This is a genomic window from Nonomuraea sp. NPDC048881 (assembly GCF_040649795.1).
Classification (GTDB): domain Bacteria; phylum Actinomycetota; class Actinomycetes; order Streptosporangiales; family Streptosporangiaceae; genus Nonomuraea.
The window spans coordinates 1-56489 of the sequence record NZ_JBEZGC010000003.1 but is presented as its reverse complement, the minus strand read 5'-3'; the positions used below and the strand labels follow the sequence as shown (position 1 = coordinate 56489).

General features: G+C 74.0%; 47 protein-coding genes (1 of these 47 running past the window's edge). 28 read left to right on the top strand and 19 right to left on the bottom strand.

The genetic code is table 11. From position 1 onward, the window contains the following. The 4 genes in view from AB0C33_RS11130 to AB0C33_RS11115 are tightly spaced (at most 45 nt apart) and all read left to right on the top strand, a layout consistent with a single transcriptional unit that may run on beyond the window. A protein-coding gene (locus tag AB0C33_RS11130; protein ID WP_358286104.1) for an ATP-binding cassette domain-containing protein crosses the window boundary here: on the top strand, positions 1–1718 show its 3' portion. Its footprint begins 40 nt before the window's first position; 1718 of the gene's 1758 nt are visible here — the last part of the coding sequence; the start codon falls outside the window, past its left edge; its stop codon occupies positions 1716–1718. Between the two features lie 23 nt (positions 1719–1741). Next, a complete protein-coding gene (locus tag AB0C33_RS11125; protein ID WP_358286102.1) occupies positions 1742–2425 on the top strand; it encodes an ABC transporter ATP-binding protein in 684 nt (227 codons plus the stop codon). After that, positions 2422–3990: an amidohydrolase family protein gene (locus AB0C33_RS11120; protein WP_358286100.1), complete on the top strand. Its 1569-nt coding sequence runs from the start codon at positions 2422–2424 to the stop codon at positions 3988–3990. The genes AB0C33_RS11125 and AB0C33_RS11120 overlap by 4 nt, the downstream gene beginning before the upstream one ends. A gap of 45 nt (positions 3991–4035) precedes the next feature. After that, positions 4036–4533: a MarR family winged helix-turn-helix transcriptional regulator gene (locus AB0C33_RS11115; protein WP_352327198.1), complete on the top strand. Its 498-nt coding sequence runs from the start codon at positions 4036–4038 to the stop codon at positions 4531–4533. Here the strand turns inward: AB0C33_RS11115 and AB0C33_RS11110 are convergent. After that, complete coding sequence (locus tag AB0C33_RS11110) at positions 4508–5737, bottom strand: cytochrome P450 (RefSeq protein ID WP_358286098.1); 1230 nt, start codon at positions 5735–5737, stop codon at positions 4508–4510. The two genes, AB0C33_RS11115 and AB0C33_RS11110, sit on opposite strands and share 26 nt — an antisense overlap. Before the next feature lie 149 nt (positions 5738–5886). On the opposite strand from AB0C33_RS11110, the gene AB0C33_RS11105 reads away from it, so the two are divergent. Both AB0C33_RS11105 and AB0C33_RS11100 read left to right on the top strand, forming a co-directional pair. After that, positions 5887–7278 (top strand): tetratricopeptide repeat protein, encoded by a 1392-nt coding sequence (locus tag AB0C33_RS11105; protein ID WP_358286096.1) that lies wholly within the window; start codon positions 5887–5889, stop codon positions 7276–7278. Between the two features lie 126 nt (positions 7279–7404). Next, positions 7405–8229: a PIG-L family deacetylase gene (locus AB0C33_RS11100; RefSeq protein ID WP_352351323.1), complete on the top strand. Its 825-nt coding sequence runs from the start codon at positions 7405–7407 to the stop codon at positions 8227–8229. 432 nt (positions 8230–8661) lie between these two features. On the opposite strand, the gene AB0C33_RS11095 is transcribed toward AB0C33_RS11100, so the two are convergent. Further along, positions 8662–9852 carry an MFS transporter gene (locus AB0C33_RS11095; RefSeq protein WP_358286095.1) on the bottom strand — a complete coding sequence of 397 codons (1191 nt, stop codon included), beginning with the start codon at positions 9850–9852 and terminating at the stop codon, positions 8662–8664. Between the two features lie 85 nt (positions 9853–9937). Continuing rightward, entirely contained in the window at positions 9938–10390 is a 453-nt protein-coding gene (locus AB0C33_RS11090; RefSeq protein WP_358286094.1) for a carboxymuconolactone decarboxylase family protein, read from the bottom strand. Positions 10391–10459: 69 nt separating this feature from the next. Here AB0C33_RS11090 and AB0C33_RS11085 point away from each other — a divergent pair, with 69 nt between their 5' ends. Then, positions 10460–11881: a PLP-dependent aminotransferase family protein gene (locus AB0C33_RS11085; RefSeq protein WP_358286093.1), complete on the top strand. Its 1422-nt coding sequence runs from the start codon at positions 10460–10462 to the stop codon at positions 11879–11881. 15 nt (positions 11882–11896) lie between these two features. Here AB0C33_RS11085 and AB0C33_RS11080 read toward each other — a convergent pair whose 3' ends face one another. Both AB0C33_RS11080 and AB0C33_RS11075 read right to left on the bottom strand, forming a co-directional pair. Then, a complete protein-coding gene (locus AB0C33_RS11080; protein WP_358286091.1) occupies positions 11897–12703 on the bottom strand; it encodes a GNAT family N-acetyltransferase in 807 nt (268 codons plus the stop codon). Positions 12704–12732: 29 nt separating this feature from the next. Beyond that, a complete protein-coding gene (locus tag AB0C33_RS11075) occupies positions 12733–13212 on the bottom strand; it encodes a helix-turn-helix domain-containing protein (RefSeq protein WP_358286089.1) in 480 nt (159 codons plus the stop codon). Between the two features lie 182 nt (positions 13213–13394). Between AB0C33_RS11075 and AB0C33_RS11070 the strand changes: the two genes are divergently transcribed. Continuing rightward, positions 13395–14207, top strand: coding sequence for an SDR family oxidoreductase (locus tag AB0C33_RS11070; protein WP_358286087.1), 813 nt, complete (start codon positions 13395–13397; stop codon positions 14205–14207). A gap of 112 nt (positions 14208–14319) precedes the next feature. On the opposite strand, the gene AB0C33_RS11065 is transcribed toward AB0C33_RS11070, so the two are convergent. Further along, the gene (locus tag AB0C33_RS11065) at positions 14320–15000 is read right to left on the bottom strand and encodes a hypothetical protein (protein ID WP_358286086.1); all 681 of its coding nucleotides are present in this window, start codon (positions 14998–15000) and stop codon (positions 14320–14322) included. A gap of 429 nt (positions 15001–15429) precedes the next feature. Between AB0C33_RS11065 and AB0C33_RS11060 the strand changes: the two genes are divergently transcribed. The 3 genes from AB0C33_RS11060 (at position 15430) to AB0C33_RS11050 (ending at position 17444) form a co-directional block, all read left to right on the top strand. Beyond that, positions 15430–15744 (top strand): metalloregulator ArsR/SmtB family transcription factor, encoded by a 315-nt coding sequence (locus AB0C33_RS11060; protein ID WP_358286085.1) that lies wholly within the window; start codon positions 15430–15432, stop codon positions 15742–15744. After that, a complete protein-coding gene (locus tag AB0C33_RS11055) occupies positions 15741–16316 on the top strand; it encodes an SRPBCC family protein (RefSeq protein ID WP_358286083.1) in 576 nt (191 codons plus the stop codon). Before AB0C33_RS11060 ends, AB0C33_RS11055 begins: the two co-directional genes overlap by 4 nt. 144 nt (positions 16317–16460) lie before the next feature. Then, positions 16461–17444, top strand: a complete 984-nt coding sequence (locus AB0C33_RS11050) for a carbohydrate kinase (RefSeq protein ID WP_358286082.1) — start codon at positions 16461–16463, stop codon at positions 17442–17444. A 136-nt stretch (positions 17445–17580) separates the two neighbouring features. Here AB0C33_RS11050 and AB0C33_RS11045 read toward each other — a convergent pair whose 3' ends face one another. The 5 genes from AB0C33_RS11045 to AB0C33_RS11025 all read right to left on the bottom strand — a co-directional run bounded on the left by AB0C33_RS11045 (position 17581) and on the right by AB0C33_RS11025 (position 28745). Then, positions 17581–20163, bottom strand: a complete 2583-nt coding sequence (locus AB0C33_RS11045; protein ID WP_358286081.1) for a glycoside hydrolase family 2 protein — start codon at positions 20161–20163, stop codon at positions 17581–17583. A 21-nt stretch (positions 20164–20184) separates the two neighbouring features. Next, positions 20185–21741 (bottom strand): beta-N-acetylhexosaminidase, encoded by a 1557-nt coding sequence (locus tag AB0C33_RS11040; protein ID WP_358286080.1) that lies wholly within the window; start codon positions 21739–21741, stop codon positions 20185–20187. 61 nt (positions 21742–21802) lie between these two features. Next, positions 21803–25891, bottom strand: a complete 4089-nt coding sequence (locus AB0C33_RS11035; RefSeq protein ID WP_358286078.1) for a TIGR02680 family protein — start codon at positions 25889–25891, stop codon at positions 21803–21805. Then, on the bottom strand, positions 25888–27126 hold the full coding sequence (locus AB0C33_RS11030; protein WP_358286076.1) for a TIGR02678 family protein: 1239 nt from the start codon (positions 27124–27126) through the stop codon (positions 25888–25890). The genes AB0C33_RS11035 and AB0C33_RS11030 overlap by 4 nt, the downstream gene beginning before the upstream one ends. Further along, complete coding sequence (locus tag AB0C33_RS11025; RefSeq protein WP_358286074.1) at positions 27123–28745, bottom strand: TIGR02677 family protein; 1623 nt, start codon at positions 28743–28745, stop codon at positions 27123–27125. Before AB0C33_RS11025 ends, AB0C33_RS11030 begins: the two co-directional genes overlap by 4 nt. Positions 28746–28924: 179 nt before the next feature. Between AB0C33_RS11025 and AB0C33_RS11020 the strand changes: the two genes are divergently transcribed. Next, positions 28925–29344: an SRPBCC family protein gene (locus AB0C33_RS11020; protein ID WP_352330618.1), complete on the top strand. Its 420-nt coding sequence runs from the start codon at positions 28925–28927 to the stop codon at positions 29342–29344. A 109-nt stretch (positions 29345–29453) separates the two neighbouring features. Here the strand turns inward: AB0C33_RS11020 and AB0C33_RS11015 are convergent, their stop codons facing one another. Further along, on the bottom strand, positions 29454–29822 hold the full coding sequence (locus AB0C33_RS11015; protein WP_358286071.1) for a hypothetical protein: 369 nt from the start codon (positions 29820–29822) through the stop codon (positions 29454–29456). A gap of 127 nt (positions 29823–29949) precedes the next feature. Here AB0C33_RS11015 and AB0C33_RS11010 point away from each other — a divergent pair, with 127 nt between their 5' ends. From AB0C33_RS11010 to AB0C33_RS10980, 7 genes are all read left to right on the top strand, one after another. Further along, positions 29950–31353 carry an alpha/beta hydrolase gene (locus AB0C33_RS11010; protein ID WP_358286068.1) on the top strand — a complete coding sequence of 468 codons (1404 nt, stop codon included), beginning with the start codon at positions 29950–29952 and terminating at the stop codon, positions 31351–31353. Between the two features lie 146 nt (positions 31354–31499). Then, the gene (locus AB0C33_RS11005; RefSeq protein ID WP_358286065.1) at positions 31500–34271 is read left to right on the top strand and encodes a Na+/H+ antiporter subunit A; all 2772 of its coding nucleotides are present in this window, start codon (positions 31500–31502) and stop codon (positions 34269–34271) included. Then, the gene (locus AB0C33_RS11000) at positions 34268–35098 is read left to right on the top strand and encodes a Na(+)/H(+) antiporter subunit C (protein ID WP_358286062.1); all 831 of its coding nucleotides are present in this window, start codon (positions 34268–34270) and stop codon (positions 35096–35098) included. The genes AB0C33_RS11005 and AB0C33_RS11000 overlap by 4 nt, the downstream gene beginning before the upstream one ends. A gap of 21 nt (positions 35099–35119) precedes the next feature. Further along, positions 35120–36688 carry a Na+/H+ antiporter subunit D gene (locus AB0C33_RS10995; RefSeq protein ID WP_358286059.1) on the top strand — a complete coding sequence of 523 codons (1569 nt, stop codon included), beginning with the start codon at positions 35120–35122 and terminating at the stop codon, positions 36686–36688. After that, entirely contained in the window at positions 36685–37227 is a 543-nt protein-coding gene (locus AB0C33_RS10990) for a Na+/H+ antiporter subunit E (protein ID WP_358286055.1), read from the top strand. The genes AB0C33_RS10995 and AB0C33_RS10990 overlap by 4 nt, the downstream gene beginning before the upstream one ends. Beyond that, positions 37224–37484, top strand: a complete 261-nt coding sequence (locus tag AB0C33_RS10985) for a monovalent cation/H+ antiporter complex subunit F (RefSeq protein ID WP_352351365.1) — start codon at positions 37224–37226, stop codon at positions 37482–37484. Before AB0C33_RS10990 ends, AB0C33_RS10985 begins: the two co-directional genes overlap by 4 nt. Positions 37485–37489: 5 nt before the next feature. Next, complete coding sequence (locus AB0C33_RS10980; RefSeq protein WP_358287542.1) at positions 37490–37804, top strand: monovalent cation/H(+) antiporter subunit G; 315 nt, start codon at positions 37490–37492, stop codon at positions 37802–37804. Here AB0C33_RS10980 and AB0C33_RS10975 read toward each other — a convergent pair. The 4 genes from AB0C33_RS10975 to AB0C33_RS10960 all read right to left on the bottom strand — a co-directional run bounded on the left by AB0C33_RS10975 (position 37756) and on the right by AB0C33_RS10960 (position 41794). Continuing rightward, positions 37756–38253, bottom strand: coding sequence for a DUF6328 family protein (locus tag AB0C33_RS10975; protein WP_352327547.1), 498 nt, complete (start codon positions 38251–38253; stop codon positions 37756–37758). The two genes, AB0C33_RS10980 and AB0C33_RS10975, sit on opposite strands and share 49 nt — an antisense overlap. A gap of 66 nt (positions 38254–38319) precedes the next feature. After that, positions 38320–40341 (bottom strand): xanthine dehydrogenase family protein molybdopterin-binding subunit, encoded by a 2022-nt coding sequence (locus tag AB0C33_RS10970; protein WP_358286051.1) that lies wholly within the window; start codon positions 40339–40341, stop codon positions 38320–38322. Beyond that, positions 40338–41309: a xanthine dehydrogenase family protein subunit M gene (locus tag AB0C33_RS10965; protein ID WP_358286048.1), complete on the bottom strand. Its 972-nt coding sequence runs from the start codon at positions 41307–41309 to the stop codon at positions 40338–40340. The genes AB0C33_RS10970 and AB0C33_RS10965 overlap by 4 nt, the downstream gene beginning before the upstream one ends. Further along, positions 41306–41794 carry a 2Fe-2S iron-sulfur cluster-binding protein gene (locus AB0C33_RS10960; protein WP_357977060.1) on the bottom strand — a complete coding sequence of 163 codons (489 nt, stop codon included), beginning with the start codon at positions 41792–41794 and terminating at the stop codon, positions 41306–41308. The genes AB0C33_RS10965 and AB0C33_RS10960 overlap by 4 nt, the downstream gene beginning before the upstream one ends. Before the next feature lie 132 nt (positions 41795–41926). Between AB0C33_RS10960 and AB0C33_RS10955 the strand changes: the two genes are divergently transcribed. From AB0C33_RS10955 to AB0C33_RS10945, 3 genes are read left to right on the top strand one after another with little or no spacing between them, the layout of a single operon-like run. Further along, positions 41927–43084: an acetate/propionate family kinase gene (locus AB0C33_RS10955; protein ID WP_358286045.1), complete on the top strand. Its 1158-nt coding sequence runs from the start codon at positions 41927–41929 to the stop codon at positions 43082–43084. Next, complete coding sequence (locus AB0C33_RS10950; RefSeq protein WP_358286042.1) at positions 43077–44333, top strand: erythromycin esterase family protein; 1257 nt, start codon at positions 43077–43079, stop codon at positions 44331–44333. Before AB0C33_RS10955 ends, AB0C33_RS10950 begins: the two co-directional genes overlap by 8 nt. 34 nt (positions 44334–44367) lie before the next feature. After that, the gene (locus tag AB0C33_RS10945) at positions 44368–46500 is read left to right on the top strand and encodes an ATP-dependent RecD-like DNA helicase (RefSeq protein ID WP_358286039.1); all 2133 of its coding nucleotides are present in this window, start codon (positions 44368–44370) and stop codon (positions 46498–46500) included. A gap of 7 nt (positions 46501–46507) precedes the next feature. Here AB0C33_RS10945 and AB0C33_RS10940 read toward each other — a convergent pair whose 3' ends face one another. The 3 genes from AB0C33_RS10940 to AB0C33_RS10930 are packed head-to-tail and all read right to left on the bottom strand — an operon-like array spanning position 46508 to position 51255. Beyond that, entirely contained in the window at positions 46508–49444 is a 2937-nt protein-coding gene (locus tag AB0C33_RS10940; protein WP_358286038.1) for an FAD-linked oxidase C-terminal domain-containing protein, read from the bottom strand. 57 nt (positions 49445–49501) lie between these two features. Next, complete coding sequence (locus tag AB0C33_RS10935) at positions 49502–50041, bottom strand: DUF892 family protein (protein WP_352351383.1); 540 nt, start codon at positions 50039–50041, stop codon at positions 49502–49504. Next, a complete protein-coding gene (locus AB0C33_RS10930) occupies positions 50038–51255 on the bottom strand; it encodes an MFS transporter (protein ID WP_358286035.1) in 1218 nt (405 codons plus the stop codon). The genes AB0C33_RS10935 and AB0C33_RS10930 overlap by 4 nt, the downstream gene beginning before the upstream one ends. A gap of 83 nt (positions 51256–51338) precedes the next feature. On the opposite strand from AB0C33_RS10930, the gene AB0C33_RS10925 reads away from it, so the two are divergent. From AB0C33_RS10925 to AB0C33_RS10900, 6 genes are all read left to right on the top strand, one after another. Further along, positions 51339–52307, top strand: a complete 969-nt coding sequence (locus AB0C33_RS10925) for a winged helix-turn-helix domain-containing protein (protein ID WP_358286032.1) — start codon at positions 51339–51341, stop codon at positions 52305–52307. Positions 52308–52342: 35 nt separating this feature from the next. After that, positions 52343–52885 carry an RNA 2'-phosphotransferase gene (locus tag AB0C33_RS10920; protein ID WP_358286029.1) on the top strand — a complete coding sequence of 181 codons (543 nt, stop codon included), beginning with the start codon at positions 52343–52345 and terminating at the stop codon, positions 52883–52885. A 77-nt stretch (positions 52886–52962) separates the two neighbouring features. Further along, positions 52963–53406 (top strand): CBS domain-containing protein, encoded by a 444-nt coding sequence (locus AB0C33_RS10915; protein WP_358286027.1) that lies wholly within the window; start codon positions 52963–52965, stop codon positions 53404–53406. Between the two features lie 73 nt (positions 53407–53479). After that, positions 53480–54085 carry a TetR/AcrR family transcriptional regulator gene (locus AB0C33_RS10910; protein WP_358286025.1) on the top strand — a complete coding sequence of 202 codons (606 nt, stop codon included), beginning with the start codon at positions 53480–53482 and terminating at the stop codon, positions 54083–54085. A 111-nt stretch (positions 54086–54196) separates the two neighbouring features. After that, a complete protein-coding gene (locus AB0C33_RS10905; protein ID WP_358286022.1) occupies positions 54197–55645 on the top strand; it encodes an MFS transporter in 1449 nt (482 codons plus the stop codon). A 174-nt stretch (positions 55646–55819) separates the two neighbouring features. Further along, positions 55820–56182, top strand: coding sequence for an STAS domain-containing protein (locus AB0C33_RS10900; protein ID WP_358286019.1), 363 nt, complete (start codon positions 55820–55822; stop codon positions 56180–56182). Positions 56183–56489: the final 307 nt, after the last annotated feature.

Below are 56489 nucleotides of genomic sequence, written 5' to 3'. Positions count from 1 at the left end.
CGGGCGTCCTGATGGCGGCGGGAGCCTACGGGCTGGCCGCCGGGCTGCCGGCGTACTGGGTGTTCCTGGCGATGTCGGCGGTCATCTCCGGGGTGCTGCTGCAGAGCCTCGGCGTGGTGGCCGGGCAGGCCGGGATGGTGTCGCTGTGCCAGATGGCCTTCGCCGCCATCGGCGCCTGGACCACCGCCCAGCTCAACGTCTGGGGCGTCCCCGGCGGCCTGTACGTCTGGCTGCCCCTCGCGGGCCTGGCCGCCGTGCCGTTCGGGCTGCTCATCGGCCTGCCGGCGCTGCGGCTGCGCGGCGTGCACCTGGCGATCGTCACGCTTGGCTTCGCCGCGACCGTGGACGTCGTGATGGCCGCCAACTCCTTCCCCGGCGTCAGCCAGGGCGTGGTGGTGGGCCGTCCGGCGGGGCTGACCTCCGACCGCCAGTTCTTCCTGTTCTGCTGCGGCGTCTTCGCGTTGGTGGCGGTGGCGCTGGCGGTGGTGCGGCGGACCCGGCTCGGGGCGTCGTGGCGGGCGCTCAAGGAGTCCGAACGGGCCACGGCGGCGGCCGGCACCAGCGTGCCGGGGGCCAAGCTGAGCGCCTTCGCGGTGAGCGCCTTCATCGCGGGCGTGTCGGGGGCGCTGCTGGCCGGGCAGCTCGCCATGGTGGTCTCGCGCAACTTCGACCCTGGGCAGTCGCTGGTCGCCTACGCCGTGGCCGTGATGGCGGGCGCCCACCACGCCGAGGGCGCGCTCATCGGCGGGGCGCTGGGCGTGCTGGTGAGCGAGCTGCTGCGGCGGTTCGGCGTGCCGCAGCAGTGGGCCAACGTCGTGTTCGCGGTGGGCGCGGTGCAGGCGATGACGCAGGGCTCGGGCATGAGCGACGGCCTGCGCGCCGCCCTGCGCTCCCGCCGTGCCCGCCGTGCCCGCCGCTCGCGCGGGTCCGGCGCCGGGCCGGACGTGCCCGCCGCGGCGGCGGCGCCCGAACTCCCCGCGCCCGGCCCGGACGGACGGCCGCCGGCGTTGCGGATCGAGGGCGTCAGCGTGCGGTACGGCCAGGTCGTGGCCGTGGACGGCGTCGGCCTCACCGTGCTCGCCGGCGAGGTGCACGGGCTGGTCGGACCGAACGGCGCGGGCAAGTCGTCCCTGGTCGACGCGATCAGCGGGTTCGTGCCCGCCGGGGGCGGCCTGGTCGAGGTCGGCGGCGTGGCCGTCGCCGGGGCCCGGGGCGGCACGGCGGTCCACCGGCGCGCCAGGGCCGGGTTGCGCCGCACGTTCCAGCAGGACCGGGTGCCGGTGGGCCTGTCGGTGCGCGAGTACCTGCGCTTCGCCGCGCGCCGCGCCCTCAGCGACGCCGAGCTGGCGGAGGGCCTGGCCGGGCTGGTGGCGGCGGCGCCCGGCGACCCGATCGCCGCGCTCGACGTGGGCAGCAGACGGTTGCTGGAGGTGGCCGGGACGCTGCTGGCCCGTCCCGCGGTCGCGGTGCTGGACGAGCCCGCCGCCGGCCTCGGGCACGCCGAGAGCGAACGGCTGGGCGCCTGGCTGCGGCAGGTCCCCGCCCGGTACGGCGCCGCCGTCCTGCTCATCGAGCACGACCTGGACCTGGTCAGGGCGGCGTGCACGGGCGTGACCGTGCTGGACTTCGGCCGCGTCATCGCCCAGGGACCGCCCGCCGAGGTGTTCGCCGAGCCCGGCGTCCTGCGGGCCTACCTGGGCCAGGAGCCCGCCGCGTGAGCGGGCGGACGGGAGGCGTCCCCATGGACCTCGTGCTGCGGGACGTGACCGTGGCCAGGGGCGGCCAGCCGGTGGTCAGGGGCGTGACGCTGACCGCCGCGCGCGGGCAGGTCACCGTGCTGCTCGGCCCGAACGGCGCGGGCAAGACCACGCTGCTGGAAGCGGTCTCGGGCGTGCTGCCCGCCGCCGGGGGCGAGATCGTCCTCGGCGGGACCACGCTGACCGGCCGGCCGCGCACCCACCGGGCCCGGCACGGCCTGGCGCACGTGGAGCAGGGCCGGGCCGTGTTCGCCACGCTCACCACGCGCGAGAACCTGGCCCTGGCCGGCGACCCCCGGCGCGCGCTGGAGTTGTTCCCCGAGCTGGAGCGGCGGCTCGACGTGCGGGCCGGGCTGCTGTCCGGCGGCGAGCAGCAGATGCTGGTGCTGGCCAGGGCCATCGGGACCGGTCCCGCGGCGCTGCTGCTCGACGAGATGTCGCTCGGCCTGGCCCCGGGCGTCGTGCGCCGGCTGCTGCCGGTGATCCGCCGGCTGGCCGACGAGGGCTGCGCGGTGCTGCTGGTCGAGCAGTTCGCGCACGCCGCCCTGGCCCTGGCCGACAGCGCGTACGTGCTGGCCCACGGCGCGATCACCTACGGCGGCGACCCCGCGCCGCTGCGCGAGTCGGATGCCGCGCTCAGGCGCGCCTATTTGGGAGATGATTCATGACGAACGCGGATCTTTTGCTGGTCAACGGGCGGGTGCTCACCATGGACCCGGCGCGGCCGTACGCGACCGGCGTGGCGGTGCGCGACGGCGTGATCGCGCACGTCGGCGACGCCGCCGGCTGGAGCGCGGCCGAGGTGGTGGACCTGCGGGGCCGCGTGCTGCTGCCCGGGATCAACGACTCCCACCTGCACGCCTGCGGCTACGGCCTGACCCGCCCGCCGTTCTGCGTGGACGTCGCGGTGGGGTCGATCGCCGAGGTGCGGGAGCGGGTCGCCGCCGCGGTACGCGCGGCCGGGCCCGGCGAGTGGGTGCGCGGGATCGGCTGGAACCCCGGCCGGCTGGCCGAGGGCCGGTCGCCGTCGAGGACGGACCTGGACGACGTCGCCCCCCACCATCCCGTCCTCCTCCAGGACTTCTCCGGCCACACGACGTGGGCGAACTCCGCCGCGCTCCGGCTGGCCGGGTTGCCCGACGACGGCGACGGCCTGTTGCACCACGGGGACCAGGGCCTCGTCCAGCGCCTGGTGCCGCCGCCGCCCGGCGGGCTGACGCGGGTGCTGCGCGAGGTGGTGGCCGAGCTGAACCGGGCCGGGATCACCAGCTTCACCGAGCCGGGCCTCGGGCCGGGCGGCGGGGAGGCGTTCGCGGGCGGCATGGGGCCGGGGGTGCTGGGCGCGTACGCGGAGCTCGCCCGGGCCGGCGAGCTGACCGCGCGGGTGAGCGTGCTGGGCCTGCCGAGCCCGATGTCGGGCGCCTCGGTCGCCGACACCGCCGCCTACCTCGACCGCCTGCCGGACGACCTGGACGGCGTGGACGAGCGGCTGGTCCGGCTGCTGGGCGTGAAGGTGTTCGCCGACGGGATCCCGCCGTCGGAGACGGCCTGGATGCGGGAGGCGTACCCGTCGGGCGGGCACGGCTCGCTGTGCACGCACGGCGGCACGGACGCCGAGCGGGTCGCCGAGCTGGACGAGATCCTGCGCCTGGTGCACGTGGCCGGCCTGCAGGCGGGCGTGCACGTGGTGGGCAGCCGGGGCGTGGACGCCGTCGTGGACGCGCTGGCCGCGATCTCCCGCGAGCACCCGAGGGCCGACCCCCGCCACTACGTGATCCACGGCCAGTTCGCCTCGAAGCAGGCGCTGGCCACGCTCGGCGAGCTGGGCTACGGGATCAACCTCCAGCCGGTGCTGCAGCGCGTGGAGTCGGGCACCACGCGCGAGCTGTTCGGCGCGCGGGCGGCCGAGCAGGAGTGGCCGGCCCGCTCGGCGATCGACGCGGGCGTGCTGACCGCGTGCAGCTCCGACGCGCCGGTGACCGCGCCGGACTGGCGGGCGGGCGTGGCGGCGCTGGTCGACCGCGATGGCGAGGGCGTCTCGCTCGCCGAGGCCCTGGCCACCTATACGATCGCCGGAGCGCGGCAGGACTTCGCCGAGGGCTGGAAGGGCACGCTCACCCCGGGCAAGGTCGCCGACCTGTGCGTCAGCGCGGCGACGGCGGACGACGACGTCGTGGCCGCGCCGGTGGACCTGACGGTGTTCGGCGGCCGGGTCGTTTGGTCCCGTTCGTGAGCGGCGAACGCGAAGATTGTTAGGTACCGAATATACTTTCGTGCCATGACGGGACACCACACGCTGCGCCAGACCGAGGAGGCCATCGGCCAGCGGCTGGGCGACCTCAACATCGACTTCGAGGCCATGTGGGCGGTGTCGAACGTCTACCGGGCCTCCTCGGCCATCCGCAACCACCTGGAGCAGACCGTCCTGCGCGACACCGGCCTGACCTGGACGGGGTTCGTGGTGATGTGGGTGGTGTGGATCTGGGGCGAGAGCGAGACCCGCCACGTCGCCGCCGAGGCGGGCATCTCCAAGGGCACGCTCACGGGCGTGGTCAAGACCCTGGAGTCCTACCGTCACCTGCGCCGCTTCCCGCATCCCACGGACGGCCGCCGGGTCATGCTGGCGCTCACCGCGACCGGCGAGCGGCTGATGCGCGAGCTGTTCCCGGAGTTCAACCGGCAGGAGGCGTTCGTGGTCAAGGAGCTCGACAGCGATCAGCGGCGCGAGCTGGCCGGCTCGCTCAGGCGCGTCATGGAGCACCTGGAGAGCATCTGACCGGCAGCTCCTTGATGCCGTTGACGAAGTTCGAGCGGACCCTGCGCACCTCGCCGGCGAGCTCGATCGACGGCAGGCGCGGCAGCAGTTCCTCGAACAGCACCCGGATCTCCAGCCTGGCCAGCGCGCCGCCGAGGCAGTAGTGCGGCCCGCCCCTGCCGAACGTCAGGTGCTCGTCGGCGTCCCTGCCCACGTCGAACCGGTACGGGTCGGGGAAGACGCGCTCGTCCCTGTTGCCCGAGGCGTACCACATGACGACCTTGTCGCCGGCGGCGACGCGGCGGCCGTGCAGGGTGACGTCGCGGGTGGCGGTGCGGCGGAAGTGGTAGACGGGCGAGGCCCAGCGCAGGAACTCGTCCACGGCCCGGGGCATCAGCGCCGGGTCGGCGCGCAGCCGGTCGAGCTGGGCGGGGTGCTCCATGAGGGCGAGCATGGCGTGCGAGACGGCGTGCCTGGTCGTCTCGTTGCCGGCCACGACCAGCAGCAGGAAGTAGTTGTCGAAGTCGCGGTCCGACAGCGGCAGGCCGTCCACGGGCTCCTGGTTGACGAGCCTGCTGACCAGGTCCGTGCCGTGGCCGCCGCGGCGGCGGGCGGCCAGCTCGCGGCCGTACTCGAAGACCTCGAGGGAGGCCGGGCTGCGGAAGGGCAGGTCCTTGAACTCCTCGCTCTCGCGCAGCCGCTCCGGGTCGGTGTTCTCGATGATCTGGTTGCCCCAGTCGATGAGCCGCTGGGTGTCGGGCACGTCGAGCATGCGGGCCAGCACGTTGATCGGGAAGTCGGCGGCGACCTCCTTGACGAAGTCGAACTCGCCCTTGGGCAGGGCGGCGTCCAGGGTCGTGGCGGTCAGGCCGCGCAGGAACACCTCGTAGCCGGCCACCGCCCTGGCCGAGAAGTCGCGCAGCAGCAGCCGCCGCAGCGCGTGGTGGCGGGGGCCGTCGGTCTCCAGCGGGGAACGCCGGATCGCGGCCTGCCGCTCGTCCACCTCCTCCAGGTTGGTGAAGCCCTCGGAGGTGAACGTCTCCGGGTCGTGGCCGACGGCCACGATGTCGGCGTGCCTGGTGACCGCCCAGAAGCCTCTGCCGTGCCCGTGCTCGTCCTGCCAGTGGACGGGCGACTGCGCGCGCAGCACGTCGAACATGCGCCAGGGGGTCACTCCGTCGGTGAACCGGCCGGGGTCGGCGAGGTCGACGTCTTCCAGACGCATGGCTCTCCTTCACCTTGTTCGGCCACAAACATTACGTCTGGCGACTTATCGGGACAAGGGTCTTGTGGGGTCGTACGGATGCGAATGAGCTCCGAGGCCGGCGTGCCGTTGCCCTGAGCCGCCGACGGTCGCGCGGTTACAGTGGCCGGGTGACCACCGACCAGCACGGCCTGGCCATGTCCGGCGCGAGCGCCGCCGCCGCGCGCCACTACGACCAGGCGATCGACGAGCTGCTGCACTTCCGGGCCGAGGTCGGCGCCGAGACGGCCGCCGCGCTGGCCGACTCCCCCGGCTTCCCGATGGGCAACGTGCTGGCCGCCTACCTCGACCTGCTGACCACCGAGGCGGCCGGCGCCCGTGCCGCGCGCGCCCGGTTCGCGTCCTTCCGCCGCCGGGCCGACGAGTCGTCGCTGCTGCCGCGCGAGCGCGCGCACGTGGCGGCCGTCCAGGCGCTGCTCGACGGCGACCTGACCGCCTGCGGCGCGCTGCTCGCCGAGATCGCCGTCGCCCACCCGCGCGACGCGCTGGCCCTGGCCGTCGGGCACCAGCTCGACTTCTTCACCGGCGACGCCCGCTCGCTGCGCGACCGGATCGGCGGCGCGCTCACCGCCTGGCACGAGGACGACCGGCACTTCGGCCACCTGCTCGGCATGTACGCCTTCGGCCTGGAGGAGGCCGGCCACTACGACCGCTCGGAGCAGGTCGGCCTGCGCGCCGTCGAGCTCAACCCGCGCGACGTGTGGGGCATCCACGCGGTCGTGCACACCTACGAGATGCAGGGCCGCTTCGGCGAGGGCGTGCGCTACCTCGACGCCCGCCTGGACGACTGGTCCACCGGCACGTTCTTCAACGTCCACACCTGGTGGCACTACGCCCTCTACGCGCTGGAGAGCGGCGACACGCGGCGGGCGCTGGAGGTGCACGACGCGGCGCTGGCCGGCGGGCGCACGTCCATGGAGCTGCTGGACGCCGCCGCGCTGCTCTGGCGGCTCCTGCTGGAGGGCTCCGACCAGCACGAACGCTGGCAGGCCCTGGCCGAGGCGTGGCCGCCGCTGGTGGCCGAGCCGTTCTACGCCTTCAACGACGTGCACGCGGTCATGTCGTACGTCGGGGCCGGGCGGATCGGGGAGGCGGAGAAGCTGATCGCCTCGCGGGAGGCGTACACGCTGGAGTGCCGTCCGGCGGTCACCAACGTCGCGATGACGCTGCGGGTGGGGTTGCCGGTGTGCCGGGCCCTGGTGGCGTACGGGCGGGGCGACTTCGCGGCGGTGGTCGACCTGCTGCACCCGATCCGGCACCGGGTCGGCGAGTTCGGCGGCAGCCACGCCCAGCGGGACGCCGTGCAGAAGACGCTGCTGGAGGCGGCGCTGCGGGGCGGCCGGCACGAGCTGGCGCGGGCGCTGGTGAGCGAGCGGATCGGCGTGCGGCCGTGCAGCCCGTTCAACTGGCTCAAGCAGGCGGCGGTGGCCGACGGGCTGGGCGACCGCGCGGCCGCCGCCGTCGCCCGCCGGAAGGCCGCGACGCTGATCGCCGGCGCCTGACCCGCCGGTCGTCTCTCCCACTCCTCCTCGACAGTCGCCGCGGTCGCCGCGAACCCGGCCGCTCCGCCGCGGTCGCCGCGGGACGCGCGGCCGGAAGTGTCGCACGCGCCGAGTAGGGTTCCCTTCATGGATCGGGAACTCACCTTGATGGTCGTCCACGCCCACCCCGACGACGAGTGCCTGAGCACCGGCGGCGTCCTCGCCCGCTACACCGACGAGGGCATCCGCACCGTGCTGGTCACCTGCACCAACGGCGAGCAGGGTGACGACACGGGCGGCGTCAAACCAGGCGAGGAGGGGCACGACGCCGCCAGGGTGGCCGAGCGGCGGCTGGCCGAGCTGCGCGAGTCCGTCGCGCACCTGGGCATCGACCACCTGGAGCTGCTCGGCTACCGCGACTCCGGCATGGACGGCTGGGACACCAACCACCACCCGGACGCGTTCGCCAACGTGCCGGTCGAGGTGGCCGCCGCCAGGCTGGGCGAGCTGATGGAGCGCTACCGCCCGCAGGTGGTCATCACCTACGACGAGACCGGCGGCGGCGGTTACGGCCACCCCGACCACGTGCAGGCCCACCGCATCACGGTGGCCGCCGTCGAGGCGACCGGCATCCCCGACAAGTTCTACTACACGGCGATCCCCCGGGCGGCGATCAAGCGCATGTTCGAGCTGATGCGCGACAGCGGCGTCGATCTGGGCGGCTTCGAGCCGTCCGACGACTTCGGCACCCCCGACGAGCGGGTCAACGCCGTCGTCGACGTCACCCCCTACGTCGAGCGCAAGCTCAAGGCCCTCAAGGCCCACGAGAGCCAGGGCGAGAACATCTTCCTCCTCCGCATGCCCGACGAGGCCCAGCACCAGGCGTTCTCCCACGAGGCCTTCGAACGGAAGCTGAACAAGGTCAACGCCCCCGACCACGAGGAAGACCTCTTCACCGGCCTCCGCCCCTGACCCTCCCTCCCGCCGGACTGTCCGGCGGTGATGGATCTTCGCCGAGTCGCGGTCCCGGTCCGACGCCGGCAAGCGTGAGTGCGGCACGGTCGGACATCCCGACGACCATTCCCGGTGCAGCACGCGGTTCGAGTCGAGCGACCGGATCCGGGCCGACGACGCCGGGGGGCCGGCTCGCCGAGCACTGCGAAGACCATCATGCAATCTGACGACCTCCGTGCGCCTCTCATGCTGGCGCTCGTCACTGCTCTCGGCGGCGTCGAGTGGGGCGACCTCCTCGGGGTGCCGTGCTGTCGGATGTCGGCGCGGATGTGGTCGACCAGACATGCTGAGCGGTTGGTGCCGAGCCGCCCTGTCACGGTGTCAGGCGCAGCTCGCGCGACTATTTGAGAGCTGATGACACACCTCAACACCACTCGTGCGGCGAGGTCGTCATGTCCGGCGGCCCGCGACGGTGACGAGCGGCGGCACCAGAACGGCCAGGGCGCCGCCGATCCACAGCACACTCACCGCGCCGGCGGCATCGACCGCCAGGCCGCCGACGAAGGCGCCGAGGGCGATGGACAGGTTGAACGTCGAGACGTACAGGGAGGACGCGGCCTCGGTGGCGGTAGGGGCGGCGTTGAGCATCCAGGTCTGGAAGGTGACCGGGACGGCGCCGTACGCCAGTCCCCAGACGACCAGGATCGCAGCCGCGGACCGGACGTCGTGGCTGCCGATCGCGACGGCGGCCATGGCGGCGGTGAGCAGCAGGCCGATGCCGCACACCGTCTGCCGCAGGCGCGTGGTGACCAGGGCGCCGGCGAGGAAGTTGCCGCAGATGCCGGCGACGCCGAAGACGAGCAGCAGCACGCTGATCATGCCGTCGGCGACGCCGTCGTCGTGGAGGATGGGCCGCAGGAAGGTGTAGGCGGTGAAGTGCCCGGTGATGGCCAGGAAGGTCATGGCGAGGCCGGTGCGTACGGCGCGGTGGGTGCGCAGCACGCGCGGCAGGTCCGCGAACGTGAGGGTGCGCTGCGGCGCCACCTTCGGCATCACGATGACCATGCAGGCCAGCGAGATCAGGCCGAGCACGCCGACGGCGGCGAACGCGGTGCGCCAGCCGGCGAGGTCACCGGTCAGGGTGCCGGCGGGCACGCCGAGCACGGAGGCGGTTTCGACGCCGCCGAAGACGACCGCGGTGGCGCGGGCCACGTGGCGTTCGGGCACCAGGCGCAGGGCGATGCCGCCGGCCAGGGACCAGAAGCCGCCGACACTGATGCCGATCAAGAAACGGGCCAGCAGGACGACGGCGAAGCTGGTGGCGAAGGCGGAAGCGAGGTTGGCCGCGCCCACGATGCCGATCAGCACGACCAGCACCAGGCGGCGGTCGATCCGGGCGGTGGCCACAGTGACCAGCGGCGCCGCGACGGCGGCGACCAGCCCGGGCACGGTGACCATGAGCGCGGTGGTGCCTTCGGACAGGTCGAGGGCGGTGCCGATGGGGGTGAGCAGTCCGACGGGCAGCAGTTCGGACGTCATCAGGGCGAAGATGCCCAGCGTGACGGCGAGGATCGCGAGCCAGCCCCGGACCGGCGAGGGGTCCTGGGCCGCGTCCGGCGACCCGGCGTCGATGGCGGTCATGGGTGTGGGCCTTTCCGGATGTGGTCAGGGCGCGGGCGGTGGCCGCACGCAGGCGGCCACCGCCCGGCGGCGGGGAACGGCGGGTCTACTCGGTGCCGGGGGTCTTGCGCGTGGTCACGTTCATGCGGTTCCAGGCGTTGACCGTGAAGATCAGCGCGATGAGCTGGGCCAGTTCCTTGTCGTCGAAGTGCCGCGCGGCCTCGTCGTACACCTCGTCCTCGACTCCTCGCGGCAGCAGGGTCACCGCCTCCGTGAGCGCCAGAGCGGCTCGCTCCTTCGCGGTGTAGAGGCCGGCCTCCTGCCAGGCGCTGAGCTGGTAGATCCGCGCCTCGCTCTCACCCGCCCGGCGGGCGTCGCCGGTGTGGTAGTCGATGCAGTACGCGCACCGGTTGATCTGCGAGGCGCGGATCTGCACCAGCTCGATCAGCACGGGGTCCAGCCCTTCGCGAGCCACGGCGTCCAGGGCCAGCACGGCTTTGAAGACCTTGGGGGCGACACGCGAGAGGTTCATCCGTTCGGCAATGGCAACGTTCGTCATGCCACCACGCTAGAAGCGTGATCGGCCCACGATATGGTGCATTCTCATGTCTCTTTCCTGGGCCAATTCGTGAGCGGCAGCGACCTGCATCTGGAGCTCACCGGCAGCGGCGGCGCCCGCGTACGGCTGATGCGTGCCCTGCGCGAGGCCATACGGTCGGGACGGCTGGCGCCCGGCATCCGGCTGCCGCCCTACCGCGCCCTCGCCGTGGACCTGGGCATCGCCCGCAACACGGTGGCCGCCGCCTACGCCGAACTCGTCGAGGAGGGCTGGCTCACCGCACGTCAGGGCTCGGGCACCCAGGTCGCGCACCGCGCCGCGCCGGTGGAGCCGGACCTGCGGCGAGCTCCCGCGCGTCCGTCCCGTCCGCGGATCGTCCACGATCTGACGCCCAGTTCCCCGGACGCCGCCGCCTTCCCCCGCTCGGCCTGGGCCACGTCGGCCCGGCGGGCGCTGACCGCCGCGCCCGGCGACGCCTTCGGCGTCGGCGACCCCCGCGGCCGGCCCGAGGTGCGTCAGGCGCTGGTGGACTACCTGGCGCGCACCAGAGGCGTACGCACCACGGCGGAGCACATCGTGATCTGCTCGGGGTACGCGCACGGGGTGCGGTTGCTGTGCCAGGTGCTGCGCGGCCCGGTCGCCGTCGAGGCCTACGGGCTCGCCTTCCACCGCTCCCTGCTGACCGAGGCAGGACTGAGGACCGTCCCGCTCACCATGGACGCCCACGGCGCCCGGATCGAGGACCTTCCCGCCACAGACGTGCGAGCGGTCCTGCTGACGCCGGCGCACCAGTACCCCACCGGAGGCGCCCTGCACCCCCGGCGGCGGGCCGCGGCCATCGACTGGGCCCGCGCCACGGGCGGCCTGGTGCTGGAGGACGACTACGACGGCGAGTTCCGTTATGACCGCGAACCGGTCGGCGCCGTGCAGGGCCTCGACCCCGACCGCGTCGTCTACTTCGGCTCGACCAGCAAGAGCCTGTCCCCATCGCTGCGGCTCGGCTGGATGGCGCTGCCCACCCGGCTGGTGGACGACGTGCTCGCCGCCAAGGGTTCGCGCGAGTTCTGGTCGAGCGTCACCGACCAGCTCGCCCTGGCCGACTTCATCGCCTGCGGCGCCTACGACCGCCATCTGCGCCGTATGCGCGCGATCTACCGGCGCCGCCGGAGCCTGCTCACGGCCACGCTCGCCGAGCGCGCCCCGCACATCACCGTCAGCGGCATCGCCGCAGGCCTGCACGCCGTGCTCGACCTTCCTCCCGGCACGGAGGAGGCCACCCTGCGCGCCGCCCGCCGCCTCGGCCTCGCCCTCGACGGCCTGGGCCCCTACCGCCATCCGGACAGCGCCATGCCGGCACGCGACGGCCTGGTCGTCGGGTACGGCACACCCGCTGAGCACGCGTTCGCCGCCGCGCTGGACGCCCTGTGCCTGGCCCTGCCGGCCCCGGTGACACCGGAGTCGATGAGGCCGGCCCTTGAGAGGAGGCTGTGAACCAGCGCCCGGGGTTCAGGGGTCGATGGGGTGTTCGGTGAAGTGGCCGCAGGGGCGGAAGCCCAGGCGGCGGTAGACGGGCTCGCCGTCTGCTGACGCCTGCAGGACCGCGATGCGATGATCTCGGTCGCGGGCCGTACGCAGTGCCGCGAGCGTGATGGCGCCGCCGTAGCCCCGCCTGCGGTGGGCGGCCAGGGTGGAGATGTTGTAGATGCCGGCGACCCCCGCGTGCTGGAACACTTCGGCGGAACAGACCGGACGGCTGTCCACGTAGCCGACCAGATACCGGGCCGGGCAGTGCGCGGCCAGCGCCTGCGGGGCGGCCCGGGCGAAGAAGCGGCGGACGGTGTCAGCGGGCGGATCCCAGTTCGCGGCGAGAACCGTGGCGTAGTCGGCGAGCTGTCCGGGCGTGGCGACCCGCTGGATGTCCAGCCCTCGGACGGCGGGCGGCGCCAGGGCGTCGTCCAGCTCGGCCCACATCGCCGTCTCGCGTTCGGACGCCGGCAGACCGGCCGCCGTCAGGCGGGCACCGAGGTCCGGCGGTGTCGAGGCGGGCCCCACCCACCAGGAGAAACGGCGGCCGGTGCGAGCCGACGTCCGAGCGGTCTCGCTGATGCGGGCCGTGGCGTCGGCGACGGTGAAGCGGGCCGCGGCGACGATGTTGAAGGTGTCGTCGTCCAGGCCGCTGTCGGCCACCAGGAGGTCATCGGTCTCCGTGACGGTCGCGCCGGTCATGCTCCGGTGCAGGTGGCAGGCGTGTTCCGCCAGGTTCCGTTCCATCCTGTCCAGCAGGTCGGCTTCAACGAGCGAGTGATCATTCATGCTGAGTCCTCATCTCCCGGAGCGGAGTGTCACCGCGGGGTCCGGGAGGACATCAGGGCCTCGGGGAAGCCGGGGCCGTGGACGACGTGGATCTGCCCGAGGTCGGTGACCTCGCCGCAGGTGCCGCAGGTGGTCTGCTCGGTGATGGCCCCGCCGCAACCGGTGTGCCGATACAGGATGGGCGGACCGTCGGGTGCCGCCCATCGATCACCCCACTGCGTCAGCGCGATGATCACGGGTGCCAGGTCGAACCCCTTCGCGGTCGCGGCATAGCGGCCCCGGTCGGGCTGCTCCTTGCTCGATCGCCGTTCGAGTACGCCCGCGTCGACCAGGCTGTCCAGGCGTTTGGCCAGGATGTTGGTCGCGATGCCCAGGCGCTGGAAGTCGGCGAACCGGGTCGCTCCGGCGAACAGCACGTCACGCACGATCAGCAGGCTCCATCGCTCGCCGACGACCTCCAGCGCCCTGGCGGCCGAGCACACCTGCGTGTCGTAGGTCTTGCCGAGCATGGCGACCCCACCTCCCAGAGGATCACTTGCGTGATGCAAGACTACCCCTCTAATGTCGCTTGCATCACGCAAGTGCGCTCTCGAACGGCGGACGGCTCCATGGCCGCGACCGTGGCCGCGACCACGGCGTGACCAGCGAGCCCGCCTGCCCGTCCGGAACAAAGATCATGTGGAGGTCACCGATGAGTGGATTGCTGCTCCAGGACAAGAACGCCGTGCTCTACGGAGGCGGCGGCGCGATCGGCGGCGCCATCGCACGGGTCTTCGCCAGGGAAGGCGCGCGGGTCTTCCTCGCCGGGCGGACGCAGGCGAAGCTCGACGCCGTGGCGCGTGACATCGCCGCCGCGGGCGGAAAGGTCGAGACGGCGCGGGTCGACGTGCTCGACCAGGAGGAGGTCGACAAGCACGCCGCCGCGGTCGCGGCGACGGCCGGCGGCATCGACATCGCCGTGAACGCCGTGAGCGTCCAGCACGACCAGGGGACTTCGCTGGCGGATCTGTCGCTGGAGGAGTTCATGCGGCCGATCGACGGGTTCTTGCGGACGCTGTTCATCACCAGCAAGGCTGTGGCCCGGCACATGGGGGGCGAGCGTCCCGGTGTGATCCTGACGCTGTCGGAGCCGGGCGCCAAGCTGGCCGTTGGCGGCATCTTGGGACACGCCGTGAGCGCGGCCGGCAAGGAGGCGTTCTCCCGGGTTCTGGCCGCGGAGCTGGCACCGCGCAATGTCCGGGTGATCGGCATCCGTCCTCACGCTGTCGTCGACGCGCCGGCCGCCGGTTCCTACACCAAGGAGCTCTTCGAGCAGGCGGCGGCAGCGGCCGGACAGTCGGTCGAGGAGATGCTCGACGGCGGGGCGATGGCGCAGGGGACGCTGCTCAAGAGGCTGCCGACGCTCTCCGAGATCGCGGAGACGGCCGCGTTCCTGGCGTCGGATCGAGCGGGGGCCATGACCGGGACGATCGCCAACCTGACCAGCGGCGCGATCGTCGACTGAGTTCACATTCGCCAAGACGTTCGCCGGGCGGAGGGGGCAGTGAGGGCGCGGATGAACTCGACCATGGAGCGGTGGGTGCAGTCGTACCACCGCGAGCTGCGGTCCGGGGTTGTCAGAGGCCCGCGATGTCGATCGCCTGGTCGAGGTACGTCTCGGTGCTTCCGGGCCAGAAGCGCTCGTAGAGGAGATATTCCAGCGGGTCCCGCCGTTCGTCCGTCAGGAATTCGCGGGCGGCCCGGGGGTGGTTGGACAGGGCGGCCATGACGGCCACCATGGGGTCGCGTTCGTCCAGGGGAATGGCGCACATCGGCCGTGAGTCCGGACGGAGGTTCCGCCAGTACGGGGACACGGGAGGCTGGCTGCGTTCGTAGTCGTAGACCTTGAAGGCGAGGTCGCGCAGGAACACGTCGGCGAAACAGCCGTATCGCAACAATTGCCCGAGCGCGAAACCGGTTTCCGGGTCATCGAGGTTTTCGAGCAGACGGTGAACGTAAGGGGTCGAGATCCTGGCCGCGCCGGGTGCGCGCGAAGCGGTGCCGAGAAGCGTGCTCAGCGCCCTGGCCAGTCGGTCGAGGCTGGTGGACTGGATGGCGTGCGCGCGGCGCAGACCGGCCAGAAGGCTCTTGAGCTGGCGCGGCGGCATCACGGCGGCGAACGCCACGGCGAAGTCGGGGTCGTTTCGGCGCTTTTCGAGTTCGGCCAAATCGTGGGAATCGATGGCGCCCTTCTTCCCCTCCGCTCCGCAGAACGACTGGACGAAGGAATCGTAACCACAAGAATGATCGGCCAGCACTGCCCCACTTTTCCTGATAAAAACGGAAAGTCGGGCACCTAATCTCCTCTAGAGACCCCCTCTCGGGACAAATCGTTCGCCAGCGTCGCACATCACGAAGAGGTAACATTAGCGAGCCCTCGGACGGACACGAAAAAACCACATGCCCGACCGGAATCCCGGCCCCCGCAGCCCCCGAGGCAGGACCCCCGGACGACCCCGCCCCTCGTCGAACCGGACGCCGGCGAACGACCGCTCTCGGGCCAGGTATCCGACGAGGCGACACAGCCGAGGAGACCTCGCGCCCCAAAGGGCCCTCGCGACCCCAGGGGATCTCGCGAGCCGCGACGAGTTCCGCGGCCCGCCGAAAGCCCGCCGAAGGGCTCGCCGACAAGGGATGCGCGGCGTGTATTCCTTGACAGGCATATACCCGAAAGGGAATATGAAGGCATGTCCGTCGACGCGTTCTCCGTGCTCTCCGAGCCGACCCGGCGTCGGATCCTCGATCGGCTCCGGATGGCGGAGAGCAGTGTGAACGAGCTGGTCGAGGCGCTAGATGTCAGCCAGCCCACGGTGTCCAAGCAGCTGAAGGTGCTCAGGGAGGCCGGGTTCGTCACCTGCCGGACCGAGGCGCAGCGGCGCATCTACCGCCTGCACGCCGGCCCCTTCCAGGCGCTGGACGACTGGCTTCAGCCGTACCGGGCCCTGTGGGACACGCATCTCGACGCTCTTGAGCGCCATCTCGACAACCTGGAGCAGCCATGACCCCAGACGCGTACCGCCCGAGCCCGCCGGCCCAGGTCGGCAGCGAGGTGACGGAAGGTCGCTGGACCCTCGTCTTCGTCCGCGACCTGCGGCATCCACCGGAGAAGGTGTGGCGGGCGCTGACCGAGCCCGGACAGCTCGCGGCGTGGGCGCCGTACACCGCCGACCGTGATCTTTCCGAGGCCGGTGGCGCGACCCTCACGATGATCGACGACGAGAAGCCTCAGGACCTGGTGGCCGAGGTCGTCCGCGTCCAGCCGCAGACGCTGCTGGAGTACACGTTCGGCACCGACCTGCTGCGGTGGGAGCTGACGGCGACCGGCGGCGGCACGCGTCTGACGCTGCGGCACACCGTCCTGGACCGCGACCTGCTGCCGAAGGTGGCGGCCGGGTGGCACCTCTGCCTCGACGTGGCCGACAGGCTGCTCGAAGGGCGGCCGATCCCGCCGATCCGGGGTGCGGCGGCGGTCGGCTTCGGCTGGTCGGAGCTGAACGACCGGTACGCCCGGCAGCTCGACGTCCCGAACACCGGCCTGCCCGGCCACCTGAAGGACGGCGACCAGGCCTCCTGACGGGCCCGCACCACGCCGGACGCGGCCCCGGAGCCGACAGGGGCGGAGAAGGCGGCCGGGCTGCGATGATGAGCTCCCATCCGGAGACGTCGATGCCACCCGGGGCGTACGGCATCGGCGGCGCGCGCCAGGAAGGCAGGCTCGATGATCGCTGTTCTGGGCGAGTGCGTCGCCGACGGCTTCACCACCGCGGCAGGCACCGCGGCAGGCACCGCGGCAGGCGGCGCCACAGGCGGCGCGGGGGGCGGCGCAGGGCAGGGCGGCGAGCTCGGGTTGCGGGTGCTGCCGGGCGGCGGCCCGGCCAACACGGCGGTGGCGCTGGCCCGGCTCGGCACGCCGGCCCGCTTCCTCGGACGCATCTCCGGCGACGTGTTCGGCGCGCTGTTCCGCGAACGTCTGGCGTCCTCGGGCGTGGACCTGTCGGCGGCCGTCGAGGCCGCGGAGCCGAGCACGCTCTCGGTCGCCGCGCTCGACGACGGCGGCCAGGCCGCCTACACCTTCTACGCGGGCGGCACCGCCGACTGGCAGTGGAGCCCGGACGAGCTGACCCCGGCCCGCCTCGGCCCGGCCGCGGGTCTGCACACCGGGTCGCTGGCGCTGGTCAGGGAGCCGGGCCGGGCGGCGGTCGAGGAGTTCGCGCGCGCGGCCGCCGCGCGGGCCACGGTCTCGGTCGATCCCAACGTGCGGCCCACTCTCGCCGCCCGCGAGGACTACCGGGTCGAGCGCTGGTGCCGGTGGGCCGACCTGCTCAAGCTCAGCGAGGACGACCTGCGCTTCCTGATGCCCGGCGTGCCGGTGGAACGGGCCTGTGACACCTGGCACGCCGCCGGGGCCCGGCTCGTCGTGGTGACCCGCGGGGCGGCGGGCGCGCTGGTGTCCCTCGACGGCGAACGGGCGGAGGTGCGGGCGCCGGAGGTCGTCGTCGTGGACACGGTCGGCGCCGGCGACTCCTTCACCGCCGGGCTCCTGCACGACCTGGGCGCGCGCGGCCTGCTCGGCGGCCGGCTCGACGGCCTCGACCTGGACACCGCCGTGGCCGCCGCGTCGTTCGCGGCCCGGGTGTCGGCGCTGACGTGCTCGGTGGCGGGCGCCAACCCGCCCTGGGCCGACGCGCTGGCAACCCCCTGACCGCCGCCCGCGCGGGACCCCGGCAAGCGACCGGGATCCCGCCCGGGGCGGCGGGCCTGGTGGACGAGAAGGCGAGATGGACGGAGAAGGCGGGCCTCGTGGTCCAGAAGGCGGGCCTCGTGGTCGGGGAGGCGGGTCAGGTGAGGGGGACGGTCGTGGTGGGGACGTTGTAGCCGCGCACGCGGAGCGCCGGCTGCCGGCCGCCGAGGTCGCTCGTGCGGTATGTGGCCGTGATGGTCGTGGTCTCCCCCGGCCACAGCGTGACGTAGTTGTCGGTGTAGGTCACCGGCACGACCTCGCGCCCGTCCGCGACCACCTCCGGGCGCACGAGGAAGGCCAGGCCGGACGGGTTGCGCAGGGTGATCGTGACGGTCTCGGTCCCGGCGGAGACGGCGCGGACGCCGGTGGCGGCGACGTCGGCGGCGGGCAGGGCGTTCAGGCCGGTGAGGTCGGCGTAGGTCTTCGGCGTGGTGCGGTACCAGTTGCTCTTGTTGCCGAGCGTGTCGGGCGCGGTGGAGTACCAGTAGACGTTGTCGCTGACCTTCGCGCCGGCGGCGTCCTTGAGCTGGAGCCTGATCAGGTACGTCCGCGACAGCCCGGTCAGCGCCGGGATCGTCAGCACCTGGACGCCCGCGTTGGCCGTGGCGGTGACGGGGGCCGAGGCGGTGTACTGCTGGGCCAGGTCCGGCAGGTTGTGCACGGAGACCGTGGCGGTCAGCCCGGAGCGCGTGGTGAGGGTCGAGTTGACCACGTGCACGGCCCGGGTCAGGTAGTCGTAGGCGATGTGCACGGGTTCGGTGGCCTTCTTGGTGCCGAAGTAGCCGCCGCCGGGCTTGAGGTAGTAGTCGTAGAGGTTCCAGTGGACCGACGGCCAGGCGTTGTTCAGCATCCAGAAGATCGAGCCGAACGAGCGCACGTGCTGCCTGGCGCTCCACGCCTCGAAGAAGGCGCGGGCGTTCTCGTAGTTCTGCGCCTCGGACTTGCGGGACTGGTCGGCGGCGGAGGCGGGCGCTCCGTAGCGCTTGGCCAGGCCGGTGCTGTAGGGGGCGACGGTGTCGAAGACGCTGCCCGGCTTGCCGGCGTGGTAGTTGTACGCCGTCCCGATGGGCCAGACGTCGGCGGGCGCGAGGAAGCGCTGGAGCGTCTCCAGGGGCGGCGGCGACTCGGTGCCCTCCTCCCCCGTGCTGCCGTACGCGCCGCCGCTCTTGCTCTCGTCCCACCACAGCACCGGCGGCTCCCACACGTACGGGCCGTCCATCTTCATGCCGGCGTCGGCGTTGGACCAGGTGGCGACGTTGTCCAGGGTGGGGTTCTGCCAGTGCAGGGCGGTGGCCACGCTCTTGTACGCGGCCAGGTGCGCGGCCGTCGGCGGCTGGTCGCTGCCGTAGGTCCACAGGAACACCGAGGCGTGGTGGCGCAGCGAGCGGAGCTGGCTGTCCAGCGAGGCGCGGGCGACCTGTTCCTGTTCGGCGGTCCAGGCGCTGTCGTCCTCCCAGGCGCTGCAGCAGACGAAGCCCGGCATGACCAGGATGCCTGCCTTGTCGGCCATGTCGTACAGTTCCTCGTTGCCGAGGGTGCCCTCCAGCCTGATGGTGTTCAGGCCCATGTCCTTGACGTAGGCGATGTGGGCGGCGTTCGTCCTGGTGTCCCAGCGTTGCATCAGGTCCCACACGTACCCGCCGCCGCGCAGCAGGATCGGCCGGCCGTTGATCTTGTATCCGGCGAACGAGGTGCCGTTGACGGTGGTGCGGTAGTCGGTGACCTGGCGGATGCCGAAGTCGATGGTCTTGCTGTCGGAGGCGCCCGCGCTGACCGTCAGGCGGTACAGCTCGGGGCTGCCGAACTGGTACGGCCACCACAGCACCGGATCGCTCACGTGCAGGGGCGCGAAGGCGACCTCCTTGCGCTCGCGGGCGGCCAGCGTGACGGCCTGGGAGAAGGTGAGGTCGGGCCGGCCCGCCTTGGTGATCGTGCCGCTGACCGTGGTGGTGACGGGGGCGTTCGTCGCGTTGACGGCGTCCACGTAGACGGTCAGGTCGGCGGCGGCGCCGGACAGGGTGGTCCGCACGTACGGGTCGCGCAGGGCCACCGGGCCCGTGGTGTCCAGCAGGGTCGTGTTCCAGATGCCCGCGTTCATGTCGGGGGCCTCGGGGTTCCAGTCGACCGTGCAGGTGGACAGGTCCTTGCAGTCGTGGCGCGGCGGGGTGACCTTGACGGCCAGCGCGTTGACCGCGCCGGGCCGGATCGCGGCGGTGGCGTCGTACTCGTGGCCGACGAACGTGCCCACGGCCGCGGCGTCTAACTGCACGCCGTTCAGCCAGATCTGGGCGCGGTAGCTGAGGCCCTTGAAACGCAGCCAGTACACCTGGCCGGGGGCCGTGGCCGGGGCCGTGAACTCGCCGCGGAACCACCAGTCCTGAGTGGTCAGGTCGGGCACGTTCTTGAGGTTCTGGCCGAAGTAGACGTCCTGGTAGACGCCGTTCGCGACCAGCCCGGCCAGGACGGTCGAGGGCAGGGTGACCGGGTGCCAACCGGTGGTGGCGTACCCGGGCGTGGAGATCGCCGCGCCGGTGTCGGCGAGGCCGGTGGCCGGGCGCAGCGCCCAGCCCGAGGCCAGCTCGGTCGAACCGGCCGCCGCGACGGCGCTGCCGGCGCTCACCACCCCCGAGGCGAGCAGCAGGACGAGCACGGCCAGGACGCATCTGATCGATCGTGACATGCGCAGCTCCTGAGGGGGCTCCTACGAACCGGAGGGCCAGGCGATCTGGGTGGAGCGGTAGTAGGCGATCCCCATGACGCGCCAGCGCGGGCCCTGCGCGCCCAGCCGCTGCCGGAACGCGGTCCAGTCGTGCGTGGCGGAAGGGGACCAGCCCAGTTCGGCGAGCGCGGGCAGGCGGGGGAAGGCCATGTACTCGAGGTCGGCGGACGTCCTGAGCGTCTCGGTCCACAGCGGCGCCTCGACGCCGAGCACCTGCTCGGGCGGGAGCCTTCTGAGGTAGGCGCCGGGATCCCAGCCGTAGGCGTCCTTGACCTCGATCGTGCCCGCCCAGGTCTGGCCGAGCGGGGTGCGCCGGTTGTACTTCATGTCCAGGTACGCGCGGCTCGCCGGGGACATGACGACCTTCCGGCCCGCCGTCGAGACCGCCGTCTCGGTGGGGTCGCTGCCCCAGTACTGGACGACCGTGGAGGGCAGCGGGGTGGCGTTGACGACGTCGTGCCAGCCGATCACGGTCTTGCCGTGGGCGGCCACGATGCCCTGCGCCCGGTCGACGAACGCCCGGTAGTCGGCCGGCGTCGTGGAGGACGCCTCGTCCCCGCCGATGTGCAGGTATGGGCCGGGGGTGAGCGCGGCCAGCTCGCCGATCACCTGGTCCACGAAGGTGTAGGTGAGCTCCTTGGACGTGCACAGCGAGCTGAACCCGACGTCCGTGCCGGTGTAGCGCGGCGGGGCGACGCCGTCGCAGGTGAGCTCGCCGTAGGAGGCGAGGGCGGCGTTGGTGTGCCCCGGCATGTCGATCTCCGGGATCACGGTGATGTTTCGCGCGGCGGCGTAGGCGACGATCTCCTGGTACTGGGCCTTGGTGTAGAAGCCGCCGGGATCGCCGCCGACCGCCGTGCCGCCGCCGTAGGAGGCCAGCCGGGGCCAGGAGTCGATCGCGATGCGCCAGCCCTGGTCGTCGGACAGGTGCAGGTGCAGGCGGTTGATCTTGTAGAGCGCGATCTGGTCGAGGTACCGCTCGACCGCGTCCACCGGGAAGAAGTGCCTGGCCACGTCGAGCATCGCCCCCCGCCAGGGGTAGCGCGGCCGGTCCACGACCCGCCCGCCGGGCACCGGCCAGGGGCCCGGCTGCACCGTACCGGCCTCGGCGGCGTACGGGAGCAGTTGCCGCAGCGTCTGCACGCCGTTGAACAGCCCGGCGGGCCCGTTGGCCAGCACGACGATCCCGGTGGCGGTCACGTCGAGCTGGTACGCCTCCTCACCGCCGGCCACCGTGCCCAGCCGCAGCGCGATCCCGTCCGCCGGCGGGGCGGTCACGATCGGGACCGGGTAGCCGGTCGAGCGGCGCAACCGACTGGCGAGTTGCTCGCCCACCTCGGGCGCGTCGGAGTACAGGGCGGTCGCGGCGGTGATCAGGTACGTCACCCCCGCCGCCGGGACCGCGCTCACCGGAGCGGGCACGATCGCGCCGAAGGCGACGGCGGCCGCCGCCGTGGCACTGGGCGAGACGGTCACCGAGGCAGGGACCGACAGGGCGAGCAGGGTCGTCAGCACGACCGCAGCGGTGCGGATCTTCATGACCGCCTCCCGAGGGTTGCCCCCACCATACGGACGCGATCGCTGGTGGTAAAGAACCTTTCTAATCAAGGGTCTCGGTGGCGACGGTCCGGTAGCCGTTCCACACGAAGCGGGCCGTGGTCACCGCGTCGTCGCCGTCGCCGGTGATGAGCTGGTGGATGGCGATGCCGTCCAGCTCGCGGTATTCGCACCACTCGTGGTCGGAGGTGAGCACGAGGTCGAGCCCGAGGTTCACCAGCAGGTCGAAGACCTGGCCGCGGTTGGCCCGGTCGACGCCCACGAACACCTCGTCCAGCAGGATGAACCGGGGGCAGCCGGGGTCGGTGCGGTAGTGGGCGGCCACGGCGGCGAACAGCGGCAGGTGCAGGGCGATGGCCTTCTCACCGCCGGACAGGGCGCCGTGCAGCTTCCTGGTCAGGTCCTGCCAGCCCTGGCCGTCGCCGCGGTCGAGGCGGACCACGAACCGGTGCCAGGACGTGTAGTCCAGCACCTTCATGAGCTGGTCCTCCCAGCCGGCCGAGGAGTTGTCGGCGCGCGCCTCCTCGACGCGGTCACGGAAGAAGGCGTACAGGGCCTCGCGGTCGGCCTCGCTCAGCCCGGCCGGGTCGCGCAGCAGCAGCTCGCGGGCCGCCCGGGTGGCCGGCGACTGGGTGGGATCGACCTGCCACACCAGCCGCACCGCGACCCCCGAGGCCGTCCGGACGCGTTCGAGCCGCTGGTTCATGCCCTCGACCAGCGCGGCGGCCTGGCGGATGCGGTCGGCCAGGTGCCGCCGCGTGTCACCGGCGAGCGTGCGGTCGAACAGGTCGCGCTCGGCCTCGGTGATGTCGCCGCGCCGCTCGTCGCGCTCGCCGCGCAGCGCCCTGCCCAGCGCCGCCGCGCCCGCCCGCACGCCGCCGGCGGTGGCGGTCAGCACCTGGACGTCCTCGTCGGGGGCCAGCTCCAGCTCGGCGCGGCCGGCCAGGACCTCCCTGGCGTGGTGGAAGGCGTCCCGCAGGCGGGCCTCGGCCTCCCTGACGGTCCGCTGCTCGTGCGGCACCGCGGCGAGCCGCCCGGCCACGTCCCCGGCCGCCTCCAGCACCGCGCGCACCCCGGCGTCGGGGGCGGGCCCGGCGGGCAGGCCGGCGTCGGCGGCCAGGTGGCCGGCCAGCAGGCGGCGCAGGCGCTCGCAGACCGCCTCGCGGACGCGCCCGGCCTCGGCGTGCTTCTCCTCGGCCCGACCCAGCTCGCCCCTGAGCCGTCCGAGGCGGGCGTTGAGCCGGGCCGTGTCGTCGTGGATCGTCCGGATCTGGCGGCGGCAGCCCTGGTGGGCGGTCTGGGCGTCCTGGAGCCGGCCGAGCAGGTCGAGCTCCTCGCCGCCGGCCGCGGGCTCGACGGCGGCCAGCTTCTCGGCCAGCACGACGGCCGCGTCGGCCGCCTCCTCGGCCCGTTCCATCGCGCGTACGGCCAGGTCCTGGTACTCGCGGGCGGTCTCGGCCGCCTGGCCGGCGCGCTCCCTGGCCGCGCGGGCGTCGCCGCGCCGGTCGTGCCAGACGGCGCCGGTGGTCTCGGCGGCGCGCAGGGCGGCCTCCAGCCGGTCGAGCGCGGGCCGGGCGGCGGGCAGGGCGTGCCGGGCGGCCAGCTCGGTGAGCCGGCGCAGCGACCTGCCCACCTCCTTCTCGCGCTCGTGCAGGCGCTGCTCGTGTGCGCGGAGCTGGTCCTCCAGCAGGGCGACCTTGCCCACGGCCGCGTCCAGCGCCCGCGCGGCGCCGTCGTACGGCCTCCGGTCGGGCCGCCGCCGCAGCTCGGCCGCGAGCGTGTCGCGGTCGCCGGCCAGCACCCTGAACAGGTGGTCGCACTCGGCGATCGTGCCGGCCAGGTCGGAGAGCCGGTCGTCCAGCTCGGCGACGCGGCGGCGCAGGGCGCGCTCGCGGGCGGCGTCGCCGATGTAGGCGGGCTCCGGCTTGACCCAGCGCCCGGCGGCCGGGCCGAGCCGCCAGGTGCCGTCGGCGCCGACGGCCGCCGGGTGGTCGAGGCCGAGCGCCGTGGGGGCGAAGGCGACGCCCGCGAGCACCCGCTCGGCCGAGACGGGCGCGCCCGGCTGGGCGGACAGCACGACGGCCAGGCTGTGGCCGGGCGCGGGCCGGGCCAGGGCGGAGGCGGCGAAGGCGTCGTGCTCGCCGGGGTCCATGCCGCCGTCGGGCAGCAGCCACAGGTCGAGCAGGCCCGAGGCTTCGAGCGCCGCCTCGACGCCCGCCTGGGTGACCGGGTCGACGCCGGAGCGGAAGGCGAGCGCCCGCCACAGCGGCATGCCGGGCCGTCCGGAGCGGGAGGCGGGGCGGGCGGGCGAGGGGGGCGGCTCCAGGGCGGTCCGGTCGGCCAGGCGTTCGCGTTCGCGGGCCAGTTCGGCGCGTTCGGCGTGCAGCCGGTCGCGCAGGCCGGTCAGGTGGTGCTCGCGGGCGGCCAGCCGGACCGCGGCCGCCGTACGCGCCGCGCCGACCAGCTCGTCGGCCTGGTCGGACCGGTCGGCGAGGCCGGCCAGCTCCTCGGGGTCGAGCCGGAGGTGGGCGCAGCCGCGGGCCCACTCCTCCAGGGCGGCGGCCAGGTCGCGGGCGCGCTCGTCGCGGGTCGCGCCGGCCTGGTCGTGGGCGGCGGTCGCGGCCGCCAGGTCGTCGCGGACGCGGTCGCGGTCGTGCTCGGCGGTGGTGCGGCGGCCGATCGCCTCCTCGTGCTCGACGGCCGCCGCCGCGACCTCGCGGATCTGGCCGGCGCGGCTGGTGACGGCGGCGCGCAGCAGCTCGCGGGCGCGGCGCACGGACTCCTCTCCGTCGTCGCCCCGCTCCCCCTCGCCGGAGGCGACGGGTTGCGCGCCCGGCGAGGGGGAGCAGAGTTCGGCGACCGGGCGTTCGCACTCCAGGTGGACCGAGAGCAGCCCGGCGCGCTCGGCGGCCCGGCGGGCCTCGGCGCGGGCGCGGTCGGCCAGGCCGGTGGCGGCGCGGGCGACGGCCGCCGCGCGCAACGACAGCTCCTGCCTGGCCGACGCGCCGCGGGCCGCCGCCCCGGCCTGGTCGCGCAGCCGGGCCGCCGACTCGTGCGCCTCGCGCGCCTGCGTGCGCAGCCGGTGCAGGTCGCGCCCGGACCGGTACGCCTCGCTCTCCTTCAGCCCGTCGATCTGCGCGGCCAGGGCCAGCTCCTGCGCCTCCTCCTCCGACAGCCGCACGGCCGCGGCGGCCAGCTCGTCGCCGGCCTGCTTGAGCGCCTCCTGTCCGGCCTTGACCTCGGCGGCGAGGGCGTCGACGGCCTGCCCGGCGTCCAGGGCCGCGGCGGCGGCCGCGCGCAGCACCTTCTGGGCGTAGCCGCGCTGGACGTCGGCCAGCCGGTCGGCCTCCTGCACGTCGCGGTCGAGCAGGCGCAGCTCCTCGCGCTGCCGGTCGAGCCGCTCGAACCCGTCGGCGATCTCGTGGATCTCACCCTCGCCGAGCGGCGGCAGGGCACTGGACAGCAAGTCGGACAGCAGGCCGGGGTCGAGCCGTTCGGACAGTTTGGGGGTGCGCAGCTGGCGCAGCGCGGTGAGCAGGCAGTCGTAGCGCTGCTCGTTGAGCCCGGTGTAGAGGGTGCGGCGCACGAGGGCGCGGTAGGCGTCGGCGGACTCGTGGACCGTCCCGGCCTCGCCCAGCTCGTCGGCGAGCTGGGCCCTGGTCAGCGGCTGGCCGCCGTCGCCGGTGAGCCGGACGCCGCCGGGCAGGCCGACGCGGGAGCCGGTGGTGAAGTAGGCGGCGGTGACGTTCTTGGTGTGGGCGGTGGCCTGGAGGCGGGCACCGCAGGTGAACCAGCGGCCGTCGGCGTGCTGGAACTCCAGCCAGACGTAGCCGACGCGGGTGACGCCGCTCGCGCCCTCGCCCATGAGGTTCCAGTGCATGGTCCGCTCGGTGCCGCCGAACGTGGACAGCCTGCTGGGTTTGAGACTGGCGTCCAGCACGTACGGCAGCAGCAGTTCCAGCACCTTGGACTTGCCGCTGCCGTTGGGCCCGCGCAGCAGCAGCCTGCCCCGGTGGAACTCGAACAGCTCGTCGTGGTAGCGCCACACGTTGAGGATCCCGGCGCGTACGGGCATCCAGCGCCGGTCCATGCCCGGGGCGGTGCGGGCGGGCGTGAGCTCGGTGACGGTCATGCGTCCTCCGTGTCGGCCGGGCCGCGATCGACCCGGTAGCGGGCTCCGGCGGGCAGGGCGGCCACCCGGTCGCCGGTACGGCGGGCCAGCCCGAACATGGCGAGCACCTCCAGCGCGTCGGCCGCGAGGCGGGGCGCGCCGCCGTCCGACTGGTAGGCCCTGGCCCACTGGGGGAAGCGCCGCAGCAGCTCGGCGGCCTCCTCGTCGAGGCGTCCGGCGGGCAGCGGACCGGCGGTGACCAGCAGGTCGAGCAGGAGCAGGGCGGCGACCTTGGCGGGGCCGCCGTCGTCGGGGAACCTCGTGTCGGTGGCGGTGGCCTCGGTGTCGACGAGCAGCAGCCCCTCGGCGCGTTCCTCCAGCACGAACCCGGCCTCCTCGGCGGCCCTGCGGATCATGCGGCGGCCGGTGAGCGAGGCGGCGTAGGCGGCCTGGGCGGGGGTCAGCTCGTCGCGGTAGACGACGGGCTCGTCGAGCAGACGGCGGATGACGGAGTGGCGGGCCCACAGGGCGCGCTGGGTCTCCGTGGGCTCGTCGCCGCCGTAACGGGCCTCGACGGTGAGCGCCGCTATGGGAGCCACGGTGGGAGCCACGGTGGGAGCCACGGTGGGAGCCGCCGGGTCGCCGGCCGCGCCGGGCAGGCGGGAGGGCGGGACGGGGGCGGCCAGCAGCCTGATCACGCGGGTGGTGTCCACGCGGTAGAGCACCTTGGCCTCCTCGTCGCCGAGGTAGGCGTCGGTCGTGCCGTCGGTGGGGGTGAGCGCGCCGTGCCGTTCGAGCAGTTCGAGCGCGTCGACGAAGGCGGCCCGCTCGTCGGCGCTGACCGGGTCGAACGGCGGCACGCCGGTCTCGACCGCCGCCGCCCGCGCCACCCGTCCGGCCAGCATGCCGATCGTGGTGACCGGCGCGGCGAGCAGTTCGGCCGCGCACAGGCACAGCAGCGTGTAGCGGCGGCGGTCGAACGGCGGGCCGCCGGCGCGGCGGCGGGCCGGGCGGGTGGCCGTCGGCCGCGACCCGACCTTGACCAGGCGGGCGTAGCCCTCGCGGGGCTCCACGACCAGCCGCCAGCCGCAGAAGTAGTCGAACCACCGGGTCAGCGGTTCCCGCCGTTTCCTGATCACCGCGAAGGCGGCGGGTTCGTCGTCCGCCGTCAGGAAGGGCCGGGCGAGGAGGGTCCTGATCGCGCGGGCGATCTCCTCCTTCTCCGCCCTGACGAGCTGGTTGGCCAGGCTGCTCATGCCCCTTCGGCCCTCCCGTGGTCGCGGGCGCCCGGGGAGCGCACGTCGAGCAGGTAGTCGGGGCCGCGGAACCAGCCCTCGGAGGTGCGCAGCACCGCGACCGCGCCGTCGCCAGGGGCCCGCAGCACGACCTCGACCCGGCCGTCGGAGGTGACGGCCCGGCGCAGGCCGGTGGCGTCGGGACGGGCGGCCAGGGCCCGGCCCAGCAGGTCGAGCAGCCGGCCGAGGGTGTCGTGGTCGAGCGCGCCGAGCTGGGACAGCCGGACCGAGCCGGTGGTGGCCAGCGCCCGCCAGGCGGCCTCCAGCCCGGCGTGCTCCTTCTCGGCGCGGGCGCGGCGCTCGGCGCGCAGGGCGGCCACGTCGCGCACCCGCCCGGTACGGCCCATGCGCTCGGTCCTGCCCCGCGAGCGCAGCAGCGCCGAGACCGCCACCGGCCCGGCCTCCGCCCAGGGCGTCCCGGCCGGGACGAGTTCGGCGTCGGCGTGCCCGAGGTGGGCGTGCCGGGCGGGGCCGAGGCCGAAGGCGGCGTCCCAGAGGCGGTGGGCGTCGTCCTCGGCCGGCGCGGTGGCGAACCAGCGGGCCAGCGCGCGGAAGTCGGCGGCGGCGCCGGAGGCGGGGCGGCGGGCGGCGGTGACGCGGTCGAGCAGCCCGAGCAGGGTGACGACGGTCTCGCCCGCGACCTCCTGGAGCCGCCGCAACCGGGGCCCGCCCCCGCTCCCGGCGCCGCCCCTCTCGGCACCGCCGCTTCCGGTGCCGCCGCTCTCGGGGGCCGGGACGAGGTCGGGGTCGAACCACTGGCGCAGTTCGGCCCAGGCGGCGGCGCGGGCGGCCAGCCACGGCGTGGCCAGGTCGGTTCCGGGGATCCGGGGCAGGTCGGCGCCGGCCAGGGCCCGGGTGTGCAGGACGCCGACGCCCCGCGCGGCCACGCCGCGCAGCGCCCGCGCCACCGTCTCGCCGCGCTGCTCCAGCCCGGTCAGGAACTCCTGGAGGTAGGCCACCGAGGCCGCCTCGGCCTCGTGGAACGTGCCAACGCCGACGCCGCCGGCGCGCAGCAGCCGGCGCAGCTCGCCGTTGAGCCGCACGGTGTCGCGGCGCAGCCCGTCGAGGTGGCACTCCAGCTCCCGCAGGCAGGTGAACACCCTTCGGTCGCGGCCGGGGTCGGGGTCGGCCAGCAGCGCCTCCAGCTCCTCCAGCCGGTCAGCGACGGCGTCGAGCACGGCGGCGTGGAGGGCGCCCCCCGAGGCCGGTGTCGCGGTGGCCAGCGTCGCCGACGCCTGCCGCAGCCCGGCGTGGGCGGCCTCGCCCTGGGCGGTCAGGGCGTAGCGCAGGTTCCCGCGTTCGTACTCCTCGGCGGTCGCGAAGCCGGCGGCGTGGTCGAAGACGACCTCGACCAGCCGCCAGCCGGCGAGCTGCCGCAGCGCGCCGGTGAGGTCGTGGTCGCCGACGGGGGCGTACCAGCCGCGGTCGCGCAGCCGGTCGCGGACCTCGCCGGCGGTCAGCGCGGGCTCCAGGCGCTCGGCGGCGGCGCCGAGGACGTCGAGGAGGGCCGTGTGCAGATCCGCCCGCTCAGTGGTGGCGAACCGGAACATCTCCGGCGGCACTCGTGGCAGCTCCGCCATCGCGCCGTTCTCCCCTCTCGCCGCGGTTTCACCGGAGCCACCGTAGTGGCAGAGACGGGCACCGCGGGGGCCGGTTTGCGAGCAGATGCCACGGGTATGGTCGCCGCGTTCGGCTGCCGGTGGCAGGCGGCGCGGTCCGCGCCCGGTACGGCGGCATTCGGGGAAGACGGGGGCCTGTGATGGCGGAGATCGAGGCGACGCGCGGGATGCCGGCCGACAGCATGATCGTGTTCGGGGTGGCGTCCGACGTCGAGCTGATGGACCGGTGGCTGCCGCAGGGGTTGTGGGTCGGCGACGGCGGGGCGGGCACCGTCGAGGCGGGCGGCGAGCTGGTGCCCGGCAGCGGGCGGCACGAGGGGCTGTTCCGCGCCCAGGAGGACCAGCTCCGGGTGGAGTGGGGCGGCCGCGACCACCCCGACTACGCGGGCTGGCTGCAGGTGTCCGACTCGGCGGCCGGCACGAGCGAGGTGACCGTGCACCTGTCGCTGCTCGACGAGCCCGCCTCCAGCGCCAGGGTCGGCGAGGTGCGCGAGCTGCTCGACCGCTCCCTCGACCGGCTGGCCGACGAGGTCACCCGCCGGGTCTCCGAGGGCGGCTGAACGACGGGCTCCTCGGGGAGCGAGGGACTCCGGCGCATGCCGGTGGCACCCTTTCCGAGGGCGGCAGAGGCCCGGCGGGCGGGCGGGGGTGGGCCCGCCCCTCCGGGGTTCAGGCGTCCTCGCGCTCCGGGTTCTCCAGCCGGAAGAAGTTGCTCTGCTTGCCGTCCTTCTTGTGCTCCTGGTAGATGAAGTTCAGCTTCCGCTGGTCGAAGGTCTCGAACCACTCCTCCCAGCTGATCTCCGCCAGGTCGTTGCCGCCGTAGCCGGGGAAGTCGAAGCGGAGCACGCCCGCCCGGCCCTGGTGCTCGGTGCCGGGCACGGTCGCGGGCTTGGCGCCGCGCGCATGCGCCCATTCCTGGATCACGTCGTGGTCGGTCGTGACGAGGCTGCGGCCGGGCCGCTCCTCGTGCTCGCCGGTCGAGGTGACGTGCTGCTGGTATTTGTGCTCGCCCTCGACGGGACGGTTCTGCTGCGACATGGCGGCCTGTTCCCCCTGGTAGTCGTGCGGATGACCTGCTCGATACCCAGCCCGGCGCGCTTCTTGCAAATGATCTGTGCCACCACGATTAAAGGGGCTCGCAAGGTATTCCCGTCAACTTTTGATTATGCGACGTTTAATTACGATTCTTTCCCCCGTACTCGCAGGTCTGATCGCCGCGGCCGGCCTGTCCGGCGCCGCGGACGCGGCCGCGAACGGCGGGCCCAACGCCTATTACGGTCAGCGCCTGGCCTGGTCGGGGTGCGGCAGCGGGTTCCAGTGCGCGAAATTGACGGTGCCCCTCGACTACGCGAAGCCCGGCGGCCGGCGAATCAGGATCGCCATGGTCCGGCTGCCCGCGACCGGCCGGCGGATCGGCTCGATCGTGCTGAACTTCGGCGGCCCCGGCGGCGCCGGCACGACCATCTTGAAGGCCGACAAGACCGTCATGTCGGCCGCCGTCCGGCAGCACTTCGACGTGGTCAGCTTCGACCCGCGCGGCGTGGGCGCCTCCGCCCCCGTGCGCTGCCTGTCCCCTCTCGGCCTGGACGCCTACTTCGCCGCCGACCCCACCCCCGACAACGCGGCCGAGGTCAAGCGGGCCAAGGCGTGGATGAAGATCTTCGCCCAGGGCTGCGCGACCAACTCCGGCAAGCAGCTGCTGGCGCACGTCGGCACCGGCGAGGTCGCCCGCGACCTGGACGTGATGCGGGCCGCCCTGGGCGAGGCCCGCCTGACCTACTTCGGCTTCTCCTACGGCACCTACCTGGGCGCCCGCTACGCCGACCTGTTCCCCACCCGGATCCGCGCCATGGTGCTCGACGGCGCCGAGGACCCCGGCCAGACGCTCGCCGAGTTCGGCGCGGCGCAGGAGCGGGGGTTCCGGCTGGCCCGCGAGTCGTTCCTGCGCGACTGCTTCAGGGCCAGGGACTGCCCGTTCCCCCGGCACACCGTCGCCGCCGCGACCAGGCGGCTGGAGGCGCTCTACAAACGGGCCGACCGGGCGCCGCTGCGCAACGACGGCGACAGCAGGCAGGTCAACGAGGCCATCCTGCGCGCGGGCGTCAACCAGGCCATGTACGCCAGGGACAGCTGGCCCTACCTGCGCCAGGCGCTCACCCTCGCCCTCAAGGGCGACGGCACGGCCATGCTCGCCCTGGCCGACGTCAACCACGGACGCCGTCCCGACGGCAGCTACGACAACAGCAGCGAGGCGCTGACGGCCGTCAACTGCCTGGACCATCCCGAGCAGCGCTGCGCGTACTGGCCGGTCAAGGGCAAGGGGTTCACCAGGAAGGTGCGCGCCCACGGGTCGCCGCCGATCGTGGTGGTGGGCACGACGCGTGACCCGGCCACGCCGTACGAGCTGGCCAGGCGGCTGGCCGGGCAGCTGGAGCACGGCGTGCTGCTGACCCACGACGGCGACGGGCACACGGCGTACAAGGGAAGCTCGTCCTGCCTGGACCGGCAGATCGACCGGTACGTGATCACGGCTCGCGCGCCGCGTCCGGGAGCCTGCGCGCAGGTCTGAGGGCGTGGGCCCCGCTCCCTCACCCGCTCATGGGCGGGTGAGGGACTGGTGACGTTCGGGTCAACCCTGGCCGCGCCTGCGCGGCGGGCACGACCGGGCGGGAGAGATTGGGCGGACGTAGCCGGAAATTCCCGCCCGAGGAGCCCATGGAGTCGCTGCTGGTCCTGCACGCGCTCGCGGCGGTCTGCGCTCCCTGGCTGGCCCGGCGCATGGGACGGGCCTCCTTCCTGCTGCTGGCCGTGGCGCCCGGCGCCGGTTTCGCGTACACGGTGTGGCTGGGGGTGCGGGGGCTGCCGGCGCGGGAGGACACCCGCTGGGCGCCCACGCTCGGGCTGGAGCTGTCCTTCCGGGCCGACTCGCTGACCCTGCTGATGATGGCGCTGGTCACCGGCGTGGGCGTGCTGGTCCTGGTCTACAGCGTGCGCTACTTCCCCGCCGGCGACGACGGGCTGGGCCGCTACGGCGGCGCGATGGCCGCCTTCGCCGGGTCGATGCTGGGGCTGGTCACGGCCGACAACCTGCTCCTGCTGTACGTCTTCTGGGAGCTGACCACCGTCTTCTCCTACCTGCTGATCGGCTACGACCCGGAGAGCCGGGCGGGCCGGCGGGCCGCGATGAAGGCGCTGACGGTGACCACGCTGGGCGGGCTGGCGATGCTGGCCGGGTTCGTGGTGGTCGGGCAGGCGGCGGGCACGTACGCGCTGTCGGGGGTCGTCGCCCGGCCGCCGCAGGCGGGCCCGCTGGCCGCCGGGCTGGTGCTGGTGCTGGCCGGGGCGCTGTCGAAGTCGGCGATCTTCCCGTTCAGCACGTGGCTGCCGGCCGCGATGGCGGCGCCGACGCCGGTGTCGGCGTACCTGCACGCGGCGGCCATGGTCAAGGCCGGGGTGTACCTGGTGGCCAGGCTCGGGCCGGCGTTCGGGGACGTGCCGCTGTGGCGGGCGGTCGCGGTGCCGCTCGGCGTGCTGACGATGCTGCTGGGCGGCTGGCGGGCGCTGCGCGAGACGGACCTGAAACGGCTGCTGGCCTACGGCACGGTCAGTCAGCTCGGTTTCCTGATCACGCTGTTCGGCGTGGGCACCCGGGGCGCGGCGCTGGCCGGGGTGGGCATGCTGGCCGCGCACGCGCTGTTCAAGGCCGCGCTGTTCCTGGTCGTGGGCGTCGTCGACCATGCGACCGGCACCCGTGAGCTGCGCGAGCTGAGCGGGGTCGGCCGGTCGATGCCGTGGGTGTGCGCGGCCGCGGTGCTGGCGGGGGCGTCGATGGCGGGGCTGCCGCCGTTCGCGGGGTTCGCCGGCAAGGAGGCGGCGCTGGAGGCGCTGCTGGACCGGCCGCTCGTGCTGGCGGGGGTGGTGGCGGGGTCGGCGCTGACGGCGGCGTACACGCTGCGGTTCCTGTGGGGGGCCTTCGCCGCCAAGCCCGGCGTGCCGGTCACGCCGGCGCACCGGACGGCGGCGGCCATGTTCGCGCCCGCCGCGCTGCTGGCGGTGCTCGGCCTGGCGCTGGCGCCCTTCGCCCCCTGGTACGGCGGCGCGATGTCGGGCTACACCGGCACCTTCCGCGACCCCGGCCACGCCACGCACCTGGCGATCTGGGCCGGCCTGTCCCCCGCGCTGCTGCTGTCGGCCGTGGCGCTGGCGGCCGGGGCGCTGCTGTTCCTGGCCAGGGAGCCGGTGGCCAGGGCGGGCGCGGCGCTGCACGTGCTGGACTCGACGCAGCTCTTCTGGTCGCTCGTCCGCCGGCTGGACCGGTTCGCCGTCCAGGCCACGGGCTTCGTCCAGCGCGGTTCGCTGCCCGACTACCTGCTGCTCACGCTGGCCGCCACCACCGGCGTCGGCGTGTTCGCCGTCGCCTACGGCGGCGTGCCGCACCTGGACGTGCCGGTCGTCGCCTGGGAGCGCGTGGAGCAGCCGGTGCTGGCGGTCCTGATCACCGCGTCGGCGGCGCTGGCGCTGTTCGCCCGCGCCTACATCCTGCTGGCCGTGGTCGTCGGCGTCATCGGGTACGGCACCGCGCTGCTGTTCCTCGCGCACGGCTCGCCCGACCTGGCGCTGACCCAGTTCCTGGCCGAGACGCTGGCCCTGGTGGTGTTCGCCCTGGTGCTGCGGCGGCTGCCGGTGACCCCGGTCAGAGCGCGGCTGCCGCGGCCGTTCCGGTTCGGGCTCGGGCTGGCCGTGGGGGTGGTGGTGACCGGGGCGGGCATGCTGGCCACCAGCGCGCGGAGCACCTGGGCCGTCGGGGCGCTGATGCCCGCCGCGGCGCGCGAGGCGGGGGCGCGCAACGTCGTCAGCGCGATCATCCTGGACATCCGGGCCTGGGACACGATGGGCGAGAGCACGGTGCTGGTCGTGCTGACGCTGGGCGTGACGAGCCTGGTGTTCCTGCGGCGCAGGACGTACGAGATCGAGCGGGACGACCGCGGCCGGGTGCCCGCCGAGCGCACGCACTGGTTGTCCTCGACGCTGCCGCGCGGCCAGCGGGCCGTGGCCTTCGAGGTGGCGGCCCGGCTGACCTTCCACACGGTGCTGGTGCTCTCGGTGTTCCTGCTGTTCGTCGGGCACAGCGGGGTCGGCGGCGGGTTCGCCGGCGGCATCGTGGCCGGGCTGGCGATCAGCGTGCGCTACCTGGCCGGCGGCCGGTACGAGCTGGCCGCGGCGGTCCCGGTGCACGCGGGCGTGCTGATGGGCGCCGGGCTGACCCTGTCGACCGGCACGGCGCTGGCCGGGCTGCTGTTCGGGCGGGCGGCGCTGGACATGCTGGCGGCCGACGTGCACCTGCCGCTGGTCGGCAGCCTGCACGTGTCCACGGGCCTGCTGTTCGACCTCGGCGTGTACGTCTCGGTCACCGGCATGGTCCAGGACGTGCTGCGCGGCCTCGGCGCCGAGCTGGACCGGCAGATCGAGGCGGAGGAGAGCGCGTGACGATCTCCCTGGCGCCGTTCCTGTGCTGCTGCGTGATGATCACGACCGGTGTGACGCTGCTGCTGGAGCGGAGCCTGGTGCGGGTGCTGGCGGGGGTGGTCGTGCTGGGCAACGGCGTGAACCTGCTGATCGTCACCGCGGGCGGGAACGCCGGCGGGCCGCCCATCCTGGGCAGCACGCCGGTGGCGGACATGGCCGATCCGCTGCCGCAGGCGATGGTGCTCACCGCCATCGTGATCACCCTGGGCGTGACGGCGTTCGTGCTGGCCATGGTGCACCGGTCGTGGCAGCTCACCGGCAGCGACGAGGTCCAGGACGACACCGAGGACCGGCGCGTGCGGCTGCGGGCCAGGCGCGGCGAGCTGAGCCACGCCCTGCGCACCCGGCAGGACGCCTACCGGCGGCTGGTCGTGGAGCAGCGGGCGGAGCTGGCCCGGCTGGAGGCCGAGCAGGCCGAGCGGGAGCGGCTGCAGGAGGCCGACCTGGAACGGCGGATCGCCCGCGTGCACACCGAGCTGGAGGAGTGGATGCGCACCCGGAGGGCCGAGGGGCTGTCGGAGGAGGAGCTGCAACGCGGCTTCGAGGAGGCCGGGCAGCGGGACCTGCCAGACGAGGAGGCCACGGCCGGCGACAACGCCGAGCGCATCGACGAGCTGCGCCGCGAGCACACCCGGCGGCGGGCCGAGCAGGCGGCCGGCGAGAGGGAGCTGCGCCAGCGGATCAAGGCCAGGCAGCGCGACGCCCGCAGGCAGATGCGCTCGGCCATCCGCGAGGAGCGGGCCCGCCAGGCGCTCGCCAACGACCCCGAACTGGAGGGCGACGACTAGTGGCAGGCAGGGGCGGGGCCCGTGGGTGACCTGGTCGAGCTGCGCGGGCTGGTGTGCGTGCCGGTGCTGCTGCCGCTGCTGGCGGCCGGGATCAAGCTGGCGATCGGCGGCCGGCTGCGGCACCTGCAGTCGGCCATCAGCCTCACCACGCTGGGCATCTCGCTGGCGGTGTCGGTGCTGCTGCTCGCGCACGCCGACACGCACGGCCCGCTGGTGACCGAGCTGGGCGGCTGGGCCTCGCCGGTCGGGATCTGCCTGGTGGCCGACCGGCTCTCGACGCTGGTGCTGGTGGTGTCGTCGGCGGTGACGCTCTGCGTGATGGTGTACTCGATCGCCAACGCCTACGACGAGGCCGAGCACGACGCGCCGATGGCGATCTTCCATCCGGCGTTCCTGGTCATGGTGGCGGGCGTGGCGGACGCGTTCCTGTCCGGTGACCTGTTCAACCTGTTCGTCGCGTTCGAGATGCTGCTGAGCGGCTCGTACGTGCTGCTGACCTTCGGCGGGACCGAGTCCAGGATGCGGGCGGGGGCCACGTACACGCTGATGGCGCTGGCGTCGTCGATGTTGTTCCTGATCGCGCTGGCGGTGACCTACGGCGCGACGGGCACGTTGTCGATGGCGCAGCTCGCCGAGCGCTTCGGCACGCTGCCCGAGCAGGTCAAGCTGCTGGTCGAGCTGACGCTGCTGCTGGCGTTCGCGATCAAGGCGGCGATCTTCCCGGTGTCGGCGTGGCTGCCGGACTCCTACCCGACCGCGCCCGCGCCGGCCACGGCCGTGTTCGCCGGGCTGCTCACGAAGGTCGGCGTGTACGCGATCATCCGGCTGGAGGCGCTGCTGTTCCCCGGCGGGCCGGTCTCCACGCTGCTGATGGCGCTGGCGCTGGCCACGATGCTGGCCGGCGTGCTGGGCGCGGTGGCGCAGACCGACATCAAGCGCATGTTGTCCTTCACGCTGGTCAGCCACATCGGCTACATGGTGTTCGGGGTGGCGCTGTCGACGGTGGCGGGACTGGCGGGCGCGGTGTTCTACATCGTCCACCACATCACCGTGCAGACGAGCCTGTTCCTGGTGACGGGGCTGATCGAGCGGCGCACCGGCACCACGTCGGTCAACCGGCTGGGCGGGCTGATGAGGACCGCGCCGGTGCTGGGCGTGCTGTTCTTCGTGCCCGCGATGAACCTGTCGGGCATCCCGCCGATGTCGGGGTTCCTGGGCAAGCTGCTGCTGGTGCAGGCGGGCCTGGACAAGGGCGGCCCGGCGGCGCTCGTGCTGGTGGCGGGCGGGCTGCTCACGAGCCTGCTGACGCTGTACGCGATCGCCAAGACGTGGGGCAAGGCGTTCTGGCGGGCGCCGCGCGAGGAGCGGCTGGGCCAGGTGATGGAGAGCGAGGAGGCGACGGGTGAGGAGCCGGTGGTGACGACGACGGCGCTGCCGCCCGTGCTGCTGGGCGCGACGGCGGCGCTGGTGGCGCTGGGGCTGTCGTTCACTGTGCTGGCCGGGCCGCTGGCGGCGCTGACGCAGCGGGTGGCCACGGAGCTGAGCGAGCGGCAGACGTACATCACCGCCGTGCTGGGGACGCGGCGGTGAGCGGCGGCCTGCTCGCGCCGCGGCTGTTCGGCCGGCGGGTGCCGCTGCCGCTGGTGGCGTGGCTGACGCTGGTGTGGGTGACGCTGTGGGGCGAGCTGTCGGCGGGGAACGTGCTGGGCGGCCTGGCGACCGCGCTGGTGGTGACGTGGCTGCTGCCGCTGCCCGTCCTGGACCCGGGGATCAGGGTGCGGCCGCTGCCGCTGGCGCGGTTCCTGCTGTGGTTCGGGTGGGACATGCTGCTCTCGACCGTGCGGGTGGTGGCGTGGGTGGTGCGGCCCGGCGATCCGCCCACGCAGCTGGTCCTGGTGCGGCTGCGCACGTCGTCGGAGTCGATGACCGTGATGATCATGGTGGCGTTGTCCACGATGCCGGGGAGCCTGGTGGTGGAGGCGTACCTGGACAGGAGAGAGCTGATGCTGCACGTGCTGGGGCTGGCCGGGGAGGGCGTCCCGGACGCGGTCCGCAGGGACCTGGCCGGGCTGGAGTCGCGCATCGTGGCCGCGTTCGGCACCCGCGCCGACCGGGAAGAGCTGCGGTGAGCGCGGTGTACCTGGTGACGATCGCGCTGCTGGGCGGCGGGGCGGCGGCCGCGTTGTGGCGGGTGGGGCGCGGGCCGTCGATGCTGGACCGCGCGGTCGCCCTCGACGTGCTGACGTCGCTGGCGATGTGCGCGGTCGGGCTGTTCGCGGTGGTCAGGGACGACTACTCCGACCTGCCGGTGCTCCAGGTGCTGTCGTTGCTGGGGTTCGTCGGGTCGGTGTCGCTGGCCCGGTTCTTCCCTGGACGGTCGGGGTGAGCCCGATGGATGTGGCGGCGGCGGTCTGCCTGGTGCTCGGGGCCGTGCTGGCGTTGTCGGCGGGCGCCGGGCTGGTGCGCTTCCGCACGACGCTCGACCGGATGCACGCCGGCACCAAGCCGCAGGTGCTCGGCGTGCTGCTGGTGCTGGCCGCGATGTGGCTGCACCGGCCCACCTGGTGGAACGCCGGGCCGCTGCTGATCGTGGGGGCCTCGCAGGTGATCACCGTGTCGGTGGCGGCGTACATGGTGGGGCGGGCGGCCCACTCTCGTCAGTCGTCGCGGGACGAGACCGAGATGCCGCCCTCGGAGGAGGACTGATCGCCCCTGCGGTCGAGGGCGGGCTGGCCGAACCAGGTCCAGGCGGCCAGCCCGGCCAGGATGCCGGCGGTGACCCAGGCCAGGGTGGAGTGGAACAGGTAGTCGATCACCAGCATGGTGGCCGTGGTCATCGACACCACCAGGGCGAGCGCTCCTAACAGGCCGTAGGTGTTGGACCGGCGTACCAGCCTCTCCTTGTGGCCCTGCCGGAACAGCACGCGGTGCTGGGCGGTCGGCGCGATGTAGCAGATCGACGCGACGGCGGCGCTGACCAGCGCGGCGAAGTAGAGCCAGCGGTCGGTCTGGTCCAGCTTGACGAAGCCGGGCGAGAAGGGGACGGTCAGCAGGAACGCGAACAGCACCTGCACGCCGGTCACCGCGACGCGGGCGCCCTGCAGCAGTTCGACGAAGTTGCGGTCGGCGCGTTCCTCGTGCGACTCGTTCTTCACTCGGCCTCCTTGTTGGATGTTCCCCTCTTCCTTGGCGGAGGCCGGTCGAAACATGGATTTTCGAGGTCAGGCGAGGATCTTGGCCGGGGTGATGGGCAGGTCGCGCACCCGCCGGCCGGTGGCGTGGTGAACGGCGTTGCCGATCGCGGCGGCGGCGCCCACGATGCCGATCTCGCCGATGCCCTTGGAGCCCATCGGGTTGAGCAGGCCGTCCTGCTCGTCGATCCAGACGGCCTCGATCGCCGGCACGTCGGCGCAGGCCGGCACGTGGTACTGGGCCAGGTCGCGGTGCAGGAAGCCGCCGAACTCGTCGTCGGTCAGCGTCTCCTCCATCAGCGCCATCCCCATGCCCATGGTCATGCCGCCGACGAACTGCGACCTGGCCAGCCTGGCGTCCAGGACGCGGCCGGCGGCGAACACGCCGAGCAGGCGCGACAGGCGGATCTCGCCCGTCACGGAGCTGACCCTGACCTCGGCGAACTGGGCGCCGAAGGCGTGCCTGGCCAGCTCCTCGTCGGCCTTGACCTCCTCGGTGGTGTCGGCGGACCCCTCGCCGCCGTCGGCCCGCAGCGCCTCGCAGGCCCGTACGACGGCCGAGCCCCACGACGCCGTGCCCATCGAGCCGCCCGCGACGGGGGCGGCAGGCAGGTCGCTGTCGCCGAGCTCGACGTGCACCCGGTCGGGGGCGACGCCGAGGCAGTCGGCCGCGATCCTGGTGAGCACGGTCCGGGCGCCGGTGCCGATGTCGGCGGCGGCCACCCGGATGACGAAGTCGCCGTCGCGCACGGTCGCGGTGGCCTGCGACGGGCCGCGCCTGGCCGGGTAGGTGGAGGCGGCCACGCCGGTGCCGACCAGCCACTCCCCCTCGCGCCGGAGGCCGGGCGCCGGGTCGCGGCGGTCCCAGCCGAAGCGGCGGGCGCCCTCGCGCAGGCAGGTCACCAGGCTGCGGGAGCTGAACGGCAGCCCGCCGTCCGGCTCGGTCGTGGGCTCGTTGCGGATGCGCAGCTCGACGGGGTCGATCCCGGCCGCCTCGGCCAGCTCGTCCATCGCCGACTCCAGGGCGTACATGCCGGGGCACTCGCCGGGGGCGCGCATCCAGGACGGGGTGGCGACGTCGAGGCGGACGAGCCGGTGCGCGGTGCGCAGCGCGGGCGTGGCGTACATGACGCGGCCGGGGGTGGCGGCCTGCTCGGCGAACTCGACGATCCTGCTGGACTGCACGTACGCCGTGTGCTCGACCGCGGTGAGCCGGCCGTCGGCGTCCGCGCCGAGCCGCAGCCGCTGGACGGTGGGCGTGCGGTAGCCGGTGAGGTCGAACATCTGCTGCCGGGTGAAGACGACCTTGACCGGACGGCCGGCGGCCCGCGCGGCCAGGGCGGCGAGCACGGCGTTCGGCCTGGTGGTGCCCTTGGAGCCGAAGCCGCCGCCGACGTGCCTGGACACCACGCGCACCTGCCCGGCGGGCAGGCCGAGGGTCTTGGCGATGCTGTCCCGGTCGCCGCTGGCGCCCTGGGTCGAGTCGTAGACCAGCAGCCGGCCGTCGTCGGCCCACACGGCCACCGCGGCGTGCGGCTCCATCGCGTTGTTGTGCAGGGGCGGCGTCGTGTACGTGACGTCCACGGCGGACGCGGCGGCGGCCAGCCCGGCCTCCACGTCGCCCTTGTCGGTGTCGGGCGGCAGGTTCGGGTTGACCGTCTCGGGCCGGTAGAGGTCCGGGTGGTCGGCGCGCAGCCGCACGTCGTGGGCCTGCGGCTGGTAGGCGACGCGGACGGCGTCGGCGGCCGCGCGGGCCTGGTCGTAGGTGCCGGCGACGACGGCGGCCACGAGCTGGCCCCGGTAGACGACGTCCCGGGAGCGGAACAGCGCCAGCTCGGGGTCGGCGTCCTCGGCCAGGTCGGGCGGGTCCTCGACGGACAGCACGGCCAGCACGCCCGGCATGGCCAGCGCCTGCCCGGCGTCCACCCCGGTCACCCGGCCCCTGGCGATCGTGGACTGCACCGGGTAGCAGTAGGCGACGCCCTCGACCGGGTACTCGGCGGCGTACGTGGCCAGCCCCGTGACCTTGACGCGCCCCTCGATGCGGTTCACGGCGTCAGCTCCTCCAGCGTGCGGACGATCAGGTTGCGCGCCAGCGGCAGCTTGTACGCGTTGCGCGGCAGCGGGCGGGCCTGGTCGAGCTCGGCTTCGGCGGCCCGCAGGTAAGCCTCCCCCGTGGCGGGGCCGCCGATGATCTCCCGTTCGGCGCGTTCGGCCCGCCAGGGCGCGTGGGCCACGCCGCCGAGCGCGATGCGGCAGCCGGTGACCACGCCGTCCCAGCGCACGTCGAGCACGGCGGCGATGGACACCAGCGCGAACGCGAACGAGGCCCGCTCGCGCACCTTGCGGTAGAGGGAGGCGCCCGGCGGCGGCGCGGGCAGCTCGACGGCGGTGATCAGCATGCCGGGTTCGAGCACGGTGTCGCGCTCGGGCGCGTCGCCGGGCAGGCGGTGCAGGCCGGGCATGGGGATGATCCGGTCGCCGCCCGGGCCGGTGACGTGCACCTCGGCGTCGAGCGCGGCCAGCGCCACGGCCATGTCCGAGGGGTGGGTGGCCACGCAGGCGTCCGACGCGCCGAGCACGGCCAGGTTGCCGTGGTCGCCCTCGATCGCGGGGCAGCCGGTGCCGGGCTCGCGCTTGTTGCACGGCCTGGTGACGTCCTGGAAGTAGGGGCAGCGGGTGCGTTGCAGCAGGTTTCCGGCCACCGTTGCCATGTTCCTGACCTGGCCGGAGGCGCCGGTCAGCACGGCCCTGGCGAGCATCGGGTAGCGGGCGCGGACGAGCGGGTCGGCCGCCAGGTCGCTGTTGCGCACTGCCGCGCCGATCCGCAGCCGGTCGCGTACGGGCTCGACGGCGTCCAGCGGCAGGCGGCTGACGTCCACGAGGTGGTCGGGGGCGGCCACGCCGAGGCGCATGAGGTCGACCAGGTTGGTGCCGCCGCCCAGGTACATCGTGCCGGGGCCGTACCGGCCGACCGCGTCGGACGGGCTCTGGGCGCGGACGTAGTCGAACGGCTTCACCGGGCCACCTCGCCGATCGCGGCCACGATGCCGGGATAGGCTCCGCACCGGCACAGGTTGCCGCTCATGCGTTCCCTGATCTCCTCGGGCGTCAGGGCCGGGTCGAGGAGGAGGTCGGCGGTGACGGCGCTCGGACCGGGCTCGCCCAGCATGCCGACCGCCGAGCAGAGCTGGCCGGGCGTGCAGTAGCCGCACTGGAAGGCGTCGTGCTCGATGAACGCGGCCTGCAGCGGATGCAGCTGCTCGCCCGAGGCCAGCCCCTCGACGGTGACGATCTCGCTGCCGTCCACCGCCACGGCCAGCGCCAGGCAGGAGTTGGCCCGGCGGCCGTCGATGAGCACCGTGCACGCGCCGCACTGGCCGTGGTCGCAGCCCTTCTTGGAGCCGGTCAGGCCGAGCCGTTCGCGCAGCAGGTCGAGCAAGGAGATCCTGGGGTCGACGGCCACGGTGTGCGGCACGCCGTTCACCTGCAGGGTGATGTCCATAGGCGCTCGCCTACCCGGCCACCGCCGGAGGCAACCACGGGCTCGGACATCTCGGGGTAAAGGTGACGGGGTCCAGGTGTCGGGGGGCGGGCGGCGGGTAGCCGGGGAGAGGATCGGGCCGCGGAGGGGTGCATGGGGCGAGCGTTCGACGAGCAGGTGGCGGAGTCCGAGGCGGTGCTCACCGTCAACGCGGGCTCGTCGAGCCTGCGCCTCGACCTCGTGCAGGGCGGCTGCGTGCTGGACAGCGCGCACGCCGAGCGGGCCGCGGACCCGGGCTCGGCGCGCGAGGAGCTGGCGGCGTTCCTCGGCGGCCACTTCGACCGCGACATCCGCGCGGTGGCGCACCGGCTGGTGCACGGCGGCGACGTCGTCCGCACGCCCACGGTCGCCGACGACGAGACCGTCGAGGCGCTGCGCGACGTCGTGAGCCTGGCGCCGCTGCACCTGCCGCCCGCGCTGGCGCTGCTGGAGGCGGCCCGCGAGCAGCTTCCCGCCGTGCCGCACGTGCTCTGCCCCGACACGGCCTTCCACGCCGGCCTGCCCGACGCCGCCGCGGTCTACGCCCTGCCGCGCGAGTGGCGCGACCGGTACGGCCTGCGCCGCTACGGCTTCCACGGCCTGTCCTACGCCTGGACCGCCGACCGGGTGGCCGAGCTGCTCGGCCGGCCGCTCGCCGACCTGGAGCTGGTGCTGACCCACCTGGGCGGCGGCTCGTCGGTGTGCGCGGTGTCGGGCGGGCGCAGCCTGGACACCTCGATGGGGTTCACCCCGCTGGACGGCGTCCCGATGAGCAAGCGCTCGGGCAGCGTCGATCCCGGGATGCTGATGTGGCTGCTGTCGCAGGGCCACCTGTCGGCCGACGAGCTGGGCGAGGGCCTGCAACGCCGGTCCGGGCTGCTCGGGCTGTCCGGCGGCCGCTCGGGCGACACCCGCGAGCTGGTCGAGGCCGAACGCGCCGGCGACGCCGAGGCCGCCCTGGCCCTGGAGGTGTTCTGCCACCGGGTGAGCCGGGAGATCGCCGCCGCCGCCACGTCGCTGTCCAGGATCGACGCCCTGGTGTTCACCGGCGAGATCGGCTGGGACCAGCCGGAGGTGCGCGAGGCGGTCTGCCGCCGTCTCGGGCTGCTCGGCGTCGAGCCGCCCGAGACCGGCAACCGGCACGACGACGGCCCGGTCAGCGGGCCGGGCGCCGCCGTGCCCGTCCTGGTCGTCCAGGTGCGCGAGGAGCTCCAGCTCGCCCGCGAATGCCTGGGCGTCTTCCGGCCGGCAGAGGAGGACGGCTATGGATGACGTCACCCGCTCGGCGCTGCGGCTGTCGGGCGAGCAGGATCTCGACCCGCTGCTCGACCGCGTCGGCGAGGCCGGTCTCGTGCTGATCGGCGAGGCCAGTCACGGCACCCACGACTTCTACACCTGGCGGGCCGCGCTCACCCGCCGCCTGATCGCCGAGAAGGGCTTCGGGTTCGTCGCCGTCGAGGGCGACTGGCCCGACTGCGAGCGCGTCCACCGCGCGGTCACCCGCGACGGCGAGGACCCCTTCGACGCCCTGTACGCCTACCAGCGCTGGCCCGCGTTCATGTGGGCCAACGAGGAGGTCGCCGAGTTCTGCCGCTGGCTGCGCCGCTGGAACGCGGCCCTGCCGCCGGGCGAGCGCGTCGGCTTCCACGGCCTCGACGTCTACAGCCTCTGGGAGTCCCTGCGCGCCGTGCGCCGCTACGCCGCCGACCACCTGCCCGACCAGCTCGGTACGGTGATGGAGGCCCTGTACTGCTTCGAGTCCTACGGCCACGACCCGCAGCGGTACGGCCTGGAGACCCGCCTGGTCCCCGACTCCTGCGAGACCGAGGTCGTGGAGCTGCTCAGGGCGGTCGTGGCGGCCGCGCCCGCCGACGAGGACGGCTTCGAGGCCCGGCAGAACGCCGAGGTCGTGGCCGGGGCCGAGAACTACTACCGGACCATGGTCGGCGGCGGCCCCGATTCGTGGAACGTCAGGGACGTGCACATGGCCGACACCCTGGACCGGCTGACCGCCTTCTACGGGTCCAAGGGCGTGGTGTGGGCGCACAACACGCACGTCGGCGACGCCCGCGCCACCGACATGGCCGCCGCCGGCATGACCAACCTCGGCCAGCTGGCCCGCGAGCGGCACGGCGAGGACGTCGTCCTGGTCGGCTTCGGCGGCTACCGGGGGACGGTCGTGGCCGGGGCGAGCTGGGGCACGCGGGCGCACGTCATGCCCGTCCCGCCGGCCCGGCCCGGATCGCTGGAGGCGCTGCTGCACGACGCGCTCGGCGGCGAGCGCGCCCTGTTCGTGACGCCCCGGCGGCCCCGTCCGCGCTGGTTCGACCAGCCGCTGGACCACCGCGCGATCGGCGTCGTCTACCGGCCCGAGCGCGAGAAGTGGGGCAACTACGTGCCCACCGCGCTCGGCGACCGCTACGACGCCTTCATCTGGCTGGACGTCACCGAGGCCCTGCACCCGCTGCACGCCGAGCCGTGGGACGACGTCGAGCCGGAGACCTATCCGAGCGCCATGTGACGGACTGTCGGTGGCAGATGGTTTGATCGCTGCTGTGGAGGCCTCGGTCGAGCAGCTCGTCTACGTCAGGGACGACGAATACACCGTCGCGCGCATGAGCGCCGAGGGCGTGCCCGACTTCGTGGCCACCGGCCGGGCGCTGTCGGGCGCGCAGCCGGGCGAGACGCTCCGGCTGACCGGCGACTGGAGCCACCACGCGCGCCACGGCAGGCGGTTCGCGGTGGCCGGGTGCGAGCGGGTGGTGCCCGCCACGGTCCGGGCGATCCGCGTCTACCTGGGGTCGGGGCTGATCCGCGGCATCGGGCCGCGGCTGGCGTACGCGATCGTCGACCACTTCGGCGAGGAGACGCTCAAGGTCATCGACGCCGAGCCGGGGCGGCTGACCGAGGTCGTCAACATCGGGCCGCTGCGGCAGGCGCAGATCGTCCAGGCGTGGCAGGAGCAGAAGGCCATCGCCGCGCTGATGGTGACGTTGCAGGGGCTGGGCGTCAGCCCGCTGCTCGCCGCCAAGATCCACCAGGTGTTCGGCGGCGAGGCCGAGGAGGTCCTGGCCACCGACCCCTACCGGCTGATCGGCCGGGTCAGGGGCATCGCCTTCCGCGTCGCCGACCGCATCGCGCTGCAGCGGGGGGTGCCCGAGCGCAGCCCGCAGCGGATCAAGGCGGCGCTGCTCGACCGGCTGGAGTCGGCGGCGGTGCGCGACGGCCACTGCTTCGTGCCGGTGCCCCATCTGGTGGCGCGGGCGGCCGAGCTGATCGAGCTCGACCCCGAGGCGGTCGGGCCGATGATCGACGCGCTGGTGGCCGAGCGGCGGGTGGTGGTCGAGGCCGACGACGAGCAGCCGGGGCGGGCGGTGGCCTACGCCAAACACGTGCACGCCCGCGAGCGGCAGCTCACCGAGCAGCTCACCCGGCTCCTGCGGGCCCGCTCCACGCTGCCGCTGCGCTCCTACCGCGAGGACGAGACCCTCCACGACGACCAGCGCGCGGCCGTCAACATGGCGCTGACCTGCACCGTCTCGATCATCACCGGCGGGCCCGGCTGCGGCAAGAGCCACACGGTCAGGGCCGTGGCCGCCACGGTCAGGGCGTCGGGCGGCACGGTCACGCTCACGGCCCCCACCGGCAAGGCGGCCAAACGCCTGTCGGAGCTGACCGGCATGCCCGCCATGACCATCCACCGCATGCTCGCCCACCAGCCCGACCCCGACCCGTCCACGCTGTTCGAGGAGGCGCCCGCGCAGGCCGACCTGATCGTGGTCGACGAGGCGTCGATGCTCGACCTCCACCTCGCCACCCGGCTCACGGCGGCCGTCCAGCCGGGCAGCCACCTGCTGCTCATCGGCGACAGCGACCAGCTTCCCAGCATCGGCGCCGGCGACGTGCTGGCCGACCTGCTGCGCGTGGAGGCGATCCCGCGGGTGCGGCTCACCCACGTCTTCCGCCAGGCGAACGGCAGCGGCATCGTCGAGGCCGCCCACCTCATCCGGGCCGGCCGCATGCCGGCGACGCCGGGGCGCGGCGGGTTCTGGTTCGAGGAGCTCGACGATCCGGCGCGGGTGGCCGAGCGGGTGGCCCATCTGGCCATGGAGGCGATCCCCCGCAAGCAGGGCGTGCCGCCCGAGCAGGTGCAGGTGCTGTGCCCGATGCGCAAGGGCGAGACGGGCGCGGTCACGCTGGGCCGGCTGCTCCAGGACCGCCTCAACCCGGCGGCCGACGACAAGCCCGAGCACTGGTCGGGGGCGTCGGTGTTCCGGGTGGGCGACCGGGTCATGCCCATCCGCAACAACTACGACAAGGGCGTCTTCAACGGGGAGACCGCCACGGTCACCGCCGTGCTGCCGCAGGACCGCGTGGTCGAGGTCCGCACCGACGACGGCGAGACCGTCCAGTACGGGTTCGGCGAGCTCGACGACCTCACCCACGCCTACGCGATCAGCGTGCACCGCTCGCAGGGCAGCGAGTACCCGTTCGTGGTGGCGCCGATCGTGGCCGAGGCGGGCGGGATCATGTTGCGGCGCAAGCTGCTGTACACGCTGGTGACCCGGGCCAAGGCGTGGGTCGTGCTGGTGGGGCAGCGCGAGGCGCTGGAGCTGGCCGTCCACCGGGTGGGCCGCCCCCGCAACACCGGCCTGCCCCGCCGCCTGTCCCAGAGCCTCGACGCCTGAGGCCGGGTCAGTCCTGGCGGACGAGGGTCGTGGCGAGGAGTTCGGCCAGGTGGCGGCCCTGGCGTCCGGTGCCGGCGGCGGCGATCTGGGTGCGGCAGGAGAAGCCGTCGGCGAGCAGTTCCTCCCCCGGCCCCGCCGACCGTACGGCCGGCCAGAGCCCCTGCTCGGCGCACGCCTGCGACACCTCGTGGTGCCCCCGCTCGAACCCGAAGTTGCCGGCCTGCCCGCAGCAGCCGGAGTCGAGCACGCTGGTCCGGATGCCGAAGCGGTCGAGCACGGCCCGGTCGGCGTCGTAGCCCATGATCGCGCTCTGGTGACAGTGCACCTGCGCGATCGCCTGCCCGCCGGTCGTGGCCGGCCGCCAGTCGGCGGCGCGCGTCTCCAGCAGCTCGGCCAGCGTCAGGAACCGCTCCGCCAGCAGCCGCGTCTCGGCCGTGTTGAGCAGTTCGGGCCCGTCGGAGCGGAACACGGCGGCGCAGCTCGGCTCCAGGCCGACCACCGGCACCCCGGCCTCGGCCCAGGGGGCGAGCGCCCCCACCGTCCGCGCCAGCACCCGCCGCGCCACGCCGAGCTGCCCGGTGCTGATCCAGGTCAGCCCGCAGCACAGCGTCACCGGCGGCACCACCACCTCGAACCCGGCCGCCTCCAGCACGTCCACGGCGGCCCGCCCGATGCGCGGGTCGAAGTGGTCGGTGAACGTGTCGGCCCACAACACCACCCGCCCCCGCGGGCCCGGCCCGCTCCGGGGACGCCGCCTGAACCAGTCGGTGAACCGCTGCCGGGCGAACCTCGGCAGCTCGCGCTCCGGCGTGATCCCCGCGACGGCCTTGACCAGCCGCGACAGTCCGGGCGCCGAGTTGACCGCGTTGACCAGGCCGGGCGCGGCCGAGGCGAGCGCGGCCCACACCGGCAGCCAGCCCATCGAGTAGTGGGCCCGGGGCCGGACGCGGCGCCGGTAGTGATGGGCGAGGAACTCGGCCTTGTAGGTGGCCATGTCCACGTTCACCGGGCATTCGGAGCGGCAGCCCTTGCACGACAGGCACAGGTCGAGCGCGTCGCGCACGGCGGCCGAACGCCAGCCGTCGGTGATGACGTCGCCGCGCACCATCTCCTCCAGCAGGCGGGCCCGTCCGCGCGTGGAGTGCTCCTCCTCGCGGGTCACCCGGTAGCTGGGGCACATGACGCCGCCCTCGAAGGTGTGCTTGCGGCAGGTCCCGGTGCCGACGCAGCGGGTGGCGGCGTGCCCGAAACGTCCGTGGTCGTTGGGGTACTGGAAGAACGTCTGGCGCGGCTCGTGCGGGTAGAAGCGGTGCTGGGCCAGGTTCTGGTCGAGGTGGCGGGGATGGACGACCTTGCCCGGGTTCATCCGGTCGCGCGGGTCGAAGATGGCCTTGAAGCGGCCGAACACCTCCACGACCTCCTGGCCGAACATGACCGGCAGCAGCTCGGCCAGCGCCTGGCCGTCGCCGTGCTCGCCGGACAGCGAGCCGCCGTAGGAGGCGACCAGCTCGGCGGCCTCCCGGGCGAAGGCGCGGTAGCGGGCGATGCCGTCGTCGGTGTGCAGGTCGAGCGGCAGCCGGCCGTGCACGCAGCCCTGGCCGAAGTGGCCGTACAGGGCGGAGTCCTGGTAGTCGTGCGCGCGCAGCAGCCGCTCGTAGTCGCGCAGGTAGGCGCCCAGCCGCTCGGGCGGCACGGCCGCGTCCGACCAGCCCTCGTACGTCTGGCGGCCGGTCGGCGGGTAGGCCTCCACGCCGAGCCCCGACTCCCGCCACCGCCACAGCCGGTCCTCCCTGGCCGGGTCGCCGAGGAAGGCGTGCGTGGGCGTGGGCGCCTCGGGCCGCTCCCCCACCTCGCGCATCATCGTCTCGGCCCGCTCGCGCGCCTGCTCGGGCGTGTCCCCGCCGAACTGCACCAGCAGCCAGCCGCCGCCCTCGGGCAGGTCCTGGAGCGCCGGGTCGCCGGGGTGCTCCCGCTTGGCCAGCCGGTACATGGTCTCGTCCATGGCCTCCAGCGCGATCGGCGCGTGCCGGGCCACGGCCGGGACGGCGTCCGCGGCGGTGAAGACGTCCTCGAAGCCGAGCACGGCCAGCGCCCTGGCGGGCGGCGACGGCACGACGCGCAGCTCGGCGCGGAGCACGGTCACCAGCGTGCCCTCGCTGCCGGTCAGGGCGCGGGCCAGGTCGAAGCCGTTCTCGGGCAGGAGCTGGTCGAGGTTGTAGCCGGAGATGCGGCGTTCCAGCCTGGGGTAGCGGGTGCGGACCAGTTCCATGGTCTCGTCGCGCAGGTCGCGCACCTGGCGGTAGATCTCGGCCAGCCGGCCGCCCTGGGCCTGGACGCGGTCGTACTCGGCGTCGCTGGTCGGCCCCACCCAGGCGCGCACGCCGTCGTAGGTGAGGATCTCCAGCCGGAGCACCGACTGCGACATCTTCCCGTACGCCTGCGCCGAGGCCCCGCACGAGTTGTTGCCGATCATGCCGCCGATCGTGCAGGCCCGATGACTGGACGGCCGCGGCCCGACCATCAGCCCGTACGGCGCCAGCTCGTGGTCCACCTGGTCGAGCACGGCCCCCGCCTGGACGACGACCCGGCGGCCCGCCGCGTCCACGGACTCCACCGCGCCGCAGTGCTTGGACCAGTCGATCACCACCGCCGCGTTGCAGCACTGCCCGGCCAGGCTGGTGCCGCCGCCGCGGGAGAGCACGGGCACGTCCCTGGACCGGCACACGGCCACCGCCGCCACCCCGGCGTCCAGGTCGCGCGGCACGACGACGCCGATCGGGACCTGCCGGTAGTTGGAGGCGTCACGCGCGTAGGCGGCGCGGCTGCCCGGGTCGAAGCGCACCTCGCCGTCCACGGCCTCGGCGAGGCGGCGGCTCAGCGTCTCGACGTCGATCTCGCGGGACGGCGGCGTGTGCGTGACGGGCGTGTTGACCAGGCTCTTCATGCCGGGCACTTACCCGGGCCCGCTCACGGTGCGCCCAACGGCGGGCCAAGCCCGGTTCTAGACCCCGAGCAGGTCGGTGAGGTCGTCGGCGTGCTCCTCCTCCTCTTCCAGGATCGACTCCATGAGCCGGCGGGTGGTCGGGTCGCCCTCGCCGAGCCAGCGGATGATCTCCTGGTAGGTGGAGATGACGATGCGCTCGGCCCACAGGTTGGCCTCCAGCAGCGCCTTCAGGTCGGTGTCGGCGGGCACCTGGTAGTCGGTGTGCGAGCGCTGGACGAGCTTGGCCGGGTCGAAGTCCGGCTCGCCGCCGAGCTGGCTGACGCGTTCGGCGGCGCGCAGCGCGTGGTCTAGCTCCTCCTTGGCGTGCTCGGTGAACTCCGCCGCCACCTGCGCGCGGTCGATGCCCTTGGCCGAGATGGCGTGCCTGGTGTACCTGAGCCAGCACACCACCTCGGTGGCGATCACGTCGTTGAGGATCTCGATGACCTTCTCCGGGTCGCGGCCGAAGGTCTGCGTGATCGGGCCCTCGTCCATCTTCTGCCGCACCTGCTCGCGGATCCTGGTGACGTCGAGCACGAAGTCGTCCGTCTGCGTCATGATGTGTCCTTCCCCCGGCGATTTCCCCTGGTCAACGGTAACTTCGCCGGAGCTTGCGCCGGGGTTGCGACACGGGCGGACCGCAGGCGGGGGGCCAGCGCGAGCGTGACCGCCGCCGACGCCGCGGCCAGCACGGCCATGGCCGCGCCGGGCGAGGTGTGCTCGGCCAAGGCGCCGGCGAGCGCGGCGGCCAGCCCCTGCATGGCGACCATGCCGGAGGAGTGCAGCCCGAGCGCGTGCCCGCTCAGCTCGGAGGGCGTCAGCGCCATGAGCCGCTCCTGAAGCAGCAGGGTGGCGGCGAACCCGGCCGAGGCGAGCGCGACCAGCACCGGCGACGGGTGGGCCACGAACACCAGGTACGGCAGCGCGAGCAGCAGGTACAGCGGCGTGACCAGCCGTGCCCGCCGGTGCGGCGGCACGTACCGGCCGACCAGCACGTCACCGGCGAGCATCCCGGCGGCGGCGCAGGCGAACAGCAGCCCGGCCCGGTCCGGCGCGAGCGGCACGAACAACGACTCGCAGCCGACGATCAGGCCGTTGGGCAGCCAGAGGGCGAGGTAGACGTGCCTGCGCGGCCGATCGGACCACAGGCGGGCGTTGTCGCGCCAGGTCTCGGCGGGTGAGGGCCGTCCGGACGCGCGCGGCCGCCGCCGTCCGAGCCCCAGCCCGGCCAGCGCGGCGGCCAGGTGGAGGGCCGCCGCGACGAGCAGCGTCCCGCGCGGCGACAGGACGGTCACCAGCACGCCGCCCGCGCCGAACCCGGCGATCTGCACGATCCCGGAGGACATGTTGAGCACCGACCGGCCGAGCAGGTATCCGTCCCGGTCGAGCAGCTCGTTCAGCAGCCCGTACCGGACGCCGCCGCCGAGCGCGGACAGCGCGCCGAAGGCCAGCACGACGGCGAGCATGCCCCACACGGGCAGGCCGGGCACGGCCAGGAAGGCGGCGCCGAGCGCGGCCGCCAGCGCCAGCCCGGACAGGGCGGCCCGCGGCGGCAGCCGGTCGGCCGCCGACAGCAGCGTGGCCGCGCCCACCACCTGGGCGAGCGCCGGGCCGAACATGGCCAGCCCGGACAGCAGCGGCGATCCGGTGTCGGCGTAGACGAGGGTGCCGAGGGCGAGCCCGCTCACCGTCTGCCCGGCCACCTGCCCGGACGAGACCAGGAAGAGCGGGGTGAATCCGGACCTGCCGAACAGGTCCCGGTACGTGCGCATGGGACGGCAGTCTTCGCGACCGGCGGCGGCAGGCGTTACTGTTTCGCCCACCCGCGAAACAACGCCGGGACGAGGAGGACGTGGTGGGCTTCTGGCAGGTCGACGCGGACACGCTCGCGGACGGCCGGTTCGTCCTGTCGCCGCTGGCCGAGACGATCGCCGCGCTGAAGACGCTGGACCGCGCCGTCGCCGCCCATCCCGGCGAGGACGCCTGGCTGGCCGCCCACCTGCCCGCCTACCGCGCCGAGCAGGCCGCCGACCCGGTCACGGCGCTGCTCGTGCGCGCCGCGCTGGGCCGCACGTGGAACGCGACCTTCCTCACGCCCACGCCCGTGGGAGAGGGCGAGGCGGCCTTCGAGGAGGAGGTGGCGAGCGTCCGCGACACCCCGCCCGAGCAGGCGCGGGAGGACCTGGTCGAGTCGCTGTGCGGCCCGGTCCCCGCCGTGCTGCGCCGCGACGACCTGCCCGCACGCATGGCCGCCCGGCTGGAGTGGGTGTGGCGCGAGACCGTGCTGCCGGCCTGGCCGCGGCGCCGCCGGATCATCGAGGCCGACGTCACCGCCCGCGCCGCGCGGCTGGGCCGGGGCGGCTGGGCGGCGGCTCTCGACGGCATGCGTCCCGGCCTGCGCTGGCTGGGCGACGGACGGCTGCAGATCAACGCCTACGACCACCCGCCGCGGGACCTGGCGGGCGCCCGGCTGATGTTCGTGCCGGTCACGCCGCGCCAGGGCTGGGTGAGCTGGCACGGCTCCCGCCGCTGCGCGATCGTCTACCCGTGCTCGGGGCCGCTGGCCGACGTCGGCCCGCCGTCCCCGCCGCAGGCGCTGGGCCGGCTGCTGGGCGGGGCGCGGGCGGGCGTGCTGGTGCTGCTGGACACCCCGAAGAGCACCACGCAGCTCGTCGCGCTCACCGGCCAGGGCCTGGGCTCGGTGGGCCGCCATCTCAAGGTGCTGCTCGACGCGGGGCTGGTCGGCCGCGTGCGGGCGGGCCGTTCGGTCCTCTACGGCCGTACGCCCGTCGGCGAAGACCTCGTACGGGCACAAACCAGCTGACCGCGCCCGCCCGTCGCTGCCACCATGGGAACCCCATGGACGAACGACGCGTTATCCGCATCTCCAAGTACCTGGCCCGCCACCTGCGCCACGACCCGCAGCGCATCGGGCTCGCCCTCGACGCGGCCGGCTGGGTCGCCGTCGACGACCTGCTCGCCGCCGCCGCGGCGCACGGCTTCCCGATCACCCCCGACGAGCTGCGCCAGGTCGTGGAGACCAACGACAAGCGGCGCTACGCGATCGAGGACGGCAGGATCCGCGCCAGCCAGGGCCACTCGGTGCCGGTGGAGCTCGGCCTGCCCGCCGTGGAGCCGCCCGCGTACCTCTACCACGGGACGGCGACCCGCAACCTGGACGCCATCCGCCGGGAGGGCCTGCGGCCGATGAGCCGCCACCACGTGCACCTGTCCCCCGACCGGGAGACCGCCCTCCGGGTGGGCGCGCGCAGGGGCAGGCCGGTGGTGCTGGCGGTCGCCGCCGGGGACATGCACGCCGGCGGTCATCTCTTCCTGCGCAGCGACAACGGCGTCTGGCTCACCGCCCACGTCCCACCTGGCCACCTGCGTTTCCCCTCCTGACCCCGCCACGGGCGCCTGGGGCCTTCCGCCGGGCGGGAGGGGGGTTGGCTAGGCTGTGGGCCGGAGGATGATCACTCATGCGCGCACGCGATCTCGTCACGGAGTTCCCGGCGGTCACGCTCGACATGTCGGCGCTCGACGCCGCCCGGCTGCTGGCCGAGCGCGACCTGCCCGGCCTCATCGTGATCGGCGACGACGGCCGCCCCCACAGCATCCTCCCCGGCACGCAGGTGCTCCGGCTGGCCGTGCCGCGGTACTGCCAGGACGACCCGGCCCTGGCCCGGGTGGTGGACGAGGCCCACGCCGACCTGTTCCTGCGCCGGCTCGGCACGCGTACCGTCCGCGAGTGCCTGCCCGAGCAGCCGCGCGAGCTGCCGGTGGCGGACATGAAGGCCACGGTGCTCGAACTGGCGGCGCTCATGGCCCGCACGCGCAGCCCGCTGGTGGCGATCGTGGAGGACGGGCGGGTCGCCGGAGCCGTCACCCTCCAGTCCCTCCTGGACCACGCGCTCGCCCTCTGACCATCTCCCCCGGGCCCGGTGACGCGCCGAGGGCGGCGGCGATCTCCGGCCGGGGCGTCGTAGGCTGGTGCCCATGGGGAAGACCGCCGCCGCCCGACAGCCCGTCCCCGCCCGGCGGGCCGACGCCGAACGCAACATCGCCGCCATCCTGGAAGCCGGGACGCGGCTGCTCAGCGACGATCCGGGCGCGAGCGTGGCCGAGATCGCCAAGGCCGCGGGCGTCGGCCGGGTCACCCTGTACGGGCACTTTCCCTCCCGCGAGGCCCTGGTGGACGCCGTCCTCGACCACACCGTCGGGCTGGCCGACGCCGTCCTGGAGGACGAGGCCCTCGACACGGCTCCCGCGCCGGAGGCGATGGCCGGGCTGCTGCATTCGTCGTGGGAGATCCTCGACCGCCACCGGCGGCTCTTCGTGGCCGCCGACCGGGTGCTGCCCACCGAGCGCATCCGCGAGCACCACGACCGCCCGCTGCGCCGGGTGGAGCGCCTGATCGCCCGCGGCCAGGACGACGGCGACTTCCGCACCGACCTGCCGCTGGAGTGGCTGGTGACGACGTTCTTCGCGATCATCCACAGCGCGGCCCAGGAACGGGAGGCCGGCCGCCTGGCCGCCGAGGAGGTCGAGCCGGTCCTGACCCGCACCATGCTCTCCCTCCTCACCCCGCCCTCCCCCGCCTGACACTTCCCCTTCAGGGCTCCTCCCAGCCGGCCGGTCGCCGCGACACCCTACCGGCGTACCGTTTTATTGTGCTTAACTTGAACACCAGTGTACAAGTTAAGGAGACCTGGGATGAGTCATCACGTCGGGACGCGGGCTGCCGCGCCCGCACAGAGCAAGGGCTGGGCGGTGCTGGCGTTGTTGTGCCTGGCGCAGTTCATGCTGATCATCGACATCACCGTCGTCCAGGTGGCCCTGCCCACCATCGGCGCCGACCTCGCGCTCGGCCGGGAGGCGCTGACCTGGGTGGTGACCACGTACACGCTGTGCTTCGGCGGCCTGATGGTCCTCGGCGGGCGGCTCGCCGACGCGCTCGGCCCCCGCCGCACGCTGCTGGCCGGGCTGGCGCTGTTCACCGCGGCCTCGCTCGTCTGCGGCCTGGCCGGCGACGGCGGCACGCTCATCGCCGGGCGGGCCGTCCAGGGGGTCGGCGCGGCGCTGCTGTCCCCCGCGGCCCTGGCCGTCGTCACCACCGTCTTCCAGGGCGAGCGCCGGGCCCGCGCGCTCGCCGTGTGGGCGGCCATCGGCGGTTCGGGCGCGGCGATCGGCGTGCTGCTCGGCGGCGTCCTGACCGACGGCCCCGGCTGGATGTGGGTGTTCTACGTGAACGTCCCCGTCGGCCTGCTGGTGCTGGCCACCGTCCCCCGCGTCGTCCCCGCCCGCGTCAGGGACGACGCCCCGCGCGGCGGCCGGGTCGACGTCGGGGGCGCGCTGCTCGTCACGCTGGCGACCGCGCTGCTGATCTACGGGCTGGTCTCCGCCGGCGACGGCGGCTGGGGCGCCGCGGGAACCGTGCTGCCGCTGGCCGGGGCCGCCCTGTCCTATGTCGCCTTCGTGCTGGTCGAGCGGTCGGTACGGGCGCCGCTCATGCGGGTCGAGACCCTGGCCAGACGTCCCGTCGTCTCGGGCGCGTTCGTCATGCTGGTCGCCACCGGACTGATGCTGGGCCTGTTCTTCCTCAGCTCCCTCTACCTGCAGCACGTCCTGGGCTACAGCCCCCTGCGGACCGGGCTCACGTTCCTGCCCGTCGCCGTCGCCATCACGCTCGGCGCGCATCTCGGCGGCCGCCTCATCGGCAAGGTCGGGGGCCGGCCGGTGGCCGTGGCGTCGTTCCTGCTGACCGCCGCGGGGGCGGCGCTGATGACGCGGGTCTCCCCCGAGGCGGGCGCGTTCACCACCTTGGTGCCGGGGTTCGTGCTGGCCGCCGTGGGGATCGGGCCGGCGTTCGTGACCGCCACCACCACGACGATGGCCAACGTCCCACCCGGCGAGAACGGCGTCGCCTCCGGGGTGATCAACACCTTCCACGAGCTGGGCGGCTCCATCGGGGTGGCCGTGGTGTCCACGGTCGCCGCGTCCAGCCTGGTGCCGGGCGCGGGGGCCGGCGGCTTCACCTCGGGGCTCGTGCTGTGCGCGGTCGTCGCGGGGGCGGCGGCGGTGATCTCGCTCGGCCTCGTCCCGCCCGGCAGGCCGGCGGGCGCGTTCGTCGGTCACGGGCACGGTCACGGGCACGGTCACTGACGGGATGTCCCCGGCGACCCCGGGAGGCTATTCTGCTTGCGTGACTGCTCCGCCCCCCGCGGGACGCGGCTTCTCGACACACCCGGCCTGCGCCGGGGCCGGTCATCACCGGGCGCCGGGTGGCGCCCCTCCGCCGCCGGTCGCGTCGCGCCCGAGGCGCGGTGGGCAGCGGCGATGCCACCGCTGACGCTCCTGCGCCGGGAGCAGCCGGGCGTCACCGTGATCGTGGTGTCCGGCGAGCTCGACGCCACCAACCGCGCCCAGTTCGAGAGCTTCCTGCGAGATCGTCCGGAGCCCGGGCACCAGGTCGTGTTCGACCTGGCCCGGGTGCCGTTCGTGGACAGCTCGGGCCTGCACGTCCTGCTGGCCTTCGCCACCGACCAGCTGAGGAGGTCGGGCGCGGTGCGCCTGGCCGCCGTGCAGCCCCTGCCCGCCCGGCTGCTGGACATCACCGGGGTGCTCGGGCACCTCCCCGTGCACGACACCGTCGAGGAGGCGGTGGCCGCCGCCAGGGCCGCCGCGGAACGTTCCGTGTGACGGGCGGCGCGCGGGGGCATTCTCGGCTAACTTCGGGGCTAGCGCGCGTCTGGGCGCAGGCGGCTACTCTTCCGCTACCCAGGGTTGAAGTTCTTCCATGCCGGGCGAGCACGGAACGAGGAACACGACATGAGCGACCCCACGGTCGGCAACGCACGTTCGAGCGGGCGCGGCAAACGTGTCCGAGGCCCCTCCGAGGTGGGCGAGACCGAGCTGCGTCAGCTGCTCGGCGGGCTGACGGCGGTCCGGGACGGCGATTTCCGTACCCGGCTGCCCGAGGACGCCGATGGGCTGCTGGGTGAGATCG

Coding starts and splice junctions, on each gene's coding strand:
- AB0C33_RS11045 (WP_358286081.1), bottom strand. CDS start 20,163: ATGTCACGATCGATCAGATGCGTCCTGGCCGTGCTCGTCCTGCTGCTC.
- AB0C33_RS11120 (WP_358286100.1), top strand. CDS start 2,422: ATGACGAACGCGGATCTTTTGCTGGTCAACGGGCGGGTGCTCACCATG.
- AB0C33_RS11115 (WP_352327198.1), top strand. CDS start 4,036: ATGACGGGACACCACACGCTGCGCCAGACCGAGGAGGCCATCGGCCAG.
- AB0C33_RS11075 (WP_358286089.1), bottom strand. CDS start 13,212: ATGCTCGGCAAGACCTACGACACGCAGGTGTGCTCGGCCGCCAGGGCG.
- AB0C33_RS11025 (WP_358286074.1), bottom strand. CDS start 28,745: ATGGCGGAGCTGCCACGAGTGCCGCCGGAGATGTTCCGGTTCGCCACC.
- AB0C33_RS11070 (WP_358286087.1), top strand. CDS start 13,395: ATGAGTGGATTGCTGCTCCAGGACAAGAACGCCGTGCTCTACGGAGGC.
- AB0C33_RS11095 (WP_358286095.1), bottom strand. CDS start 9,852: ATGACCGCCATCGACGCCGGGTCGCCGGACGCGGCCCAGGACCCCTCG.
- AB0C33_RS10955 (WP_358286045.1), top strand. CDS start 41,927: ATGGGGCGAGCGTTCGACGAGCAGGTGGCGGAGTCCGAGGCGGTGCTC.
- AB0C33_RS11035 (WP_358286078.1), bottom strand. CDS start 25,891: ATGACCGTCACCGAGCTCACGCCCGCCCGCACCGCCCCGGGCATGGAC.
- AB0C33_RS11020 (WP_352330618.1), top strand. CDS start 28,925: ATGGCGGAGATCGAGGCGACGCGCGGGATGCCGGCCGACAGCATGATC.
- AB0C33_RS11080 (WP_358286091.1), bottom strand. CDS start 12,703: ATGAATGATCACTCGCTCGTTGAAGCCGACCTGCTGGACAGGATGGAA.
- AB0C33_RS10980 (WP_358287542.1), top strand. CDS start 37,490: ATGGATGTGGCGGCGGCGGTCTGCCTGGTGCTCGGGGCCGTGCTGGCG.
- AB0C33_RS11015 (WP_358286071.1), bottom strand. CDS start 29,822: ATGTCGCAGCAGAACCGTCCCGTCGAGGGCGAGCACAAATACCAGCAG.
- AB0C33_RS11055 (WP_358286083.1), top strand. CDS start 15,741: ATGACCCCAGACGCGTACCGCCCGAGCCCGCCGGCCCAGGTCGGCAGC.
- AB0C33_RS11060 (WP_358286085.1), top strand. CDS start 15,430: ATGTCCGTCGACGCGTTCTCCGTGCTCTCCGAGCCGACCCGGCGTCGG.
- AB0C33_RS10950 (WP_358286042.1), top strand. CDS start 43,077: ATGGATGACGTCACCCGCTCGGCGCTGCGGCTGTCGGGCGAGCAGGAT.
- AB0C33_RS10905 (WP_358286022.1), top strand. CDS start 54,197: ATGAGTCATCACGTCGGGACGCGGGCTGCCGCGCCCGCACAGAGCAAG.
- AB0C33_RS11050 (WP_358286082.1), top strand. CDS start 16,461: ATGATCGCTGTTCTGGGCGAGTGCGTCGCCGACGGCTTCACCACCGCG.
- AB0C33_RS10930 (WP_358286035.1), bottom strand. CDS start 51,255: ATGCGCACGTACCGGGACCTGTTCGGCAGGTCCGGATTCACCCCGCTC.
- AB0C33_RS10960 (WP_357977060.1), bottom strand. CDS start 41,794: ATGGACATCACCCTGCAGGTGAACGGCGTGCCGCACACCGTGGCCGTC.
- AB0C33_RS11110 (WP_358286098.1), bottom strand. CDS start 5,737: ATGCGTCTGGAAGACGTCGACCTCGCCGACCCCGGCCGGTTCACCGAC.
- AB0C33_RS11125 (WP_358286102.1), top strand. CDS start 1,742: ATGGACCTCGTGCTGCGGGACGTGACCGTGGCCAGGGGCGGCCAGCCG.
- AB0C33_RS11030 (WP_358286076.1), bottom strand. CDS start 27,126: ATGAGCAGCCTGGCCAACCAGCTCGTCAGGGCGGAGAAGGAGGAGATC.
- AB0C33_RS11010 (WP_358286068.1), top strand. CDS start 29,950: ATGCGACGTTTAATTACGATTCTTTCCCCCGTACTCGCAGGTCTGATC.
- AB0C33_RS11005 (WP_358286065.1), top strand. CDS start 31,500: ATGGAGTCGCTGCTGGTCCTGCACGCGCTCGCGGCGGTCTGCGCTCCC.
- AB0C33_RS11040 (WP_358286080.1), bottom strand. CDS start 21,741: ATGAAGATCCGCACCGCTGCGGTCGTGCTGACGACCCTGCTCGCCCTG.
- AB0C33_RS10910 (WP_358286025.1), top strand. CDS start 53,480: ATGGGGAAGACCGCCGCCGCCCGACAGCCCGTCCCCGCCCGGCGGGCC.
- AB0C33_RS11100 (WP_352351323.1), top strand. CDS start 7,405: ATGGATCGGGAACTCACCTTGATGGTCGTCCACGCCCACCCCGACGAC.
- AB0C33_RS10940 (WP_358286038.1), bottom strand. CDS start 49,444: ATGAAGAGCCTGGTCAACACGCCCGTCACGCACACGCCGCCGTCCCGC.
- AB0C33_RS10915 (WP_358286027.1), top strand. CDS start 52,963: ATGCGCGCACGCGATCTCGTCACGGAGTTCCCGGCGGTCACGCTCGAC.
- AB0C33_RS10900 (WP_358286019.1), top strand. CDS start 55,820: ATGCCACCGCTGACGCTCCTGCGCCGGGAGCAGCCGGGCGTCACCGTG.
- AB0C33_RS10935 (WP_352351383.1), bottom strand. CDS start 50,041: ATGACGCAGACGGACGACTTCGTGCTCGACGTCACCAGGATCCGCGAG.
- AB0C33_RS11090 (WP_358286094.1), bottom strand. CDS start 10,390: ATGACGAACGTTGCCATTGCCGAACGGATGAACCTCTCGCGTGTCGCC.
- AB0C33_RS10920 (WP_358286029.1), top strand. CDS start 52,343: ATGGACGAACGACGCGTTATCCGCATCTCCAAGTACCTGGCCCGCCAC.